Source organism: Xanthomarina sp. F1114 (genome assembly GCF_026410255.1).
Lineage (GTDB): Bacteria > Bacteroidota > Bacteroidia > Flavobacteriales > Flavobacteriaceae > Xanthomarina.
Window position 1 is genome coordinate 1 of sequence record NZ_JAPMLL010000001.1, and the last position, 57,671, is coordinate 57,671.

The following is a 57,671-nucleotide window of genomic DNA, read 5'->3' on the forward strand; positions in this document are numbered from 1 at the left end:
TCTCTGCATGCTTTGTTATATTTACAAGCGGTAAAACTGCACATAAATAATAAATTTCTGAGTTTTTGATTTCCCATTTTACTAATTCTTGGTCGACCTTTTACACGGCTTCCACTTTGCCTGATTATTGAGGTAATACCAACATAACTACACAGTTCTCTTGCGTTTGTAAAACGCTCAAATCCGCCAGTTAAAACCACTAACATAATTGCTGTCTTTCTGCCTATTCCCGGTATGCTTCCTAAACGAGTCAATAGATCTTGATGTGCTTCTTTTACAAAAACTAATAACTTATTCTCTAAGTTTTTAATCTCTTTTTCTAACTGTTTTAAACTACGTTTTAAAGAAGACACAACCACTTTGCTTGGGCTCACCCAAAACAGATTCTCCATGTAGTTTGCTTTTTTAGAATAGTGCTTTGCTTTGCATATACCAAAGGGCTCTAACGATTTGAAGATATTCTATTTCTTTCTTAGAATTTCCTTTCCATAACTTTAATTCTACTTGCTCTGCATAAGCATAAAAAAGGTCAGCCTATATCAGGACAAGACACTCTGTCTATGAAATAACACAAATTCTTGGAATATCTGCATTTGCCAAACTACCTGTAAAGAAACTGTTTACAGAATAACATATGAATCAAAGAATACCTTAATTTATTTGACAACAGTAAATTATTAACAGAAAATCATTAGCTTTATATTTCATATAGGTATTTTTACGAAAGGTTGTCGTCAGCAATCATTTAACCAATTAAACACTATCATATGAAATCTTTTAAATTATTCTATTCAGTAATCCTAGCCAGCCTAATTTTGACAGGTTGCGGTGATTCAAAAAAGCAAAAGGACAGTAAGGAGAGTAAAGACCCCATAACTATCAGTGAAGACAAGTCTATACCTGTCACTAAAGACAACTATGTGGCGGCTGAAACGAATTTATATTTTGAGAAACAAGCGAAAAAATCTCCTATAAACACTTTTACTCATGATGATGTGGTGACGCAAGAAAATCAATATATCATTCGTTCAAACCGAGATGTGGTTTATTCATCTGCAATAGTAGATATTTCTGAAGGTGCTACGTTCACAGTCCCACCTGGCAATTCATACCAGATTATTCAAGTTATCGACGAAAATCACTATACGCCGATGATTATTAGCCCTGGAGAAACAAAGACTATAACACCAAAAGATGTTACCAGCGGCACATGGATTTACGCATTCGCAAGAACCCAAATTACCAACGATATGGATGCATCAGTAGCTAGGCAAAAAGCCTTGAAAATTGAAGCCAAATCAGCCCGTCCGTTTGTTGGCAAGGACTTCAACGAAGCGGAGATTGTTTCGCTGAGGGAGAAAATGGTTGCTGAGTACATGGCAGGAAAGGTGAAAATTATTGAGCACAAGTCTTTTGTGAAATCACCTAAAGAGGCTGATCCAACCAGCCATTTATATGCTGCAGCTGTAGGTTGGGGTGGTCTGCCTTCATATAATGCACAGTATTTACCAACGACAAATGGACAGGGTAAAACAACTTGCCAATCTTATAGTATTCCCAAGCCAGATCTCGACTGGGACAAGGGTGGTTTCTTCTCATTCTCGACATACAGTAGTGAAGGTTGGATTGTTGAAGACAACTTCTATGTTGGATCTGCAAACATGCAGGATGATGGCGATAATTTCACCATTTTTATAAATTGTCCTGATAAAAAGAACAGCGTTACCGTACAAGAAGGTTGGACAGGGGTACTCCGATTCTATCTTCCTAATGATGAGATGGCATTTATAAAATATATAGATTCTATTCGAGGTATAAAAGTAGAACCTGTATCTGAATAATCTCATGGCAAACCTCATAGTGGGTGCCCAAGCCAAGGTACCACTATGAGGATTTATGCCAACATCTAGCTTAATCAGAACAACACGATTGACGCTACGCTCAGCTCCTCGCTCAAGTCTTTCAGAAGTTTTAAAAACTGTACATTAGTGAGAGTTAAAATTTAAGAGACATTGTGGTCATATAATTATTGTTACTTTCACCTTGCTTTATATTTTAGTACTTCAGTAGATAATTGAGAACATCTTACCTCAGCCTCACCAAAACTGTTATGGTCATATGTTGGCATTCATTCCGTTTTTGTAGCTCCAAAAAAACGTACTAATACGGTATTATCCAACAGTTTCCATATTGACACATACTTGGCAAGGTTAGAAGCTTCGTTTGCACTTTTTAATTTATATTTTGCTTCCCCTGTTTTAGAATGGGTTAGCGGACAAACCCTTTTTGTAAATGGTGGTGGCGAACAAACAATAGAATAACAAATGTTAGATAAGAAAAAATATAGATCGCCTACCCCAACTTTTATCATTTGGAATACTCTTTTGTATAGGATCTGTCATTGCTTTAATTAACTCAACTGAAAATTGGTTTTCACGGTCTGGTACTTTTCTAACTTTCGATTCGATCGTTGCTCAATTTTTCTTATCCAATTTGAGAAAGTGGGAAATTGAAAATTTATTTAAAAAGAAGAATTTAAAAATCCATTATACGAAATTGTGTAAATTCCTTTTGGAATAACAGGTTTTGTAAACACATTAATTTGGGGTAATGGAGATTTAATTTTATACTAAATACATGAGGATGAAAGGTATGATATCAGTTTTTACAGTAATACTGCTAATAAGTTGTGGGAACAAAAACAGCCAAAATCAAACTGATTTAGCCAATTTATATTACAATGGCAACATCATAACAATGGAAACTGAGGAACCTATTTATGCAGAAGCAGTGGTTGAAGAAAATGGAAAAATTGCATTTGTAGGAACGTTTAAAGAAGCCAAAAAACACTTTTGCCCGGGTTTATTGACCCACATAGTCATTTCGGTATGGTTTCTAACACCATGGGACAAGTAGATTTGAACCCTACTCCAGTAGGCAATGTAGAGAATATTGATAACCTTTTAGCGAACTTAAAAAAATATAAGGAAGAAAAAAACATCCCTGATGGAGAGTGGATTTTTGGTTGGGGTTATGACGATGGACAATTAGCAGATTTTGTGATTTTAGATGAAAATCCTTTAAGTATAGAACCAATGGAAATAAAAAATATCAACATATTGGAAACGATAAAAGAAGGAGAATCTGTTTTTGTACGTAAAAATGACAAATAGATTGTCAATAAATAATAAAAACTCAAAACATCTTGAAGGCAAGAAGATTGAAATGGCTAAAAATAAGAATAATATTTAATCCTATAAAGTGAAGGAAACAAAATACGTTTTAATGAAAATCTTTTTCTGACTAGGAAGGTCTTTCCCGATGTAGCCATAAACAAAAGTGCGTTTATGAAAGTTTTTAAATTGACTGACAATTTTACAATACATAGAGATGTTTTAAATTTGAACATAAGAAAAGAGCACATTTAGTAGTTTTTACTTCAAAAAATAACGTCATACAACAAAGAACTGAGTTAAAAAACAAGCAATTATTAATTGCGAATGATAGTACACTTTGTACTTTTACAATGAATAAAAATACGGCCATTTATATTTTTGGAGGCCAGCCTTTTCCAGATTAAAGATTCATTGATTGGAACTTTGTATCCTCTGGCAAGGAGCGCATAAAGGAAGCTAAACAAAAATGGAAAGCACGAAGGTTCCCAAAAACTAAAGGCCATTCTGAGAATTTGTAGCCTATCCAACTTTAAAGCGAAAACAAAAGCGTTTCATTTCGTTTATTCTTCAAAAGAACCACCATTAAATCTCTTAAAACTATAGGAAAACCGATATAATATTCTAAATATCGGATTTTCATAAGTTTCAACCTTTTTTTCATATTCCACAAGCTTCTAATATGTTTCATCTTTGCATTGTAATTAAAAGGTAAAGAAAATGAATCGCGAAAAATTTTTAAAAAGGTTTCTTTTAACAGGAGCAATTGGCGCAATTGCACCACAACTACTAAAAGCAGAAACATCTACTTACAATAGGTTAATGAAACAAGTAGGATTTAATCATTTACCAAATAAAAACTTAAGAACAATGAATACAGTAATTCACAAAGCAGAAACAAGAGGAAAAGCAAATCATGGTTGGTTAAATTCTCACCACACATTTAGTTTTGCAAATTATCATAATCCTGAACGTATGAGTTTTGGTGTACTACGTGTTTTAAATGATGATATAGTACAAGCAGGTATGGGATTTGGAACACATCCACATGACAATATGGAGATTGTATCTATTCCTTTGGAAGGAGATTTAGAGCACAAAGACAGTATTGGGAACACGACTGTGATAAAAGAAGGCGATGTTCAAATCATGAGTGCAGGAACAGGAGTTACGCATTCAGAATACAACAAAAACAAAGATAAACAAGTTAAATTTCTTCAAATCTGGGTATTTCCAAATAAAAGAAACATAACACCAGAATACGATCAGATTTCTTTGAAAGACATTGAGAAGAAAAATGAATTCTATCAGATTGTTTCTCCTAATAATGATGAGCAAGGCGTTCAAATTAATCAAGATGCTTGGTTTCATCTTGGGAGATTAACAAAGGGCACTGTTGATGTATACAAAATAAAAAAAGAGGGAAATGGGGTTTATGCCTTCATTCTTGAAGGTGAAGTAGAAATCAACAATGAAAAACTATCCAAAAGAGATGGAATGGGAATTTGGAATACAGATTCAATTAATGTAAAAGCCACAGAAAATGCTCGTATACTTTTAATGGAAGTTCCAATGTCAGTTTAATTGTAAAATAGAACATTATGGATATTCAGATAAAAGAAAACGAAACAAAAGGCTACGCAATTGCCGTAGATAATGGTAAAATAGCGGGTAAAATGACCTATTCTATACCTACCTCAGCTTTTATAATCATTGATCATACAGAAGTAGTTTCAGCATTTGAAGGTAAGGGAGTAGGAAAACAGATGCTTTACAAAATCGTAGAAATGGCACGTGAAAAGGAAATTAAAATATTGCCGCTTTGTCCTTTTGCACACCCAATGTTTAAGAAATTAACAGAAATTCAAGACGTATTAAAACAATCATAATTAAATCGATAAAAATGAAAACAATAACAACCAACATATTCACTCCTGGATTTTATCCTAATAATGTAAACACAGCACTTTTAATATTGCGAGTAGTAATCGGAATTTTAATGCTAACTCACGGTTGGGGAAAAATGGAAACTTTATTCAGTGGTGAACCTATACAATTTGCAGACCCAATTGGTTTAGGTGCAAACTTTTCTTTAGCATTAGCAGTATTTGCAGAAGTACTTTGTTCAATTTTATTAATAATAGGTTTGGGTACTCGTTTAGCAGCAATTCCTTTGCTCATTACAATGTTGATTGCAGCTTTTATCGTTCACGCAAATGATGGATTTGGTAAGCAAGAATTTGCATTACTCTATGCAGTAATCTACTTGACTATTGCCATGATAGGCTCAGGAAAATACTCTTTAGATTACATGATATCAAAAAAACTTAAATAAATACATAACTTTTAAAAATTAAGAATAATGGAAAACAACACAAATTGGTCAATAGACAACACACATTCGGAAATTGCTTTTAAAGTAAAGCATATGATGATTTCAACAGTAACAGGTTATTTTGAAGATTTTGAAGCTACTGCAAAAACAGATGGCGACAATTTCAACAACGCTGTAATTGAATTTAGTGCAAAAACAGCATCAATAAACACCAAAAACAAAGACAGAGACGCACATTTGAGATCAGATGATTTCTTTAATTCAGAAAAATTTCCAGAAATGAAATTTGTATCAAAATCATTTGTAGGTGATAAACTAGTAGGTGATTTAACCATAAGAGACGTAACCAAAGAAGTTACTTTAAATGCTGATCTTAACGGTATCGCGGTGGATCCTTACGGCCAAACTAAAGCAGGTTTTGAAATTACTGGAGAACTTAATAGAAAAGACTTTAATTTAACTTGGAGTTCAGTTACTGAAGCAGGAAGTATTGTTGTTTCTGACAAAGTTAAATTGGCGGTTGATGTACAATTTACTAAACAATCATAATTAGAAATATGCAATTGTTGGAAAGCATAATATGGCGTAATGCTGTTAAAAAGTAATACATCAAAAAAGGTTTTACAATAAAATATCGTTTATAAAAGAGGTCGTCCAATGGGCTGCCTCTTTTTATGTTTTGTAATCTTTTCAACCTTTTAATAATTAAAAAAACTTATATAGTTTGGCACACTCTTTGAATTTTTTTTGAGATTAATAATACCAGTCCATAAAAGGCAAAAATTTTTAAAAAAAATAAAAATGAAAAAAAATATTTTAGTAATTACACTACTTGCAGCTTTAGTTTTAAACGCTTGTAAAGATGCACCAAAAAAGGAAGATTTAGAATCTACAAAAACCGAAACTGTTGATAGTAGTACCGATGATATTGTAGTAACAAGGTCAACAAACAAAGATGGAGAAAAATTAGATCTTTCATTCAATAACACAAAGGGAACGGCAAGTCTTAATTTTAAAGGAGAAATTATTGAATTGGCACAAGAAAGAGCGGCATCAGGCATTTGGTATAAAAATGATATTTACGAATTAAGAGGAAAAGGAAACGATATTGAACTAAAAAAAGATGGGAAAGTGGTTTTTAAGCACGAAGACGATATTGTAAGCACTGTGTTACAAGATAAAGAAGGACAAACATTGGATATGACTTTTAATAACACTAATGGTACTGTCAAAGTTTACTTAAATGGTGGCCAACAAATTGATTTAGTAGCAGAAAATGCAGCATCTGGTATTTGGTATAAAAATGACCTATATGAATTAAGAGGGAAAGGAGAACACCTTGAATTGACCAAAGAAGGAAAAACAATATTTAAAAACTAAAACTATTACCTTAAAAAAACAGATTTTTATATTTCATTAAAGGTAAAACTCAATAATATTTTTGAGAATACAATTAAAATTTCTGTAAATATAACCACCTATAACAATATAAAGATAGCTATTACAGGCTTGCTCAATGGTTTTTACCTCTTTAGTAAGTCCGCCAAATTTTAATTTTTCTATATTTAGAAAGTTAAAGATAAATAGCAAAAATAAAAATCCGCCTCGTATGTAATCCGAAAGGTTAGCGTCCATTTACACGCTACGTTTTATATACGGAGACGATTTACGCAATTAAAAAACAATATGGAGAAATTTTGGAATGATAGATATAAAAATAAAGAATTCGCATACGGAAAAAGCCCAAACGTATTTTTTAAAGAGACAATTAATGAATTAAATTTATCGGGGAAAATACTTTTACCTGCTGAAGGAGAAGGACGAAACGCAGTTTATGCCTCAAAAAACGGACTTGATGTAACAGCATTCGACATAAGCGAAGAAGGAAAAATTAAGGCTATGGAATTAGCTCGTTCGGAAGGAGTTAAAATTGAATATAAAGTTGGAGAGCTGAATCAAATGAACTTCAAAAAAAATAGTTTTGATTCTCTTGCTCTTATTTATGCTCATTTTCCGGCCAACACGAAAGAAAAACTACATAAAAAATTAGCTGAATTAATAAAACCAAATGGGTATTTAATTTTGGAAGGCTTTAGTGTAAATAATCTTGAACTACGAGAAAAGAATCCAAAAATTGGAGGTCCTGGAAAAAGAGAAATGCTATTTTCAGAAAAAGAAATGAAAGAAACTTTCAAAAATTTTGAAATCATAAAACTCAATGAAACACTAATAGATTTAAATGAAGGCAATTTTCACAACGGATTAGCAAGTGTTATAAGATTTATCGGAAAAAAAATTGCGTAGAGCACCGTGTATAATTAATTGCAGGCTCTTTCCTACTTACGAATCCCGATAGCTCTTAGAATCCGCACTTCTTTGTAAAAGCAAATTTTTCTGAAATTTAAGAGTGGGAATAATTTCGATTCTTTGTTTTATAAGCGTTCTTTTGTCTATTTTATTTTTGATAGCGAATTTTTCCTCTCTTTAAGGTGAAAGGAATATCTTTTTCTTCGATTAAGAGAATACCTTCCCTCGCTCAGTGCTCTGAGCTTCTATAGTTCTCCAGTATTTATTTGTTTTTTACCTTCTTACCATAGCTGCGTGTGATAATCTTTGGATGAATAGACCCTTAGTTTGAGCTGCCTGCTCTGTTTGTTCCAAGTTGTTGATCTTCTTAACCTTTTTTGCATCCAGTAAATCAAAAAACCTTTTCAATGTATCTATCTGGAATGATTTAGCATCTGAGTTCCCGTTCCTATTTTCAATATAAAGAATGTGCGCTTCGTTTATTGTGCACACCCCTGGCTGATAGCCATATTGCTTTTTATAAGACATCCTGCTATCTTATTTTTCGTTGAAAATGATTGTGTTATCGTAATCAACGGTAAGGATGTCAGCCTTGAGAACTCCGATTCTTTCAAGAATATCAATATTTAAACGCTCCAATGTAGGGTTTGTGCAATATTGATGGGTTGCAATACCTCTCTTTGTCATACAGGTCTGGACTGGATCGCTAAGTCGTGAGAGTCTTCTTAAAACGGTATCAGGGCTTGCGAGTTTTACATACGGATTGTCTATAAAATGAGATTTCAGATGGGTCTGCAAGTCCTCGATTACAATCTCCCCCGTAGAGATAAACTGATTTAAGGGAATAGAAAATATCTTTCCAGGAATATTTACTATGGCCAGCCATTGAGGGCAGGGCATCGTTGTAAAGTTGACCGATATTCATCTTGTTTAAGTTGTCAAAAACAAAATTGGCTCCTCCAAAAGCTGAAATAGAATTTGATTTTATTATCTTCACGTCTGTAGTACTAAGCAACACTAATTTAAGTGAATATTACGTAGCTGCAAAGCCTTATCCAATAAGGATTTGCAGCATTTTTATTATGAGACTTACGGATTCTAGGAACTATCGGGAGTACGAAATTTAGGGATAAAAAGAGAGAGGATTATCAATGTTGTCGAAGTCTAAAGCTTGACTGTATATACTAACCTTAATTCTCTCTTTTGTTCTTTCTGATTTATTAGTCCAATTTAATACTTTGTAAACTTAAGCTGTATATAAAAAATGCGTAGTTTAGTGCTTAATCGAAGCGAAAGCGCGTGTTTGCTTTCATCCAATTTTTGTTCCGAAATCCGCTGACACAAACACGCATTAAATCATGCACAAAACGCTGACAAACAGTATGACAAAACTATTTCGGAATTTAGGAATACTTATTTTTCCATTTGTAATAATGATTACTGTAAATGAAATTGTAAGGCATAACATTTCAGAGAAACAGCATTCAGCTCATATAATTAATGGAATAAGAACGATTAACTCAAAAAAGAATTTAAAAGATAATTGTACATGGATTTGCTATTATCAAACAACTAACATTTGTAAAAAAAAACACGTTAAATATTTAACTGAATACTACAAATACACCGACAGTTTTTACTTTGGTATAATAAACACACTACATAACACTGGTAGTTACAAGCTAGCAAATATTATTTTTTTGGTAATTCTTTGTCCTTCTCTAATTTGGGTGTTCGTAATTAAATCTTTGAGCATACAAAGTCAAATAAAAAAGTTAAAGAATTAAAATGGATAAGCTAATAGAGATTTTTAACTATTCTTTTACATATTGCACAGATTTTGTTCTTAACTGTGCCAATATCTTAAATTTATCTTATTATGAAATCAATTTTATATTATTTTGCTTAATCTATCCAATATTAATATTTGGTTCATTCGGAATGTTTTTAATACAGAAGAAAAGATTAAATAACTTACAAAGAAAAATCAAAAAAAACATCTGATAATTTTTTAATTTGCTTTACTTGGTTTCAGTTCTTCGCGGTAAAACCAATTGTAACACACTATTAATTTTCTCATTGAAAGTTATAACACCTTGTTGTTTCCATTAAACCATAACCCTCAATGTATAAGCGCTTTAAATTATTCTAAAAACCTGAAAAGCCATTTTTAAATTATAGTAACTGCTATCATTAACCTGTAGTCTCAAAGACTAAATGTCTTATGTTTATTCCAAAAATATTTAATATCTTTAGTAATAAAAATAACTTTTAAAAGAACCACTGCGAGAGTTTTAACGATTTAAATTTGAGGTTTAAAAGTTACAAGCCTGTTCTTATGTTTAGGCCGAAAGCTGTAAAAACTTGAGATTTGGACATATAAATAGACCTACTTTCTTGTTATTTATATGTCTTAATCTAGTGTATTTATTAAAACGCCAACTAAAGCCCAATAAAAAGAATGTTTGTTTTAAAGTTTAGAACGATTAAGAATTAACTTAAAAAAAAGATGTCATGAAAAAACTCATCACAATTAGTATATTTTTTTCGATAATCGTTGGTTGCGGATCAACAAAAGAACTAAACGGGATTCCAGGAAAAAAAACACTAAAAGGGGAATGGCAAGTTGATGAAATAGAATTTTTTGGAGCTGAAGGAACTTATAAAGCATATATGTTCGACATGGCAGACTCCTATTGCTTTAAAAACAGCGTATGGATGTTTATCCCTAACAATTATACTGGTAAATTTACATTAACATCAAGTGCATCAAGTTGCGAGTCATCAACAGCCCGTTTTCGTTGGTCCTATTTTGATACAGATGAAGAGCGTTTTATCCAATTCAAATATATTAATGAAAAAAACAAATCTATTGACCCAATGAATCGAGGTTATCGAATGAAAATAAAAAGCTTGAATCAAACCAATATGAAACTTGAAATGGATTTGGAGTACCAAGGATCGCCATTTACAGTTGTAATGAGCATGTCAAAAATTTCAAACAATGTAGTACTGTAGAACAGATTACAATTAAAAATAATTTTGAAACATGAAAAATATACTAAGAACTACCCTAGCAATTAGCATTGTTTTATGCTTAATAAGTTGTAATGCAATGAAAAATGCAAATAAAACTCAAAAAGGTGCTGGAATTGGAGTGGCCAGTGGTGCTATTGCTGGTGGAATTATAGGAGGCAATCTCAAAGGTGCTCTTATTGGAGCTGCCATAGGTGGGGTGAGCGGTGCTATAATTGGCAATGTAATGGATAAACAAGCCAGAAAAATTGAAGAAGCTATTCCCGGTGCAGAAGTAGAGCGTGTAGGTGAAGGAATTCATGTGGTTTTTGATGAGAATAGTGGTGTTAACTTTGCCACAAACAAATCGGATCTAACTAGTAAATCGGAAGAAAATCTTGATAAAGTTGCCAAAATCCTAATTGAATTTCCAGATACTAACATCACCATTCAAGGACATACCGATAACACTGGAAAAAATGACTACAATCTTAGTTTATCAAGAAAGAGAGCAGAGTCTGTAGCAGAGTATTTAAGTTCAAATGGCGTATCTTTTTCACGTTTTAGGATAGAAGCATTGGGGGAAGACGCTCCGCGATATGATAATAACACAGTTGAAGGACGGGCACAAAACAGAAGAGTAGAAATGGCAATAAGCGCAAATCAAGAAATGATTGAAGATGCTCAAGCAAAACAACGCAATTAACCTTTAAGTTAAATATATAACAACAATTAAACCTAAATACAAATTAATATGAAATCTAAAAATTTACTTTTCATAATTTTTGCTTCATCGATTATTTTAACGGGATATAGTCAAACGAAACCCAATAAAGTATCTGTAGCAAACAAATCCATTATCAATTCTGATTTAATAGGCAGTCAAAAATTGAATTCAGCCATAGGAACAATTGAATTAGACAATACCTTCCCAACCGATGAAACGATGAAACGAATTTATGAAGTCCGCGATATTCAGCGGGCATCAGAAATAGTACTTTGGAGTTTGCCTACCATTCAGTTCCAAGCCTGGAAAGAAGGACAAGAAAACGCATTTGGCACGAATGGTCCCGAATTTGTTGTTTACACAACCCTGAAAGAAAATACAGGAATTGTAACGTCAAATGCAACCACACCTTACATTTTTGGATGGCCAGATTTAACAAAAACCGGTCCAATAGTTATTGAAATGCCGGCAGGAAATTATGCTTCCGCAATTATGGATTGGTGGGAATATCCGGTATGCGATATGGGGCTTACTGGGCCAGATAAAGGAAACGGAGGCAAATATGTTATTGTAGGTCCTAATGATAACGCTGAAGACTTTAAAGATAAAGGAGACTTTATTTTTCAATCACGAACCAATAAATTAAGTGTTGGATTCAGAGTACTAGAACCAGGAGATGAGGCTATAAAAGAGTTTACAGATATTGTTAAAGTATATCCTCTAAAAAATGACAACCACGATACTAAGTTTGTTTTTAAAGCCGATAAAGATTGGTACGGACAAGCTCCTATTGGATTAAAATATTTTGAAATGCTTCACAGAGCAATACAAAATGAACCCGTTAGAGATCGTGATAAAGCGTATATGGAATGGCTTCATTACTTCGGCATAATGGATGGCGAACCTTTTGAGCCATCAGAAAATATCAAAAACATTCTAGAAGAAGGTGGAAGACTTGGAGAACTTACCGCACGTGCCAATGCTATGGAGCCTTATTTTGCGAAACCTTACTATGAAGGCACCAACTGGTATCGTTTAATTGACTTCCCAATTGAACAAGAAGATAGTGTGCGGTACTATACAGACGAAAGAGCTGCTTGGTTTTATGAGGCTGTAACCACCACTAAGGGAATGAAAACAGAAACGCCAGGTCAAGGACAAGTATATTTAAGTACAAAACGAGATAGTGATGGTGATTTCTTAAAAGGTGGAGAAACCTATAAGCTGACGATTCCTGCTAATGCACCTTTCGAGCAGTTTTGGTCTCTTACTCCTTATAGCGAACACACTCGTGGATTAATACGCTCTGAAATAACAGAGTTTATTGATGCTAACAGAGACTCTAGAGATGAACGTTTGGTATTTAATGATGATGGTTCTGTAGACCTTTACTTTGGTCCAGACGATAGTAAAGTGCCAAGTGAATTTCACAACAATTGGATGCAGACAAATATAGACGAAGGTTGGTTTCCATATTTCAGACTCTACGCACCAAAAAAAGAATTCTTCGATAAAAGCTGGAAGCTAGCAGATATTGAAAAAATTAAATAATAATTTAAACCATTTCCTAAACAGAAACAGCCATAGTTTTCTACATGTTAAGGGTTTTTAATTTATCATTTTTTTTTGGATTAGAGAACCATAAAAAAGAGCAGGTTTTCTTCAAAAGCTATGAGGGTTAACAAGATTATAGATTCTAGGTTGGGTATAGAATATAACCTTGATCAAATCCGTTTTGGTTTCATATATATCTGCTTACTTATTTTAAAACAGTAGCAAACTCAATATTATTTCACCTAACCGAACGAGAATCGAAAATGATTGAACCAAAAGAAAAAAATAATTTCTATGTTATAACAGGTGGTCCAGGGGTGGGAAAAACAACTTTGTTAGAAGAGTTAAAACACCGAAATTACAGTATTATTCCTGAAATAGCTCGCGAATTAATACAAGAGCAGCAAAAAGACAACGGAATAGCTTTGCCTTGGAAAAACAAGAACCTATATAAAGAAATGATGTTTGAGCGTTCGATAAATAGTTTTGAGGTCGTTGACAAAAAATTGAATAATGAAAAACCTGTTTTCTTCGATCGTGGGTTTTTAGACAGTATTTGTTATGCCGATTTAATTCAATCAGAAATAAGTGAACGTATGAAATTATACGCAGAAAGCTGGAAATACAATAGAAATATATTTATACTTCCACCTTGGCGAGAAATTTACGAAACCGACACCGAACGAAAACAAGATTGGGATGAAGCTGTTTTAACCTATGAAAAAATGTGTAAAACATACAGAAGTTACGGATATAATATAATTGGAATACCAAAAGTCTCCGTAAAGAATAGAGCTAATTTTATATTGAAACTAATTGAACAAAACCGAAAATAAAAATACAATCAAAACGTTTTACATAAAAGGGGTTTATGTAATATAAACAACCGATATTTAAGGATAATTGTAGTGTTTCATTTTAATGCAAACATAAATTGTATTTATAAATGACTCGCAAAAACATTAAAAATTAAAATGAAAGTACTTACCTACCTTGTATTCATATTACTTTCTACCCATATATTTGGTCAACAAATGGATTCTATTGCATATAAAGAAATCGATGTTATAATTAAAGATCATTTTGATTCATATTCACATATTTTCAAACAAAAACTAACAAACAGCATACAAACAGAAAATTATATACGTCCTTGGGATGAAGAAATGCTTTCAGAAAACACACTAAGCGCCTATTTAAATACTATATCTAATAATGCAAAGATTAAAACAGATAGTTCTTGGACAAATTATAACAGATTGGTAATTTACTCTTACCTACCTGAAGATGATAATAAAAATATACTTGAAAATTTTAAATTCGAAATAATAAAACACAATCTAATCGACTCCAACAACAATGTTGTGAACGTAGAAAAATATGCGTCAGGTAAAAACTGGAGTTACGATCAACCATGTAATACCACAGGCAAAAAGCCTGCGACTAATTTATGTAAAAAAGTAGATTCACAATTTAAATTAGAGGCAATCCCTTCGGAACAATTGTTAGGAGACGTTTTAATTAATACCAAATTTCTTTCTGGCTATTCGCACATAAAAATAACAGACAGTCTTCTAAGCAAGTCTTTAAGTTTAAGTCAGGAAGAATTTACAATTATTGAAATTACTGACAATAAAATTGTTGTACTTAATGCTACAGACAAAAATGAATTTCTTCAAAAAACATCATTCGTTAATTTAGACAAAAATGGAAACCGTCTAGGCTCTAAGCTCATTGAAACAAAGAAAAAAGCTAATCGAGATCAATTTATTTGGCAAGGACAATCTAGCCAAACAATTGATGCTTATAATTACAAACTATTTAAAGAAAACCCCTATTTATCTTATGATACTTATAAAAATATGGTTCGTGAGAAACTAATAAGAGTATTTAAATCAAATAACCGCGAAGCTACATATAAGAAGGAGTATGGGGAAATATATACCATTATAAACATAGGCAGCAACATTGAAAACCTATATTTATACACACCCAATTATTTAGAAAAAATGTTTACTATTCAATTAAAATGAAAATAAATAAAACACATATTATTCTTCTGTCTTTTATTATTTGTTCTTATGTTCAAGGACAAGAAAAATTTAAAATTGAGGTCAGACAAACAGACTCTGGCAAAGAAATTTATAGTATTATAGACACAAAAGACCAATCTATTAAAGAGCTTGACAATAATAAATACAGCATATATTTTGGAGATAATACCTATCAATATTTTGCTGTTTTTGAAATTAAAGGAGCACTTGATTGGTATGCTATAGACAAAAATGAAGAAGTCTTATTCTTAGTTTATAACACAAATCCGGGAGAGCCTAGTCCAGACAAACTAATTGAAAACAAAATTAGAATAGTTGACAAACAAGGTAAGATTGGATTTGCCAATTATAAAGGGGAAGTTATTATACAACCTCAATTTGAAATAGCCACTTCTTTCCACAACGGAAAGGCTATTGTTGGTCAAGATTGCAAAAATGTTCCCTGGCACGACCATGATCAGGGAGAGGCTTGTAATCATTACAGCATAGAATGTCAGAATAATGGTTATATCAATGAGAAAGGAGAAGTTTTAAAAATGGGAGATTTTTCATTTGAAGAAATAAGAGAAGAAATAGAATGGGAAAAATTATAAAAACAAAGCTTTATAAATAAATATGTATACACTTAATTTTTAGATAATTAAAACTATGGTTATAACTCTACTATTAAGTATTGTTTTTATTGGGCTTGGAATTATTCATTTTAATTGGGTATTTGGAGGAAAATGGGGATTTCAAGAGTCTTTACCAACAAACAGAAATGGAGAAAAAGTATTAAATCCTAAAACTATTGACTGTCTTATAGTCGGTTTCTTTTTAATAGTTTTTGGTATGTTTTACTTCTTAAAACTAGGTTTAATTACTCTTCAAATGCCTCATAAAATTTCAACAATTGCTGGTTGGACAATTCCAATTATCTTTCTTTTAAGAGCTGTAGGGGAATTCAATTATATTGGATTTTTCAAACAAGTTAAAGGTACAGAGTTTGCCAAACTTGACAGCAAGTATTTTTCTCCTCTATGTTTAATTGTAGGGTTATTAGGAATAATAACTCAAATTAACACAGGTATTTAAGGCCAAAACACTTATTACAATAAAATCATTTTCATTTTTATTGTTTGTCACATTTTAAATATATGTACAGTTTACAGAAAGACCATTTATTTGATATAGCTTTAAAAACACGCCATTTTCCATGACACAAGAAGGTTTTACTTCCAGGCAATACTTTCCATTATTTGCTTAATATCTCTTTCTAGATATTTTGCAGCAGGATAAATAGAATCGTAATTAGGTTTTGTATAAAAGTATAAGGAACCAGTTAAAAAATGTTCTGTACTATCTGTTACATAAAACTGAGATTGCGAAGCTGCATTACCTCCTATTTCATATAACATACCATAAACCTTTCTATTGTTATTAATATAAGGCTGCTCTACAATCTCATCTGCTTTTCTAGTGTGTTCTTGAGTAAATCTCTGAGCATCTTGTAAATAAGCTATCAGGTTTTCTTTGTTTTGATTTACATTCTTATAGGTAAGATATATGGAGCCTTTTAAAGGAGCATACTCTAAGGTTAGCCCATAGCTTTCTGTAGCTCCAGGAATAATTTTAGTTTCTACCTTGCTAACTAAATCATTTTTATCAAAAGTAAAAGGAAGACTATCTTGAAATTTATTATAGTTTGGTTCTGGAAATTCTAATCGCAAATAAGCATGAGGTTTTGGCACTGGATCTTGACCACAAGACAGGCATACAAGAAGAATACAGATAATTAGAAAACTATTTTTCATTTAAATAATATTAAAATTCGTTCTTTTTAAGACTTAAGGTAAAGTAAGTTTTAATCGTTTTATACGTTTATTGTCTAAGGCTTCAATGGTAAAAAGATAATTTTTAAAGGTTATTTTACTTCCTATTTTTGGGAATCCACCGGAAATTTCTAGAACAAATCCTGCCAAGGTTTCTGCTTCTCCCTTTTCATCCTCAAAAAGACTATCGTTTTCTAAGTTAATAATTTTATAAAAGTCTTTTAAAGCCGTTTTTCCTTCAAATACATAATTTTTATCATCTAATTTGGAATATACTAATCCTTCATCATCATATTCATCGCTAATATCGCCAACTATTTCCTCAATAATGTCTTCTAAGGAAATTAATCCAGAAGTTCCTCCATATTCGTCTACAACTACAGCAAGATGTACTTTTTTTTCTTGAAATTCCGCCATTAAGTCATCCAGTTTCTTGTTTTCTGGTACAAAGAATGGTTCTCTTAAAAGGCCCGTCCAATCAAATTGTTTTCTATCAATATACGGCAAAAGGTCTTTAACATAAAGAATTCCTTTAATCTTATCTATATTGTCTTCATACACAGGAATTCTAGAATAACCATGAGATACAACTTCGGGAATAATCTCCAAATATTTTTGAGTAATATTCAAAGCAAAAATATCAATTCTAGGGCGCATAACTTGCTTTGTATCTGTATTTCCAAAAGACACAATACCTTGCAGTATTTTTTGTTCTTCTCTGGTAGTATCCTTATCACTTGTTAGCTCTAAGGCTTGAGATAGCTGATCGACACTTAAATTAGATTTTTGTTTCCCTAGTTTTCTATGAATTCCTAGAGTAATACTTCGCATTGGCAAACTAATTGGAGAAAAAACAAAATCCATAATTCTTAATGGATAAGCCATAAAGTTTGAAAATTTAATTTTATTTCTACTTGCGTAAATTTTAGGTAAAATTTCGCCAAAAAGTAAAATTAGGAAGGTAATTACAACGACCTCTACAATAAATCTTATAATGGGATTAAGAATACCTGTAAATAAAAAATCGCCTAAATAAGCGAATAGAATTACAATCCCAATATTTATAAAATTATTAGCCACCAAAATAGTTGCAAGTAACTTTTTAGGCCTTTCTAATAGGTTTGAAATAATTTTAAAAGTGTTCGGGTTTTCTTTTAATCCGTCGTCTAAATCTGTTCTGTTTAAAGAAAAGAGAGCAACTTCTGCTCCAGAGATTAGAGCCGAGCACATAAGTAGTAAAAAAAGTAGTACAAAACCAAAAACAATCGTAAAATCGATTGTTAACATAAGTGCGTATAAGCTCGTGGGTTCAGGGTCCAATTATAATGTTTTTAATTTAAAAATATAATTTAAAAAGGAAGATCGCCTGGGTCTTCTTTTTCTTTATTTATTTGATTTTTATTACTTTCTACAGGTTTTTGAGCAGATTGATTAGCAGATTGCTGATTTTCGCTTTCCTGTTTGGTAGTTAAAAACGTAAAATCTGTACAATGTATTTCTGTAGAATATCTATCGTTTCCAGAATCGTCCTGCCATTTTCTAGTTTTAATTCTGCCTTCAACATACACTTTATCTCCTTTAGACAAGTATTTCTCGCAAATCTCTGCTCCTTTATTTCTTACTACTATATTATGCCATTCTGTATTGCTAATACGTTCGTTAGTTTGTTTGTTTACGTATGTTTCGTTTGTAGCCAAAGGAAAACGACCAATACAGTTTCCACCATCGAAATAATGCATTTTCACTTCATCTCCCAGGTGACCAATTAGCATTACTTTATTTAAAGTTCCAGACATATTATATTTATAAGTTAATAATCAGCAAAATTACGTAATTGCTTTTCATTTCTTTAAAATTAATAAAAAATAATGAGTTGCATTCATAAAGTATTAAAAATTAAAGTCCTCTATAAAGTTCTCAATTAAAACAGGAACTGCGTAGTCTCTAATGTTTTCTACTGGCACTCCTTTTTTTGGTAATTCTGGTACGGTTAATATCCAAAACTTAGTATGCAAATGTTGATGTGATAATTTGTGGACAATATCAGTTTCATTAAACAGAAACAACTTATAATTAGTATCTTCTACAAAAGCATGATTCTTTAACTCTAATTGAAAACTCTTTGCTGTCTGTATTTTTTTGGTTTCAATAAGCGGAAATTGGTATAGGTTTTTCCAAATACCGTTTTCTTCTCGCTTTTCAAGGATGGTTTCACCGGTATCTGATACAAATACCAAAAAATTAAAATATTTTTTAGTAGGCTTTTTAGCTTTTATTTTTACAGGCAAATTAGCCACAGTTTCTTCTATAAATGCTATACATGATGTATTAAATGGACAAATAGCACAATTCGGACTTGACGGCGAACATTGCCTTGAGCCAAAATCCATAATAGCTTGGTTATGTTCTGCAGGGTTATCTGTATCTATTATTTCTTGAGCCAAAGCTTTAAAAGTTTTAAATCCTGCCGTTGTATTAATTGGAGTGTCTATTCCATAATATCTAGCTAGAAAGCGATACACATTCCCATCTAAAACAGCTGTGTTCTCGTTAAAACAAATAGATGCAATGGCACTAGCTGTGTAATCTCCTACTCCTTTTAATTTTATAAGTTCTTTATAATTGTTTGGAAAAACCCCATGTAATTCTTTTACAATATATTTTGCGGTTGTGTGCAAATTTCTAGCTCTAGAATAATATCCTAAGCCTTGCCATAATTTTAACACATCACTTTCTTCGGCATTTGCCAAGTCAAAAACAGTTGGATATTTAGCAACAAATGCTTCATAATAAGGTAGTCCTTGCTTAATTTGTGTTTGTTGTAAAATTATTTCAGATAGCCATATATAATAAGGGTTTGTAGTATTTCGCCATGGTAATTGTCGCTTATTATTTGAGTACCAATGTGTTAATATTTTCGTAATAGTCATTAAATATGTATATTGAAAGCAAAAATAAAGGTTTATTACATTAAATTTAAATGAATTAGGTTTGAAATATTGAATTTTAAATTCCTATATTTGCATCCCTTTAAATAATTAATAGTAACTTAAATAGATTAAAAATGACTAAAGCTGATTTAGTGTCGAAAATTTCTGAAAAATTAGGAATTGAAAAAGGAGATGTTCAGGCAACTGTTGAAACATTTATGGAAGAAGTAAAGACTTCTTTAGAAAGCGGAGATAACGTGTATTTAAGAGGTTTTGGTAGCTTTATAGTAAAAACTAGAGCGGAAAAAACTGGAAGAAATATTTCTAAAAATACAACTATTAAGATTCCAGCTCACAACATTCCTGCATTTAAACCTGCAAAAGTATTTGTAGAAGGAGTAAAAACAAACGTAGAGGTTAAATAAGACCCATAATATTAATTTTAAAAAGCATTACTTATGCCAAGTGGAAAGAAAAGAAAAAGACACAAGGTTTCAACGCATAAACGTAAAAAAAGAAGACGCGCTAACCGCCACAAGAAGAAAAAATAAGTCAGAAAAGTAGTTAGTTAACTACTTTTTTGGTTTTTCAGTAAAAACGTTCTTTGAAATGAGTTTATAGAATATGTGCAACTTGGCCTATTTTCTAAACTCCACGGATTTATTAAATCCTGTGACATGTTATATCTTATAAATTGGGATCGACCCATTAATAAGATATAGCATGATATCTTGCTGTATTTATACAAATAGATATAAAATATTGTATCATCCATCTGTACTTAATTGTATGGATAAAAATTAACAAAATGGATAAAGAATTAATTATTCGATCTGGTTCAGATCATGTTGATTTTGCCTTATTAAAAGATGGAAAACTAATTGAATTACATAAGGATGAAGGAAGCAACAACTTTTCTGTTGGCGATGTGTTTATAGCCAAGGTAAGAAAAGCTGTTCCAGGCTTAAATGCTGCTTTTGTAAATGTTGGCTACGAAAAAGATGCCTTTTTACATTATCATGATTTAGGTCCAAAACTCCCTTCACTTTTAAAATTCACCAAAAGTGTAAGCACAGGTAAACTAAGAGATTTTACTCTTAACAAATTCCCATTTGAAAAAGACATTGATAAAGACGGCAAAATTAATGACGCCTTAAAATCAAATCAGTCTATACTCGTACAAATTGCTAAAGAACCTATCTCCACCAAAGGTCCTAGAATAAGCTCTGAGCTTTCTATTGCCGGGAGGTATATTGTTTTAGTTCCTTTTTCCGATAGAATATCTATTTCTCAAAAGATAGAAAACAAAGCAGAAAAAGACCGACTAAAACGCCTTGTAAAGAGCATTACGCCTCAAGGTTTTGGTATTATTGTGCGAACTGTAGCAGAAGGCAAAAAAGTAGCCGAACTAGATAAAGATTTACAAAATTTGTTAGGTCGTTGGACCGCAATGTGTAAAAAGCTACACAAAGCTCATCATCCAAGTAAAGTACTGGGAGAACTCAATAAAGCATCGTCCATTTTACGCGATATTTTTAATGATTCTTTTACTAGTATTTACGTAGATAATGAAGAGCTTTACATTCAAATTAAAGATTATGTGCATGAAATTGCACCAAAAAAAGAATCAATAGTTAAGTTATATCAATCTAATGTTCCAATTTTTGAAAAGTTTGGCATTGAAAGACAAATTAAAACCTCTTTCGGTAAAACTGTTTCCATGGCCAAAGGTGCCTATGTAATAATTGAACACACAGAAGCTTTACATGTTATAGATGTAAACAGTGGTAATAGATCTAATAAAGAAAAAACGCAGGAAGAAACTGCCCTGGAAGTAAATTTAATTTCTGCAACTGAAATTGCACGACAATTAAGTCTTAGAGATATGGGTGGAATTATTGTTGTTGACTTTATTGATATGACAAAAGCTGAAAACAGAAAAAAGCTCTTCAACCATTTAAAAGAAGAAATGAAACACGACAGAGCCAAACACAAAATATTACCTCCAAGTAAATTTGGATTAATACAAATAACGAGACAACGCGTTCGTCCAGAAATGAACATAAAAACCAGAGAGGACAATCCCAATGGTAATAACGGCGAAGAGGTTGAAGCACCTATTATATTAATACAAAAAATTAAACAAGAACTAGAGGAATTATTAAGAAAAGACTATAAAAAGATAACCTTAAACACACATCCTTTTATAGCAGCCTTTTTAACACAAGGCTTTCCATCGATACGTTCAAAATGGTTTTTTGAACATAAAAAATGGGTTAAGATTTTACCAAGAGATGCTTACACATACTTAGAATATCATTTTTTTGACAAAGATGGTAATCAAATTAAATAATAAAAAAGCCTTGCTTTTCCGATAACTATTGGAATTAGCAAGGCTTTTTTTTTGGTCATAAATCAAAAATTATAAATTAACTATTCTTCAAGGAATAACCCTTAGGAGAGTCTTTTACGTTTACTAATAATAGGGAGTCTTTTCTTTATTCTGCCCTAAAAGGTAGGTCTAATTAAATATTACGCTATTTGAGAAAGAATTATTCTTATAAAACAGTTTTGGAATTCCCTTAAGGGGAGCGTAAAAGAAAAAACCCCGAGACCATGAGTCATCGGGGAATTTATAATAGAACTAATTTCTAGTTTAAATCACCTACTTTTGAGCTGGACCTCCACTAACTATATTAAACTCTGAACGTCTGTTTAATTGGTATTCTTCTTCAGTACATTTAGAACCACAATCTATTTTAGGTTCGTTTTCACCTTTTCCAATTCCAGAAATTCTATTGGCATCTATACCTTTAGAAATAACATACTGTACCGTAGATTGAGCACGTCTCTCTGATAATCTCTCATTGTATTTAGCTGGTCCTCTACTATCTGTATGAGACTCTGCTACAATAACCATGTCTGGATATTTTTGCATAATAGATACTAGCTTATCCAGTTCGAATGCACCTTGTTCTGTAATATTAGCTTTATCAAAATCGAACATAATTGGATTTAAAACAACTTTATCTTTAACAATAATAACATCGATAGGATCTAAATTAAGCTGTACTAAAGCTTCTTTTTCCTTACTTCCTGAGTATGTAATATAATTAGATAAATAGTCTTTTAAAACTCCTGAAATCTCTAAACTCTTATCGCAAGAAACTGTGTATTGCACTTGCCCGTTACTATCTGTAGTTTGATTAGAAACAACACGGTTATTTGCATCTTTAATTGTAACTGCAACACCTGCTAATGGATTGTTTGTTTCTTTATCCACGACTGTTGTTATAACATTAACGTTACATGGTTCTATACGTTTTAATCCATAGATATCATCACCGCCTTTTCCACCAGGTCGATTAGAAGACACGTAGCCTTCACCAGTTTCTTCGTTAATAGTAAATGCTAAATCGTCTGAGTTACTATTAACAGGAACTCCCGCATTAACTACATCTCCAGATTCTGTGGTATGAAATACATCTAAACCACCTAAGCCTAAATGTCCGTTAGATGAAAAGTAAAGAATATCTTTATCGCTAATAAAAGGGAACATCTCTTGACCTTCGGTATTAATTTTTGCTCCTAGATTTTCAGGTTCACCTAACATTCCGTTTTCGTCAATACTTACCTTATAGATATCGAAAAGACCAAATCCTCCAGGCATATCGGAAGCGAAGTATAAGGTTTTCCCATCTTTACTAACCGATGGACTTTTAACCGAATAATCTTTATTATTAAGAGATAAAGCCTGAACGTTTACCCATTTATCACCATCTTTTGTGGCTTTAAATAAATATAGAACACTTGTTTTGGTTTTCTTATCTTTATTCTTTTCAAAATCTCCTTCAGCGAAACTTTCTCTGGAAAAATACATCGTATTTCCATCAGGGCTAAAAGAAACAAGTCCTTCATGGTATCTAGAATTAACTCCATTTACCAATTCAGCTTCAATTCCAGCGTTATCGCCTCCAACAGCTACTCTATATATATCTAAGTAAGGCTCATCGTTCCATCCGTAGTTTCTTCTAGAATTATTTCTAGCTGAAGAAAAGTATAGATTTCCGTCTTTTACTGTCCCTCCATAATCTGTATATTCTGTATTAAACTCCAGAGATGAAATATCATATAATTTTTCGCCTTCTAAAATTCCTGGAATATAATCTGGATTGGCTTTAAACGCAATTGCTCTTTCATCTTTAGGCTTTGCATCTGCAAATTTCTTCATCCATTTGTTAGATTCGTCATATTTCCCGTTTGCTTTTAGCATTTGCGAGTATTTAAACATCATCTCAGGATCATCTCCATTAGCGTCAAGTGCTTTTGCATACCAGCGTTCTGCTTCTGTAGTGCTAAATATATTGTAATTAGCTTCTGCCAATTGTCCATATACATAAGCATCTCCTTCACCTTTTTCAATTAGTTTATTATAAGCTTCAATAGCTTCAATGAATTCGAATTTATTAAAATGCTTGTCGGCATCTCTTGTCTGTTTATTTTGAGCAGTTATACTTAAACTACTCATTAAAATAAGTGTAAAAAATATTTTTAAATTTTTCATAATGTTTAGCTTAGGTAATTAGAAATAACGAGGTGAACGTGATACTTTCTTCAACAATGGAATATCGAAAGTAATAAAAATCTCATGCGATGCATTTGTTTCTATGTTTAGATCCGACACCACATTGTCATACGCATATCCAACTCTTAATGTAGGTGTGATTAAGAAATTAACCATAGCACTAAACGAGTCTTCCAAACGGTAACCTACTCCCACTTCTACTAAATCGTACATAAATAAATTGGCGTTAACATCAAAACTAACTGGTGCATCGAAAGCCATTCTAACCATAGTACTTGGTTTTAATTTGAAGTTATCTGAAAGCCCAAACACATAACCTGCAGCTGCAAATAAATGTTGTGTTTCTGAACCTATTTTATAGCCATTGGCATCTAAATGAACAGAATTCAACATGTTAGGCATAGATAATGACACATAGTATTTGTTAGTTTGATATAAATAAAGTCCAGCTCCAATATTAGGAGTTACTTCATTGATATCGCTTTGTAAGAACGGGTCATTAGGATCAATAACATCTAAATTTGTCAATCCTATATCATGAAATGTAGCTCCGGCTTTAATACCAAAAGCTAATTTATGTTCCCCACCAAGTGGTAAGGTATAGGAAAAATCTGCATAAACGTTATTTTCTTTTACTGGTCCAATTTCATCGGTAATAAAAGAAAGTCCTATTCCTACTTGTCTTCCAACGGGAGCACTTACATTAAATGTTCCTGTTTTAGGCGAACCTTCTAAGCCAACCCATTGACTTCTGTATAGGAGCCCTAGTCCCACGCCGTCATAAGACCCAGCATAAGCTGGGTTTATAACGTTCATGTTATACATATACTGTGTGTATTGAGGGTCTTGTTGTGCCTGCATTTGTAATGCAAACAAGAATACGAGAATGATATATATTTTTTTCATTATAAAATTTTGGTTGTGTTAGTTTACTTTTCTCTATTTATATATAACCAAGCTGATTTTACTTCGCCTTCTTGATATTTCATAACATAGAAATAAGTTCCTGTTGGTAGTTTATCTCCTTTATCTGATATACCTTCAAACTGATTTGTATAAACTCCTTTATAACTGAAAACCTTAATACCATTTCTGTTAAAGATCTCTAAGCTATTAACATTATAACCAGTCAAATTGAAGCTGTCGTTTATTCCATCTCCATTTGGCGTGATTACCTGAGGAATTACACACGTATCTGTTGTAAATGATTGTCCAGAAGTTTCTGGACAAGGTCCTGAAGTAGTATATTCTATAGTATACGTTGTATTTGACGCACCACCTGTAACTTCTCCTGTATCCGGGTTTACAACAATACCAGAGTCTGTAGAACTAAATGTTCCACCGGCATCTCCAATAATGGTTGCAGTTGCACCATCGCAGGTTGGTGTTAAAGTAAATGAGGCATCTTCAACTTCAGGGATAACTACGGTTTCTGCTGTTGTAGATGAACAATCTCCTACTGTAGTATATTCTACAACATAAGATGTACCCGAAACAGCATTTGTAATTTCTCCAGTTACTGGATCTATCATTGCTCCATCTGTAGCATCAAATGTGAAGTTTCCACCAGCATCTCCTGTTATAGTTGCAGTTGCACCACCAAAACAATTGGCTTCCATACTAAATGACGAGTCTCCACCAGAAAGTACAGTTACTGTTTGAGTTTCTGATGTTTCACAAGATCCTGAGATTGTGTAAATAACCGTATAAGTTGCATTAGAAACTCCATTAGTAATTTCACCAGTTACCGGATCAATAATTGCTCCATCTTCTGGTTCAGGATTAAAAGAGAAAACTCCTCCTGCATCTCCTGTCAAGTTTGCCGTTGCTCCATCGCAAGTTGGTGTTAGCGTAAAGGAAGCATCTCCAGCAGTAAGTATTGTAACTGTTTGTGTAACAATTGACGGACATCCATCTTCTCCTACCGTATACTGAACGGTATAAGTAGTACCTCCAATACCATTTGTAATTTCTCCTGTTGTTGCATCAATAGTTGCACCATCATTAGGCTCTGGACTAAAAGCAAACTCTCCTCCAGTATCTCCTAAAATTTCGGCTGTTGCACCATCGCAAGTTGCAGTCATTTCAAAAGAACCATCAGAAGTTGATAGGTCTACGTATGCAACTTCTACATCGTCTGAAACGGTAGCTGTTCCTCCAGTACATAAGTCGTAAGTAACGGCAAAAGTATAGGTTGTTGTTTGAGTTGGTGATACAGTAACAGTATCTTCAGTTCCAATAACAGTTCCTTGATCGTCTGTCCATTCTAGTGTATAATTAGGTGTTCCAGAAGGTGAGAATCTGTACGACTCTGGATTATCTGGCGTTACCGTCCATACACTTGTGTTTCGTCCAGCTGGTGTCGTCGCAAATTGATCATCTACACTCTGAATACCTACTACTGCAAGTCCATCGTTCCACCCCATACAAGTTGGTTTACTTAAAATATGGATATCAATATTATTAGACGATTCATGTAATATTATCTGACTAGTAGTTAATAAACCGCTACATTGAGAACCAAAATAACAAACTTCATTGTAATTCACTACAAACTGTCTATAAGGAGCAGAACCTAATACTACATAATCAATACTTCCACAAGTTGCAGGATTAATATCATGTCCAGGCCCAAAAATATTGGCTTCCGTTATGGTTGTGTTTGTTGTGTTAGGTAAGGTTGAAGGGCCTCCACTAAAGGTTGATAAATCCCATTCATTATAAGTTCCTGCATGCTGTGTTTCAAAACTCACTACACCATTAGATCCAATAATTACCTTATCATAAACGCCGCCATAGAAACAGAATTCGAATCCAAGATCCAGAACTTCAGACCATCTATCATCGATGTCTACACTTGTAGGAGTTGCCCCATCTACAGGAGGGGTTGGACAGGTATCTATTGAGTTAATCTCGTAATTAGTCGTATCCTGACCATACAAATGGAAATTAGACTCCAACGTAACTTCTGGTGTATTACAATCTACAGAGGTGTCATCTCCAGCAAACACAATAGAACATGGGTTTGGTGGTGGCGGACATAAGAATGCCATCGGGTTACTTGTAGTAATACAATTTGAGTCGTCCGTGTTTTCAACCGTAACTATTACATTTGAATTAGCTACAAACGGCCCCAAAATAAGAACACCAACCTCTGTCACTACTACAGGTGCACTTCCTTGATTATCATTAACGGTTAAGGAGTTCGCGTCTCCTAAATCTGTAATATCTACTTCCACTTCGAAAGTAGGGTTATCTGGATCTGTGATACAGTCTCCATTTATAAGATTAAAATTAACGGATTGTGGCATACATGTTTGACAGTATACATCAAAATCCCAAGGTGTATAATTATTCGAACCACAGTTACCTGTAAAATCTGATTGAATAATTACTGTTAAAGTTGCCCCTGAAGTAGTAAACGTTAAACCTGTTAAGTCTCCATTATTACCATACCCATTATATAGTTCACTACCGTCTGAATCTAATATTATTAGTTCATCCCAGTTATTTTCTACTTGACCGGCATTAAATTCTAAGACTAACGGGAACCCTGTAGAACTTACAAAGTTAAACTCTGTATTATCATTATTAGTATAACAATAAGTTGTGTTTAGTCTTCCCCCATCACAATCTACCACTTGGTTTGGATCAGCTCTAGTTGTAAAGCTATATTCTGTACAATCTACTGCTGAACCATTATCATTATAAGGTACAATAGTAACATAAATTGTTGTTGCATAAGGTAAAGTGCCAGGATCGTACGTTAATACGTCTCCCACATCAACACCATCCAGAATATCAGTTCCTCCTGGAGTTGTACCTACATATAAAGTATATCCGGTAACTATTATTGAAGCTGGAGACCAAGTTAAATCTACGTTCTCATCTGTAGAAAGTTCTCCATTTGCAGGTTCTGTCAATACGGCATTACAATTAGGAACGGCAGTTGTATCTATACAAGACACATCAAAATCCCAAACCTCTCTCGAACCGCTTTCACAACTTACCGAACCATCTGACTCGACATACATAATCATTGTACCTCCAGTAGAGTTTATGGATAAGCCTGCTAAATCTCCTCCATTATCGCCTTCGTAAATAATAGTTCCGTCATCTTCTGTAACTCTAAGAGTATCCCAATTTGCTTCAATTGTTCCAGAATTAAAGAACATATTTAAGGGTCCTCCAGTTGTACTTTGAAAGCTATATATCTCTATCCAAACACCGTTTGTTCCACTTTCGTAACAATGTACTGTATTTATCACTTGACCTGTATCACAATCCACGATTTGGTTTGGATCGCTTCTTATTGTAAAGCTTTCTTCAGTACAATTAGTTGCTGGACCATTATCATTATAAGGTATAATAGTTACATAATACGTTGTATCATAATTTAAGGTACCAGGATCGTAAGTTAATACATTTCCAACGTCCACTCCGTTTAACACATCTGTTCCTCCAGGCGTTGTACCCATATTTAAGGTGTACCCAGTAACATAAACAGATGCTGCAGTCCACGTTAAGTCTTCATCTTCATCTACATCAACAGTACCATCCACAGGTATTGTTAAAGACGCATTACAATTAGGCAGGGCTGTGGTATCTACACAAGATACATCAAAATCCATTTCTACAAGTGTTGTACTTGAGTTACAACTCGTAATACTATCAGAATCTAAAATCATATAAAGGTTACCACTATTAGCTACAAAAACAAAGCCAGTTAAATCGTTGTTACCGACAACACCATCATCTGAGTCGTATAAAAGTGTTCCTGTATTATCTGTTCCATCGTAGATTAGTAAGTCGTCCCAAGTATTTCCCGAAAAAGTACTTTCTTCTAACATCCCAGAATTAAAATATATTGAAATTGGGTCTCCATTAGATGAAGCAAACCACCATTCGGTAATTTCGTTGTTATCGTAGCAATGTACTGTATTAATAACTTGCCCCGTATCGCAATCTACCACTTGGTTAGGATCTGCTTTTGTAGTAAAGCTCTCTTCGGTACAGCCAGTTGCCTGCCCATTATCGTTATATGGAATTATGGATACATAGTATGTTGTACTGTATGCTAATAAACCAGGATTGTAAGTAAGTACATCTCCTACATCTACTCCATTAAGCACATCTGTACCGCCTGGGGTCGTTCCCATATTTAAAATATAACCTGTAACAAATACAGATGCAGCAGACCAAGATAAATCGGTGTTTTCGCTAACATTAACTGCACCATTTACAGGGTTTGATAAAGTAGCATTACAATTAGGAAGCGCTGTTGTGTCTAAACAATATACGTCAAAATTCCAAGGGTTACTTGTACAGCTAATCCCTGAACCATCTGAAGTCACTCCTACTGTAATAGTATCACCAGAAGAAATAAACAATAAACCAGCCAGGTTACCAGCATCTCCATAAGGAGTTGCATCATTTAGGTTTGTAGTTCCATCAGAGTCTAATATAATAAGCTCATCCCAACCATTTTCTGTGCTTCCTGAATTGAAAACAACCACTAAAGGTGAACCATCAGAACTTTGAAAACTAAAGGTTGTGGTATCGTTATTTGTGTAACAAAACACCGTATTAATTGGGATTCCTGAACCACAATCTACCGGTGCATTAGGATCGGCTCCTGTTGTAAAAGTTTGCTCCGGACAATCTACTGCCGGACCATTGTCATTATATGGAGTAATATTTACATAATATGTTGTTGAATACTCTAAATCAGGAAGATCATATGTTGTAGAAAGACCTGTGTTTACATTATCTACTAATTCTGTTCCCCCAGGTGTCGTTCCAACTGAAAGCGTGTATCCTGAAGGAATTCCAGTAGCTGGTTGCCAGCTTAAGTTTTCCGTGATAGCTACTCCTGTAGCTCCATTTGTAGGGTTAACTAATGGTGAACAAGCAGGAGGGTCTACAACAACTTGAAAAGCTGTTACGTTATCCATATAGAAGTAATAGTTCCCTGAAATATATAGGTTTTCAAAACGCAATTTAAAATCGCCTCCTGTAGGAACCTCAGCTGCTGGCACAACAAAACTCATATTGGCACAGGTATTTGCTGTTACGTGATTTACGTCGTTAATGGTTCCAATTGTTGTCCATGAGCCTCCATTATCGGTGGAGTATTGCACATAAAACTCTCCCCATCCCGGAGGACTAGCATCTACAGCTGCCGACCAGTCAACAATTTTATAATCAAAAGATACAGTTACATCTGTACCGTTAGATTCCCCCAGTATATTTGGAGATTCCAAATAATCTGAAGTATTAGAATCACTTAGGTTTGACCTAAGCGAAACCACACTACATGGGTTAAACGGGGTTCCAGAATAACCTGCACTCGTCCATCCTGGAGGTATGGTTAAACTAGCATCGAAATTTTCTACTAAACCTATTTGAGAAAACCCAATCAAGGAGATAAGCCCAAATAGCAGAGATAGCGTAATTTTTTTCATTTTATAAAAATAGGTTAGTTATTTTATACAAGTCGCTGATTAAAAACGACTTACGTTTTTTGTTGATTCAGAACTGTGTAAATAAGGTTAAAATTTTCACAAATTCCAAAAACCTAAATTATAAAAAATCTACATCATCAATGCCTTAACATTTACTTAATAGACAAACTACGCTTTTCTTCGTTAAAGAGAAAAAAACGTAAAGCAATACCTCAAAAATTTGTATCTTATTTATGGTGAAGGATTTGGAATGCTAGAATGAATCTTTTCAATTTCTTGAAGCACTTCAGAATTTAACTCTAGATGAATACTTTCTATATTTTCATTTAATTGGTTCAAATTTGTTGCTCCAATAATATTACTTGTTACAAAAGGTTGCTGTGTAACAAACGCCAAAGACATTTGTGCTAAGGACATATTATTTTCTTCTGCCAGTTTTAAATATGCTTTTGCTGCTTGTGTAGCTTCTGCCGAACTATATCGGGTAAACCGAGTAAACAAATTAAGTCTTGAATTTTTACTATCCGTACCTTTTATATATTTTCCAGACAAAACACCACATGCCATTGGCGAGTAGGCTAAAAGTCCCATATTTTCTCTAATAGCTATTTCTGCCATATCTCCTTCAAAGGTTCTATTTAATAAGGAGTACGCATTTTGAATAGTAATCATTCGTGGCAAATTATTTACTTTAGACTCTTCTAAATAACGCATGGCTCCCCAAGCTTTTTCATTTGAAATTCCAATATGACGCACCTTACCTTCCTTAATAATACCATCAAACGTATGAAGAATTTCTTTGAAGTTGTCTTCCCAAGCATCTTTAGAATTATGTTTATAATCCCTAACTCCAAACGTGTTTGTTTGTCGTTCTGGCCAATGAAGTTGGTATAAATCTATATAATCGGTTTGAAGTCTTTTTAAGCTTTGGTTAACAGCATCTTTTAAAGCTTCGGGACTAAACCCATTGGTTCTAATGTGGGCTGTATAATCTCCAGGTCCCACAATTTTTGTTGCTAAAACTACCTCATCTCTTTTTCCCGTTTTGTTAAACCAATTTCCAATTATCTGTTCGGTTTTAGAATAGGTTTCTTTTGTTGCCGGAACTGGGTACATTTCTGCACAATCAAAAAAGTTAATACCCTTATCTGTTGCTAAATCCATTTGAGCAAATCCTTCGTCTTGAGTATTTTGATTTCCCCAAGTCATGGTTCCTAAACAAAGTTTGCTCACTTTAATATTAGTATGTGGCAAGTTGGTATATTTCATTTTGAATATTTATAAAGTGAATTAAAAGAGCGTTGTCTAATTAATTGGACCTTCCAGGCTGAACATTGAGTTCCTGCATTATTTTTCGGGAAGCTCCCAGTTTTCCTTGTTCCTGATATATTAAAGCCAACAGATACTTAAAATCTGGATTATTAGCCTCTATTTTTAAAGCTTGATTGATTATTTTTTCACTTTCATTAAAGCTCTTATTCTGATAATAATAGGTAGCTAGGTTATAAAGATATCTTGGATTTGTTGGTTCTAAACTAATAGCTTTGTTTAAATCTTCTAATGCCAAAGAATTTTCTTTTAACTCAAAGTAAATAAGTGCTCTTAAATAATAAGGTCTAGCAGTTTCCGGGCTTTTAGAGACCAATAGATTTAAAATTTTTAAAGCTTCGTCTGGTTGATTGTTTATACTATAACTACTTGCAAGATTAGAATAGGCAGGAATAAACAAACTGTCTTTTTTAATAGCTGCACGATAGTGTTTAATTGCGGTTTTAACATCGTTTGTTTGAAGGTAATAGTCTCCTAATTGCATTCTTCCACTGGAAAAATCTGCATTAGTATATAACATAGTTTCTAATTCGTCTCTCGATTTTTCTAAATTACTAACATCAACATTGGTTAAAGTATTAAAATCTAAATCCAACAACAATTGTGCTGCTCCAATTCTCACCAGTTTAGTGGTGTCATTTGTATGTTTTAAAGCAATGGAAGTTCTGTCTTCTAAACTCAAACCTCTAAATTTTTGAAGTGCAGCATATCTTACCATAGGAGATGGATCTTCCAAACCTTTTATAAGCGCCTGATATTGACTCGATTCTGTAATTTGTAAATTATCTATAACTGATGCCCTTGCAATAGCAGGATAATTTAAGTCGTTTATAAACAAGTCTAAACCATCCCGATCTTTTTTACTTATATAATCTCTACTACTTAATAATAAAGCATCAGAAAAATGAGCTTCTCTTTTTGCTCCATACCATTCGACAACTTTGTTGGCTGCCCATTGATTGGTTTTATCTGCATGACAGGTATTACAAGCATTTGGCGTACCGTATTCTACACTTTGGTCTGGTCTTGGCACTCTAAAACTATGATCCCTTCTATAATCTATTCCCATATAGGTAACTCCAGTCATGTGACAGTTAATACATTGAGAACCTTCTGAATTTTGTGGATGAAAATGATGTGTAGGTTGGTCGTATTTTGGCTCATGACATTGCATACATAACTTATTACCTACTTCTTTTAATTTTAAAGAATGTGGATTATGACAGTCTGTACAAGTCACATCATTATGATACATTTTACTTTGCAGGAAAGAACCATAAACATAATCTTCTGCTTCTATTTGCCCATCGCCATGATAAAACTCTTGAGACAAATTCTGAAGTAAATACTGGTCTTCAAAATGGGCTCCAGGCACCATGTTTTCTGTAAGCTTAACTCGTCTAGAGTGACAAGTAGCGCACATATTCATTTGTGCAAATTGCGAATTCCCGGCTAAAATGTATTTGTTATTATGAAGTGAGTCCTGTAAGTTATTTGCCCAATTAACATGTTTTTCTGCAGGACCATGGCAGCTTTCGCAGCTAACATTTATTGAAGACCAGGTGGTATTAAATCTATCTTCGTCGGGGATGTAATTTTTTTGAAGATTTGTAGAATGGCATTCGGCGCACATAGTATTCCAGTTTTGGGAACTTTCTGTCCAATGCATCCAGTCGTGTGGATCTATAGCATCTCCTGAATATTGATGATACCATTGTTTTTTATCAACATCCCAAGTTACTCTCAACGCTTGCTTTTTTCCATTCTCGAAATCCACCAGATATTGTTGTAAAGGATAAATTCCAAAAGCATAAGAAATTTTATAGTCATTTTCCGAACCATCAATTTCTTTAATATGAACAAAAAACTCAGAGTCTTTTTTGCTGAAAAAATAAGTTATACCATCTAAAGTGATTTCAACATCATTAAAATCGGCTAATATTGTTTCTCCATTTGCCACTTGCATAGCTAAGTCATGATCCGAATCTTTCCAAGAATCAAAAGCCTGTTTATGACAAGACATACATTGCTCGTCGCCTACATAACCATCTTTATGAACCGATATGATTTTTTTGGAATCGACATAGCTTTCTTTCTTAGAATTGTTTTCACAAGAAATAAAAATTAAGATTATTACAATCCAAAAAAGTTGTTTCATATTATAGATAGGAAAGCGTTAACGATATTTAAGTGCAATTTAAAAATATAAATTTAAAAAACGCGATTCTTTCGAATCGCGTTTAGAATATTTAAATATCGTTAAGTAATTTGGAAATTTCATCCAACTTAGGAGTTAGAATAACTTCTATACGTCTATTTTTTGCTTTTCCTTCAGAGGTATCATTGGTTGCAATTGGTGCAAACTCCCCTCTTCCTGCTGCAGTTAAGTTTTCTGGCTTTATGTCTGAGTTTTGTCTTAAAATCTCAACAATAGCTGTGGCACGTTTTGTAGACAAGTCCCAATTTCCTTTCATGATACTATTTCCAGAATATGGCACATTATCTGTATGACCTTCAATTAACACATTAATATCTGGATTTACGGCAAGCACAGATCCTAACTGTTGTACAGCTTTTTTTCCTTCGGTACCTACTGCCCAACTTCCAGATTGAAATAATAATTTATTTTCCATAGACACATACACTTTTCCATCGCGTTGCACTACTGTAAGTCCTTTGCCTTCAAAATCTACTAATGCTCTTGAAATAGCATTTTTCAACTCGGTCATGGCTGCGTCTTTAGCTGCAATCATACTTTCTAATTCTGCCACACGATTTGAACGTGCTTCCAGTTCCTTTTTTAACGATTCTAATCGGGCATTTTCAGTCTCTAAAGCTTGCTCCTTTGCCTCTAAGCGCGCTAATAACTCTCTGTTTTTTTGAACATTATCTGCAATGGCAGACGAGCTGTTCTTTTCTAAAGCCGTATAAGAAGATTTTAAATTTTCTAAATTGGCTTTAGCAGCATTGTAATCTCCTTGCAGCTTATCTCTGTCTGCAATTGCCTCATTATAGGCTTTTTGAAGCTGATCTAATTCATTTTGAGCTGAGTTTTTGGCAAGCATCAGGTTTTCGTTATCGCTTTTTAACTCTCTATTTTCATCTTTTAAAGTACTGTATTTACTTTCTAAGTCTTTATACACTTTTGGAGATACGCAAGCACTTGCCAGCATGGTAGAAACTGCTAAAACTATAAATTTGTTTTTCATTTTTAAAATTTGGGTTTATGTTTTTTATGGATTCATTTTTATAAATAGAACTATTAACTATTTTCTATTTCAACTAAAACCGGACAATGATCGCTATGTACGGCTTCACTAAGTATAACGGCTCTTTTTATCTTTTCTTGTAAGGGTTTTGAAACCATGGTATAATCTAATCGCCAACCCTTATTATTGGCTCTAGAATTAGCACGGTAACTCCACCAGCTATACTCTTGCTTTTCAGGATGCAAGTATCTAAAGGCATCAATAAAGTCGTAGTTTATAAATTGCCCCATCCATGCACGCTCTTCCGGTAAAAAACCTGAAACTCCTTTCATTTTTGGATTGTGAATATCTATTTCTTCGTGACAAATATTATAATCGCCACAAATAACCAGGTTCGGAATTTCTAGTTTTAAATTATTTATATAATCTTGAAACATGTCCATATAATCAAACTTGTGTTGCAGACGAGCATCGTTTGTTCCTGAAGGCAAATACAAACTCATAATAGAAATGCCTGGAAAATCTACACGCAAGTTTCTACCTTCAAAATCCATAGATTCAATTCCTGTACCGTATTCTACATGGTCTGGTTTTGTTTTAGATAAAATAGCCACACCGCTATAGCCCTTTTTCTGGGCACTAAACCAATATTGATATGGATATCCTGCTTCTTCAAAAACACTTAAATCCAACTGCTCTTTCATAGCTTTTATTTCCTGTAAACAAATAACATCTGGACTTGCTGCTTTTAACCAATCTATAAATCCTTTTTTTAGTGCTGCACGAATGCCATTGACATTGTAAGAAATTATCTTCATATTTAATTTTCAAGGGTTAGGGAAATCTTTTAGATTTAATTATCAAAATAACAAGCTTTATTAAATTAAGCCAGTTAATTTCAGCTAAAATAAATAATGCTTTACATTTACACTATTAAAATATTCCTAATTATTAAATAGAAAATCTATAATTTCATAGAACTGACACAAACAATAATGGTTTATTAGACCACTCTATTAAAGAATCGGGGATTAAATCTGTTTTAACCAAACCTATCAACAAAATATTTTAATTGATATGTAGTTTACTACTTGATGAGAGTTATACTTGCTATTTTATTCTTTCTATTTGGGTTTTCGGCCTTTGCTCAAGATCTGGAGTCTAATTACAGAACAAAAACGGTTGCTGTAAGAGATTCTATTGCTTTAGATAGTGTTAGTATTAACCCTAATTTTTTAAGCATTAAAAAAAAAGACAGTTCATTTGTAGATGCTTCGTTTTATACAGTTGATTTTAATAAAGCTACTATAATACTAAATAAACCTATTGATGCCGATTCTATAATTGTAGACTACCTAAAGTATCCAGAATATTTAACCAGAACTTATACCCAAATTAGCGACAGTGTTATAGTTCAAAACACCGATAATCTTGCTAAACTTTATAAGTTATCTCAGCCTAGCGAGAAGCAAAACTTCACGCCTTTTGATGGCTTGTCAACTTCGGGAAGTATTTCTCGTGGTGTAGTAATTGGGAATAATCAAAACTCTGTTTTAAATAGCGAACTAGATCTTCAAATTACAGGTAAACTAAGCGAAAAAGTATCCTTACGCGCTTCTATTCAAGATGCGAATGTGCCTTTACAAGAAAGTGGCTATTCGCAACGTTTGGACGAGTTTGACCAGGTTTTTATTGAATTGTTTAGTGAGAATTGGAAAATTCGAGCAGGAGATATAGACCTGACAAACCCTTATTCTTATTTTGCCAATTTTAGTAAACGAGTTCAAGGTTTATCTGTTGCCGCCACCTTGCACCATCCAGAATCTCAAACCAATTTATTTGCTGCTGGAGCTTTGGTTCGTGGACAATTTACCAGTAGCCAATTTACAGCTCAAGAAGGAAATCAAGGGCCATATAAATTAAAAGGTCCAAACCAGGAATTGTATGTATTAATTGTTTCTGGAAGTGAAACAGTTTATGTGAATGGCGTGCCTTTAAAACGAGGAGAATCTAACGACTATATTATAGATTATAATGCAGGAGAAATTATTTTTAACTCGACATTCCCAGTAACTTCGGAGATGAGAGTTACCGTAGATTATCAATATAGCGAACGTAATTACTCGCGTTTAGTAGTTTTTGGGGGAGGAAGATATGAAAGTGAAAACTTAAATCTTGGTGTTTCAATTTATAGCGAAAATGATTCTAAAAATAATCCGCTACAACAAAACTTGTCTTCTGAACAAGTTCAAATTCTAGCCGAAGCAGGAGATGATAGAACACAAATGGTTGCACCTTCCATTTCTCCAGAAGTTTATAATGAAAATAGAATTTTATACAAAAAAGAACTTATAAACGGTGTAGAAGCTTTGGTATTTTCCAACGATCCTAACGACGAACTATTTAGCGCTCGTTTTACTCTAGTTGGCGATAATTTAGGAAATTATGTAATTAGCAGCATTGATGCCATAAGTACCATTTATGAATACGTTGAACCTATAGCTGGAGTACCACAAGGAAATTACGAACCTATTTTTCAACTAATTGCTCCAACCAAATTACAAATGGCAATAATTAATGGAGATTATAAGCCAACAGATAAAACAGACATTAGTTTTGAAGCTGCCGGCAGTAAAAACGATTTAAATCTGTTTTCTACTATAGATGACGATAATAATGACGGTTTTGCAGGTAAATTAAAAGTGAATCAAGCCATAATAAAAAGAGATAGCTTGTGGAATTTAGAAGCTTTTGCCGATGTAGATTATATTCAGGAAAATTTTAGATCTATACAACGTATTTATAATTCTGAGTTTAATAGAGATTGGAACTTAGTAACAACAACAAACTCGAACCTACCAACAAATTTAGGTACTCAAACTCTTATAAAAACTGGAGCACAAGCATTTCATAATAAAAAAGGAAGAGCAAGTTATCAATTTGAACATTTAAATTATTCTAAACACTTTAATGGAAATAGGCATATTGTTTCCGCAAATCTATTTCTAAATAATTGGCAAATAGTTTCGCTTTCGAGTATGTTAAACACGACCTCAACCACAACTAATTCTGCGTTTTTTAGAACTTATAATATAATAACCTATAGTTTTAATCGCGCCTGGGCTGGGACTAGATTGGCCATGGAAGACAATCAACAAAAAGAAAACGGCACAGATATTTACACACCTTTAAGTCAGAAATTTAAATCCTACGAAGTATTTACAGGAATTGGAGACAGCACCAAGGTGTTTGCTGAAATTGGTTATAAATACCGTGTAAACGATAGCTTAAGAAACGATCAATTGCAAAAAGTAAACAGTTCTAATACTTATTATTTAGATTCCAGAATTATTCAAAACGAACAAACTAATTTATCGCTCTACGCCAATTACAGAGTATTAAATAACACAGATAAAACGTTAGAAGACGAGCGTTCTCTAAATTCAAGAATCCAATTTAGTCAACGTTTTTTTAAGCAGTTTTTTCTATGGAATACTGTCTACGAAACCAATTCCGGAACTTTACCTCAACAAGAATTTACTTTTGTAGAAGTTGAACCTGGACAAGGAAATTATATGTGGATTGATTACAATAACAATGGTATTCAGGAATTGGAAGAGTTTGAAATTGCACAATTTCAAGATCAGGGAAAATATATTCGTGTATTATTACCAAATCAGGTATTTATAAAAACACATCAAAATAGACTGAGCCAAACTTTAACTATTAATCCACAACAATGGTCCAGTGAGCTTAGTGGAATTAAAAAAATTCTCTCATACTTCTATAATCAAACTTCTTATTTGGTAGACAGCAAAAATAAACGAGATGGAAATAGCATCAATTTAAATCCATTTTATCGAGATCCTGAAAACGAATTGGGTTTACAATTAAATTTTAGAAATGTTCTGTTTTTTAACAGAGGAAAACAACATTATACAACCTCTTATACGTTTTTAAAGAATAACTCGAAAAACAATTTAACCATTGGATTTATTGAAAATGCCATAATGAGTCATAGTTTATTATTCAATCATAAATTTGCAACAAGTTGGCTGATTAATTTTCAAACAAGCTTTAATAATAGCGAGAGTTTTAGTGAAAACTTCACAAGTAAGAATTACGATATAGACGAGTCTAGAGTAAATCCTAAACTATCTTATTTATTAAACGACAATGTTCGTTTTGATGTTTTTTATCAATATTCTAATAAACAAAATACAATTGGAAGTTTAGAGAGCTTAGAACAACAAAAATATGGGGCTTCTTTTTCGTTTGGAAATTTTCAAAGCATGTCTATTAATGGTGAGTTTAATTATTTTTCAAATAATTTTGAAGGCAACTCAAACACCCCGGTGGCTTACCAAATGATGGAAGGCTTGCAACCAGGTAAAAATTATACATGGAGTTTATTGGCACAAAAGAAAATCACATCGTTTTTAGATTTAAACCTCAACTATTTAGGTAGAAAAAGCGAAACAAGTAATGTTATCCATACAGGAAGCATTCAATTAAAAGCGTATTTCTAATTATGTAACATAGGTTGCTAACCAAATGGTTATTTTTTGTAACTTAGCAACTTATATGCATAAACTTGTTGCCATAACATATTCGGTTTTAATTCTTGTACAGAGTTTTAACTTTGGTTTTGAAGACCTTTCAAAACTTAGCGCCTTAATGGAGCATGCAGAATATCACCAAGAAACTTATGGCGATTCGTTTTTCGATTTTATAGTGGAACATTACGGCGATGATAAATTTCAGCACGAAAATGAGCATGAAGGACATGAAGATTTGCCTTTTAAACACCATCAAAGTTGTGCTCATACAACACTTTCGTTTACTTTACCTAATGTAAATTTCACTTTAGAACAGCCTGCTTTTATTGAAATTCCTTGTAATTTCTTTTATAAAGAATCTACTTCTTCATTTGAAAAACCTGCTGTTTTTCAACCTCCAAAATTCGCATAATTCACTCGTGATTTAAGTTATTTTTTATAAGCTATTTTTTTATGGCTTAACACTTTTTACATACGAATTATGTTAGAAAACATCATTAAATTCAGTTTAAAGAACAAACTTATTGTTCTTCTATTTATGGCTTTTGTGGTTGGTATTGGAGTTTTTTCCTTAACCCAAATTCCTATTGGAGCTGTTCCAGATATTACCAATAACCAAGTACAAGTTATTACCACCTCCAGAAATTTATCCACTCAAGATGTGGAACAATTTATCACTTATCCCGTAGAATTAGAAATGGCTAATTTACCTGGAGTTATAGAAATCCGATCGGTTTCTAAATTTGGCCTATCGGTTGTTACCATTGTTTTTGAAGACGATTTTGGCACGTTTTTACCAAGACAACTTATTGCTGAAAAAATTAAATCGGCTTCCGAAATCATCCCAGAAGGCTTTGGCTCTCCCGAAATGGGACCAATTACTACAGGTTTGGGAGAAATTTACCAATACATTTTAGATGTTAAACCCGAATATAAAGACAGGTATTCTATTACCGATTTACGAACCATTCAAGATTGGGTTGTAAAACGACAACTGTCGGGAATTCCAGGAGTTGTTGAAGTAAATACCTGGGGCGGATTTTTAAAACAATATGAAGTTGCTGTCAATCCGCAAAAGTTACATGCTATGAATATTTCGGTTTCTGAAATTTACACAGCACTAGAAAAAAACAACAGTGTAGCTGGTGGTGGCTATATTGAAAAAACCAATCAGGCTTTTTTTATTAGAGGTGAAGGTTTGGTTACTTCCTTGGAAGACATTAAAAATATTGTAGTAAAAAACGATGGCGTTCCTATCTATATCAAAGACGTTGCAAAAGTTGGCTTTGGATCTGCTACCCGATTTGGAGCGATTACCGGAAATGGCGAAGGCGAGAAAGTCTTAGGGCAGATTATGATGCTTAAGGATGGGAACTCCAACAAAATTATTGAAGCTGTAAAAGAGCGCATCGCTTCTATTGAAGGGTCTTTGCCAGAAGGTGTTTATATTAATGGGTTTTTAGAAAGAACAGAACTTATAAATAAAACCACGTATACGGTTGCTGAAAATTTAATTCTAGGATCGCTTATCGTCATTTTTGTGGTGGTTTTATTGTTAGGAAACTGGCGCTCTGGTTTGGTTGTGGCCTCCGTAATTCCGTTGAGTTTATTGTTTGCCATTTCCATGATGAATCTCTTTGGAGTAGACGCCAATTTAATGAGTTTGGGAGCTATCGATTTTGGAATTATCATCGATGGAGCCGTCATTATTGTGGAGTTTATTGCTTTTCAAATTACAGCGCAAAGTGCCAAGATTAGTTCACTTTCAAAAAAGAACCAACAAGCAGATATCGATGCCATTACTTTAAAGAGCTCTTCAAAAATGATGAATTCGGCCATCTTTGGACAACTCATTATTTTAATCGTTTTTATTCCTATTCTATCTCTTAGTGGTATTGAAGGGAAAATGTTTAAACCTATGGCAATGACCTTCAGTTTTGCGTTAATTGGAGCTATGATATTCTGTTTAACCTATGTGCCGGTTATTTCCTCTTTATTTTTAAAACCAACTGTTCAAAGCGATAAAAATATTTCTGTTCGCCTGATGAAAGCTTTAAATAAAGGCTACCAGCCTATTATTAATTGGGCTTTAGATCATAAAAAAGTGGTTATTTCTCTTTCTATTATTCTATTAGCTTCAAGTTTCTGGATTTTCAGTAAAATGGGAGGCGAATTTGTTCCAACTTTAGACGAAGGCGATTTTGTAATTCAGCCGGTTTTAAAAACAGGAACTTCACTCACTAAAACCATAGAAATTACCACTAGAATCGAACAGATTTTATTAGATAATTTTCCGGAAGTCGACCAAGTAGTAAGTAGAATTGGTGCAGCTGAAGTTCCCACAGATCCCATGTCTATGGAAGAAAGCGATGTAATTATAAAGTTAAAACCTAAAAAACAATGGGTTTCTGCTTCTAGTAAAAATGAACTGGCAGACAAATTTAAAGAAGCACTTTCTGTGATTCCCGAAATGGAGGTAGAATTTACCCAACCAATTGAAATGAGATTTAACGAATTGGTTACTGGTGTTCGTGCGGATGTTGCTATCAAGGTTTTTGGTGAAGATTTAAATATCTTAGCCAGTAAAGCCAATCAGATTAAAAACCTTATTGAAAACGTAGATGGTGCCTCGGATATTATTGTTGAAAAAGTTGCGGGCTTACCACAAATGAGCGTAGTCTTTAACCGAAGTAAAATTGCTCGTTATGGTCTAAATATTTCAGATTTAAACGACATTATTTCTATGGGGTTTGCCGGTGGGACTGTAGGTTCTGTTTTTGAGGGTGAAAAACGTTTCGATCTCGTTATTCGTTTAGACGAAAATCAAAGAAGAAATCTGGAAAGCCTAAAAAACCTATATGTAGATACACCAAATGGGGCTAAAATTCCTTTAAGTGAATTGGCTGAAATTAATTATACAACTGGTCCGGCGCAAATTTCTAGAGATGATACCAAAAGACGTATTGTAGTTGGTGTTAATGTAAGAAATAGAGATTTGCAGTCTGTTGTGGACGACATTCAAACCATCCTCGACAAAGACCTAAACCTTCCAACAGGTTATACCATGACTTATGGTGGGCAATTTGAAAATCTACAAAGTGCAAAAGCCAGATTAATGGTTGCTGTGCCAGTAGCCTTAGTACTTATTTTTATTCTGCTCTATTTTGCTTTCCATTCCGTTACAGACGCGTTGATGGTGTATTCTGCTATTCCACTTTCGGCAGTTGGTGGTATTCTATTATTATGGATAAGAGACTTGCCATTTAGTATTTCGGCAGGTGTTGGATTTATAGCTCTTTTCGGTATTGCCGTTCTAAATGGCATTGTACTAATAGAACATTTTAAAGAACTTAAAACTCGTGGTATGACAAATATTGAAGCACGCATAAAACTTGGTACAAGCGAGCGTTTACGCCCCGTATTGTTAACAGCATCGGCAGCTGCACTTGGGTTTTTACCCATGGCCATTTCTACAAATGCAGGTGCCGAAGTCCAACGCCCGTTAGCAACGGTTGTTATTGGTGGTTTGGTTAGCGCAACTATATTAACCTTAGTGGTTCTTCCTATAATTTACGCATGGGTAGAACAGAAAAAAGAACTTAAAATGAATAAAAAAGGAGTGGTAGCTATCATGATTTTGTTTTTATCATTTCAAATGAAAGCACAGCAAAATCCGTTGACAATTGAAGAAACTGTCTCTTTAGCCATCGAGAATAATTCGGGCTTAAAAGCTTCCTCTTTAAAAGTGGATGAAGCTGATGCCTTAATTGAAAGTGCTTTTAATTTTGATAAAACAGCTATTTATTATAATTACGACGAAAGTAATCTTGCAGAAAACAACGAACCTTTAAAAGTGTTTGGTATTTCGCAAGATTTCAAATTTCCGACAGTTTATTTTGCTGATAAAAAAGTAAATAAAGCGCAACATCAGTTACAGGAAACGCAGTACAGTATTGAGTTGCAACAATTAAAACGGGATGTTTATTTCAAGTATTATCAGTTGAGTTATGTGAAAAACAAAGCACATGTCTATAAGTTTTTAGATAGTTTATATGAAAATTTTGCTGTTTCTGCCATACGACGTTTTGAACTTGGAGAAACCAATTATCTAGAAATGATTACTGCTCAATCCAAACAAAAACAATTAGAAACACGTTATAAACAAGTGTTACAAGAAATTGTTTTAGCTACAGAACATCTAAAAAAAGTGGTTCAAACAGATAGTTTAATCATAGCCAGTCAGCCTCTTTTAAAATTAGAATTAGAGCAAATTAGTACAACAGATAATATTGGTTTAGCAGCTTTCGAGTTTTCTAAAAACTACTATCAAGCTTTAAATAAAAAAGAGAAACAAAGTCTTTTACCAGATTTAAACGTAGAATATTTCCAAGGTAGCAATAGTGGCATTGACAGACATTTTGCTGGTTACACCTTTGGTCTAAAAATTCCTTTGTTTTTTAGTGGAAATGCCTCTAAAATAAAGGCTTCAAAAATTGCTCAAGAAGTTATTGAAGAACAACAAGAGGACTACAGAGTAAAATTAAATGCCGAATATCAATCCTTGTTAGCAAAACTTCAGCAAAACGAAGAAGCCATTAATTATTATGAAACTCAAGGGAAACATCTTTCCGAAGAAATAATAAAAACAGCCGAACGCACTTTTAAAGAAGGTGAAATAGATTTCTTTCAGTACATACAAAGTTTAGAGACTGCAAAAGAGATTGAACTTAGCTATTTAGACAATTTAAACACATACAATCAAACAGTAATTGCTATCAATTATTTAATTTTATAAAAAATGAAAAACCTATATATCCTTATATTTTCATTGGTTTTAGTAGCCTGTGGAAATTCAGAAAAAAACATAGAAGCTACTGAAGAAATTCAATCAGGTTCTAATGAAATAGACATTACAATCCAACAGTTTGAAGGCGAGAAGATGGCTTTTGGTTTTCTTTCGGAAGAAGAATTTAGCCAAAGCGTAAAAACAAATGGAATAATAGATGTACCTCCTCATAATAAATCTAGTGTGACTTCTTTTATTGGCGGATATGTTACTAAAACACCTTTGTTAATTGGAGATAAAGTAACAAAAGGACAATTACTTGTTACTTTGGAAAACCCGGAATTTGTAGAAATTCAGCAAAACTATTTAGAAGTTGCCGAGCAATTAAGCTATTTAAAATCTGAGTTTACAAGACAAAAAACCTTGTATGATGAAAATATTACATCGCAAAAGAATTTCTTAAAAGCAGAAAGCACGTATAAAAGTAATTTAGCACAATACAATGGCCTGCGTAAAAAACTTGAAATGATGCATATTAATCCAAGTTCTGTAGAACAAGGCAACATAACATCTACTATTAATTTATATGCTCCAATTGAAGGATATGTTACAAAAGTCTATGTAAGTAATGGCTCTTATGTATCGCCTTCAGACATTATTATGGAAATTGTGGATACAGACCATATCCATCTAGAACTTTCAGTCTTTGAGAAGGATATTTTGAAGATTAAAAAAGGCCAAGAAATATTATTTACAATTCCAGAAGCTTCTGATAGTATTTATAAAGCCGATGTGCATTTGGTAGGGACAACTATCGACGAAAAAAGCCGACGCGTAAAAGTTCACGGTCATATAGAAGAAGGGCAAACACAATTTATTGTTGGTATGTTTACCGAAGCAGATATTATTATTAGTAATGTAAAAAAAATGGCCGTACCAAAAGAAGCTATAATCGCAGTAGAAGATCATTCTTTTGTATTGGTTTTAAAAGATAAAACTGAAACAGAATATCATTTAGAGAAAGTAGAAATTAAAAAAGGTATTGAAACCGAAGATTTTGTTGAAATTTTAAACCAAACCGAATTAAAAGACAAGAAAATCTTAATAAATGGAGCCTATATGCTACTTAATGACAGTGAGGGCGGACACAGTCATTAAATTTTATATATTAAGCAAAAATAAGTTTCTTTTAAACATATATTTTAACAACCCAAAATCAACACTTAGAATTCAATGGCTCAACATAAAGAAGACACACATCACCATGATCATGGTGGTATTTTTGGAAAGCGTACAGATTTATATTTTTCGATACTTTGTGGCGTTTTTTTGCTAATCGGATTTATTTTAGAAAAAACCACATCCACCCCAGCTTGGTCACACTTAAGTATTTATATAATTGCCTATTTTTTCGGGGGCTATTTTATAACTATTGAGGCTACACAAAAAATCTCCAGAGGAGGTTTTGATATTGACTTTTTAATGATTGCTGCCGCTATTGGCGCTGCTTATATTGGCAGTTGGGCCGAAGGTGCTTTACTTTTGTTTTTGTTTAGTTTAGGTCATGCATTGGAGAGTTATGCCATGAATAAAGCCACCAAATCTATTGAAGCTTTAAACGATTTATCGCCAAGTACAGCGCTAGTAAATAAAGCTGGAAAACTTGTTGAAACTCCTATTGAAGAATTACAAATAAACGATATTATTGTTGTTAAGCCACATACAAAAATTGCAGCAGATGGGGTTGTTGTAAAAGGACATAGCAGCATTAATCAAGCACCAATTACAGGAGAGAGTATGCCGGTTGATAAAACGGCCATCCCAAATTTAGATAATTTACCAGATTTTAAAGACATAGATAAAAACCATATTGCATTTACTGGAACTATTAATGGCGATGGACATATAGAAGTTCAAGTCTTAAAACTTAGCAAAGATTCCACAGTAGCGCGTTTGGTAAAAATGGTAAGTGAAGTTGAGACTCAGAAATCGCCAACTCAACGGATGACTAAAAAGTTTGAGAAAATTTACGTTCCTATTGTCATTATTTTGGTTGTTATCTTGTGTTTTGCATACTTAATTATAGACGAAACCTTTCAAGAAAGTCTGTATCGAGCTATTACCGTTTTAGTAGCAGCAAGTCCGTGTGCATTGGCTATATCTACGCCAAGTGCTGTCTTGAGTGGGATTGCCAGAGCAGCTCAAAAAGGTGTTTTGATTAAAGGTGGAAAAGCTCTTGAAGATTTAGGTGCTATTTCTACTATTGCTTTCGATAAAACAGGAACTCTTACTGAAGGGAAACCAAAATTAACCAAGGTAATTCCGTTTAATGGTTTTAGTGAAACCGATTTTTTACAACTGGTTTTAGAAGTTGAACGCTTAAGCAATCATCCACTCGCTAAAGCTATTACAAAAGATATTAAAGAACAGTATCAAATTAAGTATCTTGGAGAAGCTTCTGAAATAAATGCCATTCAAGGAAAAGGAATTGAAGCTATCTATAAAAATGAAACCGTTTTTATAGGAAACACAAGACTTATGCTAGATGAAGGGATTTTGGTGGAAGATTCTGTAAACTCTAAAATGGAAACTCTTTTACAACAAGGTCATACAGTGATGCTTGTAGCTTATAAAATGGAAATTGTTGGACTGATAAGTGTTATGGACGTGCCAAGAAAAACAGCGGTAAGCACTTTAAAACGTTTAAAAGAAATTGGCATTAAACGGATGGTGATGCTTACTGGCGATCATCAGAATGTTGGAGATACCATTGCTAAACAAATAGGTTTAACCGAAGCTAAGGGGAATTTACTTCCTGAAGACAAGGTGGAAGCTGTAAAAACCCTATTAAAAGAAGATAAAAGAATAGCCATGGTTGGAGATGGAGTTAATGATGCTCCAGCTATGGCTTTAAGCACCGTAAGTGTTGCTATGGGAGCAGCCGGAAGCGATGTAGCTTTAGAAACTGCCGATGTTGCTTTAATGTCTGATAAAATTGAAATGCTTCCTTTTGCTATTGGTTTAAGCAGAGAGTCTAAACGTATTATCAAACAAAACATTATTATAAGTTTGGGTGTTGTTGCTTTATTGGTTCCTGTTACTATTTTAGGACTTACCAATATTGGTGTGGCGGTACTTTTTCACGAAGGCTCTACCATAGTTGTTGTAATAAATGCGTTGCGTTTATTGCGATTTAAGATGGACTAGTTAGAAAACAAAAACTCCCAAGCTAAATAAGTTTGGGAGTTTTGTTTTTAGTTTTAGCTTGGCCGAAGACCTATCGGTTTCAAGCTAAAGTTTATTTTAATATTCTTATTTTTACAAGAATTCTACATTTTTTGAAGCCAATACTTCATATCAACCTCAGTTTTTATTATTTCGTTTAATTCTTCAATCTTTACGCGTTTTTGCTCCATAGTATCTCTATGTCTAATAGTAACTGTATTATCTTCCAAAGTGTCATGATCTATAGTAATACAAAATGGCGTTCCGTTGGCATCTTGACGTCTGTATCGTCTTCCTACGGCGTCTTTTTCGTCGTAAACCACATTAAAATCCCATTTCAGGTCTTCCAAAATCTGTTTGGCTATTTCTGGCAAGCCATCTTTTTTAACCAAAGGCAAAATAGCTGCTTTTACAGGAGCTAAAACTGCTGGTAATTTTAAAACGGTTCTTGTTGTATTGTTATCTAATTCCTCTTCAACTAAAGAGTTAGAAAACACAGCCAAAAACAACCTATCTAAACCTATAGAAGTTTCAAGTACATACGGTGTATAACTTGCATTGTCTTCGTGATCGAAATATTGTAATTTCTTTCCAGAAAAGGCTTCGTGTTGTTTTAAATCGAAATCTGTTCTAGAGTGAATTCCTTCCAATTCTTTAAATCCGAATGGAAATTTAAATTCTATATCTGTAGCAGCATCTGCATAGTGAGCTAATTTCTCATGGTCGTGAAAACGGTAATTATCTTCACCCAGGCCTAGAGATTTATGCCATTTCATTCTATGTTCTTTCCAATACTCAAACCATTCTTTTTGAGTTCCTGGTTTTATAAAATACTGCATTTCCATTTGTTCAAACTCACGCATTCTAAAAATAAACTGTCTAGCAACAATTTCATTTCTAAAAGCTTTACCTGTTTGCGCAATTCCAAAAGGGATTTTCATACGTCCAGTTTTCTGAACATTTAAAAAGTTTACAAAAATTCCTTGAGCTGTTTCCGGACGTAAATACAAATCCATAGCATGTTCTGCACTTGCACCAAGTTTGGTTCCAAACATGAGGTTAAATTGCTTTACATCTGTCCAGTTTTTGGAGCCAGTTAAAGGATCCGCTATTTCCAGTTCTTCAATAAGCGCTTTAACATCTGCTAAATCTTCATTTCCTAAAGATTTCCCCATTCTGCTAAGAATCTCAGTTATTTTTTCCTGATATCCAACAACACGTGGATTTGTAGAAACAAATTCTTCTTTATTAAAGGCTTCTCCAAAGCGCTTTTCTGCTTTTTTGACTTCCTTTTCTATTTTAGCTTCTATTTTAGCGCAATAGTCTTCAATAAGAACATCTGCTCTATAGCGTTTTTTAGAATCTTTATTGTCTATTAATGGATCGTTAAAGGCATCTACGTGCCCTGAAGCTTTCCAAGTGGTAGGATGCATAAATATGGAAGCATCAATACCCACAATATTTTCATTCATTTGGACCATGGCTTTCCACCAATAGTCACGAATATTCTTCTTTAACTCCACTCCATTTTGAGCGTAGTCGTACACTGCGCTTAGTCCGTCGTAAATTTCACTACTTTGGAACACGTAACCATACTCTTTTGCGTGAGAGATTACTTTCTTAAATTGATCATCGTTTGCCATAGTGCAAAAATAAAAAACCGTTCCCATTAAAGGAACGGTTTTCACAAATATATTATTGGTTAGTTATTTTAGGTCTATTTCTGTTTTTCCTATCTCTAAATCGTCATTATAAACAAGAATTGAATAGGTGCCTTTTTCAAATAATTCTTTAGATTCTACATTAATTTTAGTGCAGACATCAATATTGTCGTAACTATTATTAACCACTGTCATTCCACTATAATTTAAGGCCTGATTTTTAAAATTTACATGACCTCTTTCTACTACCAACTGGTTATCTGGCCCAAGTATTTGAACAAAGATATTTTTATTTCCTTTTGGTGTAAACTCATTGCTTAAAAGAGTTAAGCAGACTTCTATATGGTTTAATTTATCAATTTTATTCGTTTTCGCATCATTCCTTGTACTCACGGTTCTTAATGCCATTGCTTGAACATTCTCTGCAGAAACTGACTGAATCTTTTTAATGGTTTTAGACAAAATCAAGTTTTCTTCTTTTAAAAGATTTAATTGCTTTTGCTGATTAAACATCTGATCAGTCAAAGAATAAAGTTCTACTTCAAGCGATTTATTTTGTTTTTCAGTCACATTATATTTTCTATATAAACGCGACCTTTCTTTTTCAAGAACTGCTATTTGATTTTTATACTTAGAAATTACGGATACGTCTGTTGAGAAAAATCTAACCGAGTCTAAAACATTTGAAACTTTTGCTTTAGCCTTAGCTAATTCTATATCTGTGGTATTGCTATTTGCTCGAATTGTATCATAACTTTTAATCATTTCGTGTAGTTCATTTTGAACAAGTGAAGTTTCTTGTTCTACAAATGATTGATGATTTTTAAGTGCTTGATACTTTACAAAGCCATAAGACCCTAAAATAACAATTGCTATTACCAATGTACCTATAATTAATCTGTAGTTAAATAATTGAGGGTTAACTATCATCTTAATTTAATATTTTATCATACAAAACTATAAAGAATGACATTCTAATCTTATTTTATTCGATGAACTGATAAAATAATTGTTGAAGTCATAAATAACTGATTTAAAACAGGTTTCAAGCTTAAAAGTTATTGTTATCTTTAAGTTAAATTCTTACAAAGATGTTGAAATCAGTTTTAGACTTGTTTTTTCCGAAAGTATGTTTTGCTTGTCAGTTTCAGTTAGGCGATTTTGAACAATATATTTGTACTAATTGTAGACATAGTTTGCCAGTTACCAATTTTCATCTTGAAAACGACGATTCGGTTTTAAAAATTTTTTATGGCCGAGCAAAATTAGAGCAGGCTACCGCCTTATTAAGATTTGAAAAAAAAGGCATTACTCAACAACTAATACATAATTTAAAATATAAAGGGCACGAAGATGTTGGCCTGTTTTTAGGTAAATGGCTAGGATCTGAATTGAAAGAAACAAAAAACTATGAAAATATAGACTTAGTAATTCCCGTTCCACTTCATAAGAAGAAACTAAAAAAAAGAGGCTATAACCAAGTTGCTAAATTTGGACAAGAAATTGCTTTACAATTAAACACCGAATATTGCGACGATGTCTTAATAAAAATAACAAACACGGCTTCCCAAGTAAATAAGTCTAGATTGAGTAGATGGATTAACAACGATGAGCTTTTTAGTATTCAGAATAAGGAAAAAATTGAGAACAAACACGTACTTTTAGTGGACGATATTATAACCACTGGGGCAACTATGGAAGCATGTATATCTGTATTAAACAAAGCCAAAAATGTTAAAATTAGCATGGCTTCCATGGCAATAGTTTAAGGATTGTTTTCTGTATGAGAATTAAATTGTTTCTTTGTATCTAATTTAAAAACATAAAATGAATCGCGCTTTTTACAAACCTCTATATCTTATTTTTGTTTGCTTGTTATTTGCCAATTGTGCTAATAGAGGCCGCCCAAGTGGAGGAGAAAAAGACGTAACACCTCCTGTAATTGTAAAATCTGATCCGGAGAATTTTTCAACTAACTTTACAGGAACCCAAATAAAAATTGTTTTTAACGAGTTTATAAAAGTCAATAACCTTCAAAAGCAGCTTATTATTTCTCCTCCTATGGATCCAGCTCCAGAAATAGCACCACAAGGAGTTGCCAGTAGATACATTACCATAAAAATAAAAGACACCTTAGATCCAAACACCACCTATGCGTTTAACTTTGGAAATAGTATTGTAGATAATAACGAAGCCAACCCATATCCATTTTATAGATATGTGTTTTCTACCGGAGATTATATCGACTCCCTTTCGGTAAAAGGTAATATTATTGACGCAACTTTACGCCAACCTGATGAGTATGTTTCTGTTATGCTTTACGAAATGGACTCTACTTTTACAGATTCTACAATCTATAAACACAGACCAAAATATATTACCAATACCCTAGATAGTACAACTGTCTTTTCAATTGATAATATTAAAGCTGGAAAATACATGCTTGTAGCTTTGAAAGATGAAAACCAAGACAGCAAATATCAACAAAGAAGTGATAAGATTGGATTCTTAAAAAATCCGATTACAGTTCCAACAGACTCACTTTATACTATAAAACTGTTTCAAGAAAATCCCGATGCTAAGATTATAAACCCTCGTTTAATTTCTGGCGAAAAAATAGCTTTTGGTTATGAAGGCGATTATGAGAATATGAACATCCAAATTCTAACGGAAACTCCAGAAGATTTTAGCTATCGAATTATAAAAGATGCCAAAACAGATTCTTTAAACTACTATTACAAACCTCGTTTTAAAGAAATAGATACATTAATTTTTAATGTTAGTAATAAAAACTACAACCAAGACTTTATAGTTAAAATAAGCGAACAAAAAAGAGATACGCTAATTATTAATGCGGCCCCAACCGGAAGTATTGGTTTTGAAGAAGATTTTAAAATTTGGGCTAATACACCTTTTGAAAAAATTGTTGGAGATAAAATTAGCATAAAGGATAAAGATTCTTTAGATGTTACATTTAATTCAAAATTAGATTCTTTAACCAATACCTTAGCTCTTAGTTTTGATAAAACTGAAAGTAATAGATATACAGTTCTTGTATTACCCAATGCTATTACAGATTTTTTTGGAAATAAAAATGACAGTTTAAATTACACACTTAACACTAAGAGTTTTGAAAATTATGGCAATGTTCGTGTCAACTTAAAAAATGCTAATTACCCTGTAATTGTACAACTTACAGACGACAAAGGTGAAGTTAAAGCAGAAAAATACAGTAGCGAACCAGAACCTATAGACTTTAAATTTATATCGCCTAACAAGTATTATTTAAGAGTGGTACATGATAGTAATAAAAATGGCGTATACGACTCTGGAAACTATTTAAAAAAACAACAGCCAGAAAAGACAAGTTATTTCCCCGATGTTATAGATGTTAGAGCGAATTGGGATCCTATAATAGATTTCACCTTACTCTAGTGAGAAAGTATCTTTATCGTTTAAAAAATTAAACTTTTCTCGGTTTAGTTTTATATGAGATTTGTTTAGTACAACAATTTCAATGGCTTCTTTATTGTCAGGAATATGGTCTATTTTTTCACCTAAAACATCAAAAACAGCCGAATGTCCATTGTATTCGTGATTATTATTATCTAAACCTACACGATTAACACCTACGCAATAAGCCATGTTTTCAATAGCTCTTGCTTTTAAAAGCGTATCCCAAGCTGTTGTTCTTACTTTTGGCCAATTGGCTACATAAATTAACACGTCATAATCTTCCACATTTCTAGACCAAACTGGAAAGCGTAAATCGTAGCAAATTAAAGGGCAAATTTTCCAGCCTTTGTAAGCTACAAGTAGTTTCTTATTTCCAGCAGTATAAACTCTGTCTTCGCCAGCAAGTGTAAAGGTGTGCTTTTTATCGTAGGTTTCAATCATGCCATTTGGATGTACAAATAACAATCTGTTATAAAAATTGTTGTTTTCAGAAATTACTAAACTTCCTATAATAGCTGTTTGTTTTTTTAAAGCTAATTCCTGCATCCAAACAACGGTCTCTCCAAACATAGTTTCAGCCACTTTTTTGGGATGCATAGTAAATCCAGACGTAAACATTTCGGGAAGCACTATAAGATCTACTGATTCTGAAATAGATTCTATTTTTTTAGTCAAATGAATTCTATTTTGTTGAGGATTTTCCCAAACCAATTCTGTTTGAATAAGGGCTATTTTTAATTCGTTTTGCATGTATTAAAAGTAATGATTTTTAAAATAATTTGCCACGAATACACGAATGTTTTTAAATACTCATTTAGTACTTAATATAAACTTATTCGAGAATTCGTGGCAATAAAATTAAATTACTTTTTGGGGCTTTAAATTAAAAGTTATTCAATAATTAACTTTTTAGTGATTGTTTTTCCATTTGTTATTTGACCTTTAACAAAATAAAATCCTTTTTTAAGTTCACTAAGGTTAAATTCATTTTCGGTTTGAGATTTTGAATACACAGGTTCCCCATACGAATTAAAAATTTCAACGGTTTTTATTTTTTTACTATTTGTAGCCGTTTTACCAAAAGGATCATTATCACAAGGGTCGATAGGAGGATAGATAATTTTGTTAGTAGAGCTTCCTGATTTCATAGGGTTAGAACTTAATCTAAAATCGCCACAAGGGTCATTTGGACTTCTCACATTAACATACTTATATTTGGTTCTAGTGTCACAAGCGTTTGTTGCTTTACAAACTACAACTGTAGTTCCCGGATTTCCAATTTTTACATATATAGATTTATTTTGGTAACCGTAATTAAGTATTTCCCAGCCATCAATATTAGTTCCAGTAACACCATTTCCAACATCAAAGTACCAATTGTAACTGGTTGCTCCTTCTGCGCCAGTAACCGAATACCATTTATATTCACCTACCATAGGATTATTATCTCCACTCATGGCAGGATAAGGTGAAAAATCTGGTGCGCCTACATAAATATTATTCTTTACAATGGGTTTTGTTTGTCCACAAGCATTAATTAAGTTGGCTGTTATTGAAACAGTACCATTTCCTGTAGCTGTTAAAGTCGCTTGATTTCCATTTGTTGTAATAGTAGCAATAGTATTGTCTGAAACACTCCAAGAAGTTACAGAAACGCCACTTGGTAAATTGTTTACAGAATAGGTAGCTGTTGAGCATAAGGAACTATTTCCGGATATTAGATTTGTTGGATTATAAGGAGCTAAACCAAAAATGGCTGTTAATTCTGGATAAGATGTATTGTCAAGTTCCGGAACCACATTTACATTTCCTGGAGGGGTTGCAATTGGCGTTAAAGTAATATTATCGCTTGTTGTGGTAAATGTAGCTGGTGTTGAATTTCCATTTTCATCTAACCAACCAGTGCCTATGGACCAATGGTATTCTAAGCTTCCTTGTGAATCATAGACATTATCTACCGTAAAGTTTACCGGGTTAGTAGAACCACATGCCATATAAACAGTACCCGAAGGACTTAATGTAAAAGTTGGAACTTCATCTTTAACAATTGGATAATTACAAGATTCTGAACTCAAACCATTCGAATACTCTAATGAAGCATACAAAAAGCCACCAGTTACATTAAACTCAATTGCACTAAGTGTAATTGGTATAGTTGCATAGAAAATATGTTCACCATTAGATTCAGACCAATTAACAGTTTGGACGATTTGTGAATATCTACTTACTTCATATGTTGAAGTCGTTTTTTTAGTATATATTATAAGATTACTATTACCCATAGCTAAATTAATAGGTTTCTTCATTTTGACAAACATTTGTATGGATACAGAGCTATTATCCTCAAAATCAATAACACCACAGTTGCTAATTGTTGTACCATTTAAGTAATTCATGTTTTCTACTGTTACAGTAACTTGACTGAAAGTGATTTTTGATAATAATAAAAATAATATAAGTGATAAATAAGAAATTTTATGTTTCATTTTGCTTAATGATTTAGTTGAAAATCATTAATATTATTTTTCTAGATGAATTTGAAAACCTACTCCAAACATCAATTGTTCGCGTTTACTTTTGACATTTCTACTTTTAAGTTCACTATTTGAATTTAGATAACTTACAGCTAATTCTATACCAACGCTATTGTTTAAAAATAAAACAACTCCACCCTTAAGATTAAAATCTGAACTATTTGATTTTTCATCTAAGCCGTTTTTACCAAAACTATATCCATAAGAAACTTCAGAAAAAATATTAAACTCTTTTTCTGCTTTTAAAAGATAATATCTAAAAAAAGGCGAAAAACCATAAATTTGAGAATTGTTACTTTTGAAAGGATCTGTAAATGCAAAATCTAAGGCTATCCCCCCTGCTAATTTATCAATAAAAAAGTAGCCTACATTAGGAGATGCAAAAAAGTAAGAGTATGTATCAGAAGCTCCGTTAGATGTGTTTTCTGATGTTTGAAAACTGACTTCTCCTCCCACCATCCAATTCCCTTTCGTTATTTGGGCATGGGTAGTTAAAGTAAAAGCGCATAGAAAAAAGAAAAATAATGTTAATGTTTTCATGATTATTAATTGTTTTTAAAATGTTTGTTTCGTGTTATTTGTAAGGTTTCATTAATTGTAAGCATAACAAGTCCTTACAAATAAGAGTCATAAAAAAAAACCCCTTTGTACGAAACTGGTTAAAGCCAAAGATTGTTGTAAAGCCAAGAGTGTAAAGCCACAATAAAACTAAAAATGTAAAGCCTATTTTTTAGCCATATTGTTTAAAAAAAAGTAAAAAACTAGCGCTAGCTGTGTTGTACAACCTATCTATTGGTCACCTTTTAATGGCTTTACTTTTAAGAGGCTTCCACTAGACAAGGCAAACATATAAAAAAAATAAACTATTAATACACCTTATTTTTATAAAAAAATGCATTTCATCGAAAAGTGGAAATAGGGGTTACGGAAAAACCGTAATTTCTAATAAATGAGCTTTATTTGGCTTTTTTTATTACAGAGATGTTTTGGTAATTTTAAAGAAACTAAAAAGTTTAAAATCTAAATTTTATTCAATATATCTGCTGCTTTCTTTAAGGTGTCATCGGTTTTCGCAAAGCAAAATCGCAGCACCTTATTATCCAATTTATTTTCGTTAAATACCGAAAGTGGAATGGATGCCAAACCATTTTCAACTGTTAAACGTTTGGCATAATCAACATCGTATTCTTGGGTAATTTCTGAATAATCTAAAACTTGAAAATAGGTGCCTTGTGAGGGTTTAAATTTGAATCTAGAACCCTGTATCAAACTTAAAAACAAGTCTCTTTTCTTTTGATAAAACTGAGACAATTCTAAATACGTATTTGAGTCTTGCATATAATCTGCCAAGCCTTTTTGAACTGGATGATTCACACTAAACACATTAAATTGATGTATTTTCCTAAACTCTTCCATCAAGACTTTTGGTGCACAACAATATCCCATTTTCCAACCTGTGTTATGAAATGTTTTTCCAAAAGAGGCTGTTATAAAACTTCTAGTTTTTAAATCTGGAAATAAACATGCGCTTTGATGTTTTTCACCATCAAAAACAATATGCTCATAAACCTCATCACTCAAAACAATAATATTTGTGTTTTTTGTTAATTCTTGAAGCTGTAACATATCAGCTTCACTAAAAATGGTACCACTTGGGTTGTGTGGTGTGTTAATAATAATCATTTTGGTTTTAGAAGAAAGTTTCTGTTTTACATCTATCCAATTAATTTGATAATTTGGAGCTTCTAATTGAATAGACACAGGTTTTCCACCATTAATTAAAACCGAAGGCTCGTAACAATCGTAAGCTGGTTTTATAATAATCACTTCATCGTTTGCTCTAACAAAAGCTGTAATCACATCAAAAATAGCCTGGGTAGCTCCTGCTGTAATGGTAATTTCGGTTTCTGGATGGTAAGTGCTTTCGTAAAGCAAATCAAATTTTTTAGCAATAGCT

The 57,671-nt window shown here is 33.0% G+C and carries 44 protein-coding genes and 1 pseudogene (1 of these 45 running past the window's edge); 26 read left to right on the forward strand and 19 right to left on the reverse strand.

Annotated features, from left to right (window positions below; genetic code table 11):
- Positions 1-516: pseudogene (locus tag OS188_RS00005) on the reverse strand (transposase); the annotation flags it as partial.
- A 251-nt stretch (positions 517-767) separates the two neighbouring features.
- Between OS188_RS00005 and OS188_RS00010 the strand changes: the two are divergent.
- From OS188_RS00010 to OS188_RS00050, 9 genes are all read left to right on the forward strand, one after another.
- Positions 768-1,841 (forward strand): DUF1254 domain-containing protein, encoded by a 1,074-nt coding sequence (locus tag OS188_RS00010; RefSeq protein WP_267146752.1) that lies wholly within the window; start codon positions 768-770, stop codon positions 1,839-1,841.
- Between the two features lie 916 nt (positions 1,842-2,757).
- Complete coding sequence (locus tag OS188_RS00015) at positions 2,758-2,916, forward strand: hypothetical protein (protein WP_267146753.1); 159 nt, start codon at positions 2,758-2,760, stop codon at positions 2,914-2,916.
- A complete protein-coding gene (locus OS188_RS00020; RefSeq protein WP_267146754.1) occupies positions 2,889-3,173 on the forward strand; it encodes an amidohydrolase family protein in 285 nt (94 codons plus the stop codon). Before OS188_RS00015 ends, OS188_RS00020 begins: the two co-directional genes overlap by 28 nt.
- 413 nt (positions 3,174-3,586) lie before the next feature.
- Positions 3,587-3,694 (forward strand): pirin family protein, encoded by a 108-nt coding sequence (locus OS188_RS00025; RefSeq protein ID WP_267147012.1) that lies wholly within the window; start codon positions 3,587-3,589, stop codon positions 3,692-3,694.
- A 349-nt stretch (positions 3,695-4,043) separates the two neighbouring features.
- Positions 4,044-4,757 carry a pirin family protein gene (locus OS188_RS00030; protein WP_267147013.1) on the forward strand — a complete coding sequence of 238 codons (714 nt, stop codon included), beginning with the start codon at positions 4,044-4,046 and terminating at the stop codon, positions 4,755-4,757.
- Between the two features lie 17 nt (positions 4,758-4,774).
- Positions 4,775-5,062: a GNAT family N-acetyltransferase gene (locus OS188_RS00035; protein WP_267146755.1), complete on the forward strand. Its 288-nt coding sequence runs from the start codon at positions 4,775-4,777 to the stop codon at positions 5,060-5,062.
- Between the two features lie 14 nt (positions 5,063-5,076).
- Complete coding sequence (locus OS188_RS00040) at positions 5,077-5,508, forward strand: DoxX family protein (RefSeq protein WP_267146756.1); 432 nt, start codon at positions 5,077-5,079, stop codon at positions 5,506-5,508.
- A gap of 27 nt (positions 5,509-5,535) precedes the next feature.
- A complete protein-coding gene (locus tag OS188_RS00045; RefSeq protein WP_267146757.1) occupies positions 5,536-6,057 on the forward strand; it encodes a YceI family protein in 522 nt (173 codons plus the stop codon).
- Between the two features lie 252 nt (positions 6,058-6,309).
- The gene (locus OS188_RS00050) at positions 6,310-6,888 is read left to right on the forward strand and encodes an MliC family protein (RefSeq protein ID WP_267146758.1); all 579 of its coding nucleotides are present in this window, start codon (positions 6,310-6,312) and stop codon (positions 6,886-6,888) included.
- A gap of 36 nt (positions 6,889-6,924) precedes the next feature.
- Here the strand turns inward: OS188_RS00050 and OS188_RS00055 are convergent, their stop codons facing one another.
- On the reverse strand, positions 6,925-7,143 hold the full coding sequence (locus OS188_RS00055; RefSeq protein ID WP_267146759.1) for a hypothetical protein: 219 nt from the start codon (positions 7,141-7,143) through the stop codon (positions 6,925-6,927).
- 51 nt (positions 7,144-7,194) lie between these two features.
- On the opposite strand from OS188_RS00055, the gene OS188_RS00060 reads away from it, so the two are divergent.
- From OS188_RS00060 to OS188_RS00095, 8 genes are all read left to right on the forward strand, one after another.
- Positions 7,195-7,812: a class I SAM-dependent methyltransferase gene (locus OS188_RS00060; RefSeq protein ID WP_267146760.1), complete on the forward strand. Its 618-nt coding sequence runs from the start codon at positions 7,195-7,197 to the stop codon at positions 7,810-7,812.
- Between the two features lie 2,517 nt (positions 7,813-10,329).
- Positions 10,330-10,833 carry a lipocalin family protein gene (locus OS188_RS00065; protein ID WP_267146761.1) on the forward strand — a complete coding sequence of 168 codons (504 nt, stop codon included), beginning with the start codon at positions 10,330-10,332 and terminating at the stop codon, positions 10,831-10,833.
- Between the two features lie 31 nt (positions 10,834-10,864).
- On the forward strand, positions 10,865-11,536 hold the full coding sequence (locus OS188_RS00070; protein ID WP_267146762.1) for a YiaD family glycine zipper/OmpA-like lipoprotein: 672 nt from the start codon (positions 10,865-10,867) through the stop codon (positions 11,534-11,536).
- A gap of 48 nt (positions 11,537-11,584) precedes the next feature.
- Positions 11,585-13,108 carry a DUF1214 domain-containing protein gene (locus tag OS188_RS00075; RefSeq protein ID WP_267146763.1) on the forward strand — a complete coding sequence of 508 codons (1,524 nt, stop codon included), beginning with the start codon at positions 11,585-11,587 and terminating at the stop codon, positions 13,106-13,108.
- Between the two features lie 266 nt (positions 13,109-13,374).
- A complete protein-coding gene (locus OS188_RS00080) occupies positions 13,375-13,947 on the forward strand; it encodes an AAA family ATPase (RefSeq protein WP_267146764.1) in 573 nt (190 codons plus the stop codon).
- Between the two features lie 138 nt (positions 13,948-14,085).
- Positions 14,086-15,144, forward strand: coding sequence for a hypothetical protein (locus OS188_RS00085; RefSeq protein ID WP_267146765.1), 1,059 nt, complete (start codon positions 14,086-14,088; stop codon positions 15,142-15,144).
- The gene (locus OS188_RS00090) at positions 15,141-15,758 is read left to right on the forward strand and encodes a WG repeat-containing protein (protein WP_267146766.1); all 618 of its coding nucleotides are present in this window, start codon (positions 15,141-15,143) and stop codon (positions 15,756-15,758) included. The genes OS188_RS00085 and OS188_RS00090 overlap by 4 nt, the downstream gene beginning before the upstream one ends.
- Before the next feature lie 55 nt (positions 15,759-15,813).
- Positions 15,814-16,239: a DUF3995 domain-containing protein gene (locus tag OS188_RS00095; RefSeq protein WP_267146767.1), complete on the forward strand. Its 426-nt coding sequence runs from the start codon at positions 15,814-15,816 to the stop codon at positions 16,237-16,239.
- A gap of 137 nt (positions 16,240-16,376) precedes the next feature.
- Here the strand turns inward: OS188_RS00095 and gldD are convergent, their stop codons facing one another.
- The 4 genes from gldD to mutY all read right to left on the reverse strand — a co-directional run bounded on the left by gldD (position 16,377) and on the right by mutY (position 19,906).
- Complete coding sequence (gldD, locus tag OS188_RS00100) at positions 16,377-16,958, reverse strand: gliding motility lipoprotein GldD (RefSeq protein WP_267146768.1); 582 nt, start codon at positions 16,956-16,958, stop codon at positions 16,377-16,379.
- 33 nt (positions 16,959-16,991) lie between these two features.
- On the reverse strand, positions 16,992-18,296 hold the full coding sequence (locus OS188_RS00105; protein ID WP_267146769.1) for a gliding motility-associated protein GldE: 1,305 nt from the start codon (positions 18,294-18,296) through the stop codon (positions 16,992-16,994).
- Positions 18,297-18,325: 29 nt separating this feature from the next.
- On the reverse strand, positions 18,326-18,772 hold the full coding sequence (locus tag OS188_RS00110) for a single-stranded DNA-binding protein (protein ID WP_267146770.1): 447 nt from the start codon (positions 18,770-18,772) through the stop codon (positions 18,326-18,328).
- Between the two features lie 93 nt (positions 18,773-18,865).
- Positions 18,866-19,906: an A/G-specific adenine glycosylase gene (gene mutY / locus OS188_RS00115; protein WP_267146771.1), complete on the reverse strand. Its 1,041-nt coding sequence runs from the start codon at positions 19,904-19,906 to the stop codon at positions 18,866-18,868.
- A gap of 134 nt (positions 19,907-20,040) precedes the next feature.
- Here mutY and OS188_RS00120 point away from each other — a divergent pair, with 134 nt between their 5' ends.
- Together OS188_RS00120 and OS188_RS00125 are read left to right on the forward strand one after the other, a co-directional pair.
- A complete protein-coding gene (locus OS188_RS00120; protein ID WP_267146772.1) occupies positions 20,041-20,331 on the forward strand; it encodes an HU family DNA-binding protein in 291 nt (96 codons plus the stop codon).
- A 383-nt stretch (positions 20,332-20,714) separates the two neighbouring features.
- Positions 20,715-22,259, forward strand: a complete 1,545-nt coding sequence (locus OS188_RS00125) for an Rne/Rng family ribonuclease (protein WP_267146773.1) — start codon at positions 20,715-20,717, stop codon at positions 22,257-22,259.
- A 312-nt stretch (positions 22,260-22,571) separates the two neighbouring features.
- Here OS188_RS00125 and OS188_RS00130 read toward each other — a convergent pair whose 3' ends face one another.
- The 7 genes from OS188_RS00130 to OS188_RS00160 form a co-directional block, all read right to left on the reverse strand.
- Entirely contained in the window at positions 22,572-24,470 is a 1,899-nt protein-coding gene (locus OS188_RS00130; protein WP_267146774.1) for an OmpA family protein, read from the reverse strand.
- A gap of 18 nt (positions 24,471-24,488) precedes the next feature.
- Positions 24,489-25,397, reverse strand: a complete 909-nt coding sequence (locus tag OS188_RS00135; RefSeq protein ID WP_267146775.1) for a PorP/SprF family type IX secretion system membrane protein — start codon at positions 25,395-25,397, stop codon at positions 24,489-24,491.
- A gap of 23 nt (positions 25,398-25,420) precedes the next feature.
- The gene (locus tag OS188_RS00140; RefSeq protein ID WP_267146776.1) at positions 25,421-30,955 is read right to left on the reverse strand and encodes an NIDO-like domain-containing protein; all 5,535 of its coding nucleotides are present in this window, start codon (positions 30,953-30,955) and stop codon (positions 25,421-25,423) included.
- Between the two features lie 231 nt (positions 30,956-31,186).
- A complete protein-coding gene (locus OS188_RS00145) occupies positions 31,187-32,224 on the reverse strand; it encodes an aldo/keto reductase (protein WP_267146777.1) in 1,038 nt (345 codons plus the stop codon).
- Between the two features lie 40 nt (positions 32,225-32,264).
- Entirely contained in the window at positions 32,265-34,442 is a 2,178-nt protein-coding gene (locus OS188_RS00150; protein WP_267146778.1) for a tetratricopeptide repeat protein, read from the reverse strand.
- A 91-nt stretch (positions 34,443-34,533) separates the two neighbouring features.
- Positions 34,534-35,493 carry an OmpA/MotB family protein gene (locus tag OS188_RS00155; protein WP_267146779.1) on the reverse strand — a complete coding sequence of 320 codons (960 nt, stop codon included), beginning with the start codon at positions 35,491-35,493 and terminating at the stop codon, positions 34,534-34,536.
- 53 nt (positions 35,494-35,546) lie between these two features.
- On the reverse strand, positions 35,547-36,311 hold the full coding sequence (locus tag OS188_RS00160) for an exodeoxyribonuclease III (protein WP_267146780.1): 765 nt from the start codon (positions 36,309-36,311) through the stop codon (positions 35,547-35,549).
- Between the two features lie 276 nt (positions 36,312-36,587).
- Here OS188_RS00160 and OS188_RS00165 point away from each other — a divergent pair, with 276 nt between their 5' ends.
- The 5 genes from OS188_RS00165 to OS188_RS00185 all read left to right on the forward strand — a co-directional run bounded on the left by OS188_RS00165 (position 36,588) and on the right by OS188_RS00185 (position 48,045).
- The gene (locus OS188_RS00165; protein ID WP_267146781.1) at positions 36,588-40,022 is read left to right on the forward strand and encodes a DUF8818 domain-containing protein; all 3,435 of its coding nucleotides are present in this window, start codon (positions 36,588-36,590) and stop codon (positions 40,020-40,022) included.
- 55 nt (positions 40,023-40,077) lie between these two features.
- On the forward strand, positions 40,078-40,464 hold the full coding sequence (locus OS188_RS00170) for a hypothetical protein (protein ID WP_267146782.1): 387 nt from the start codon (positions 40,078-40,080) through the stop codon (positions 40,462-40,464).
- Between the two features lie 69 nt (positions 40,465-40,533).
- Positions 40,534-44,847 (forward strand): CusA/CzcA family heavy metal efflux RND transporter, encoded by a 4,314-nt coding sequence (locus OS188_RS00175; RefSeq protein WP_267146783.1) that lies wholly within the window; start codon positions 40,534-40,536, stop codon positions 44,845-44,847.
- A gap of 3 nt (positions 44,848-44,850) precedes the next feature.
- On the forward strand, positions 44,851-45,996 hold the full coding sequence (locus OS188_RS00180) for an efflux RND transporter periplasmic adaptor subunit (RefSeq protein WP_267146784.1): 1,146 nt from the start codon (positions 44,851-44,853) through the stop codon (positions 45,994-45,996).
- Positions 45,997-46,071: 75 nt separating this feature from the next.
- The gene (locus tag OS188_RS00185) at positions 46,072-48,045 is read left to right on the forward strand and encodes a heavy metal translocating P-type ATPase (protein ID WP_267146785.1); all 1,974 of its coding nucleotides are present in this window, start codon (positions 46,072-46,074) and stop codon (positions 48,043-48,045) included.
- A gap of 122 nt (positions 48,046-48,167) precedes the next feature.
- Here the strand turns inward: OS188_RS00185 and OS188_RS00190 are convergent, their stop codons facing one another.
- Together OS188_RS00190 and OS188_RS00195 are read right to left on the reverse strand one after the other, a co-directional pair.
- Positions 48,168-49,706: a glycine--tRNA ligase gene (locus tag OS188_RS00190; RefSeq protein ID WP_267146786.1), complete on the reverse strand. Its 1,539-nt coding sequence runs from the start codon at positions 49,704-49,706 to the stop codon at positions 48,168-48,170.
- A 63-nt stretch (positions 49,707-49,769) separates the two neighbouring features.
- On the reverse strand, positions 49,770-50,654 hold the full coding sequence (locus tag OS188_RS00195; RefSeq protein ID WP_267146787.1) for a DUF8428 domain-containing protein: 885 nt from the start codon (positions 50,652-50,654) through the stop codon (positions 49,770-49,772).
- 161 nt (positions 50,655-50,815) lie between these two features.
- Here OS188_RS00195 and OS188_RS00200 point away from each other — a divergent pair, with 161 nt between their 5' ends.
- Positions 50,816-51,493, forward strand: a complete 678-nt coding sequence (locus OS188_RS00200; protein WP_267146788.1) for a ComF family protein — start codon at positions 50,816-50,818, stop codon at positions 51,491-51,493.
- A 58-nt stretch (positions 51,494-51,551) separates the two neighbouring features.
- Positions 51,552-53,159 carry an Ig-like domain-containing domain gene (locus OS188_RS00205; protein WP_267146789.1) on the forward strand — a complete coding sequence of 536 codons (1,608 nt, stop codon included), beginning with the start codon at positions 51,552-51,554 and terminating at the stop codon, positions 53,157-53,159.
- On the opposite strand, the gene OS188_RS00210 is transcribed toward OS188_RS00205, so the two are convergent.
- From OS188_RS00210 to OS188_RS00225, 4 genes are all read right to left on the reverse strand, one after another.
- Entirely contained in the window at positions 53,151-53,930 is a 780-nt protein-coding gene (locus tag OS188_RS00210) for an amidohydrolase (protein ID WP_267146790.1), read from the reverse strand. The two genes, OS188_RS00205 and OS188_RS00210, sit on opposite strands and share 9 nt — an antisense overlap.
- Before the next feature lie 140 nt (positions 53,931-54,070).
- Positions 54,071-55,666 (reverse strand): T9SS type A sorting domain-containing protein, encoded by a 1,596-nt coding sequence (locus OS188_RS00215; RefSeq protein ID WP_267146791.1) that lies wholly within the window; start codon positions 55,664-55,666, stop codon positions 54,071-54,073.
- 33 nt (positions 55,667-55,699) lie between these two features.
- On the reverse strand, positions 55,700-56,254 hold the full coding sequence (locus OS188_RS00220; protein WP_267146792.1) for a hypothetical protein: 555 nt from the start codon (positions 56,252-56,254) through the stop codon (positions 55,700-55,702).
- Between the two features lie 480 nt (positions 56,255-56,734).
- Positions 56,735-57,671 carry the 3' portion of a methionine aminotransferase gene (locus tag OS188_RS00225; protein ID WP_267146793.1) on the reverse strand. It continues 206 nt past the right edge of the window, so 937 of the gene's 1,143 nt are visible here — the last part of the coding sequence; the start codon falls outside the window, past its right edge; its stop codon occupies positions 56,735-56,737.

Coding starts and splice junctions, on each gene's coding strand:
- OS188_RS00075 (WP_267146763.1), top strand. CDS start 11,585: ATGAAATCTAAAAATTTACTTTTCATAATTTTTGCTTCATCGATTATT.
- OS188_RS00135 (WP_267146775.1), bottom strand. CDS start 25,397: ATGAAAAAAATATATATCATTCTCGTATTCTTGTTTGCATTACAAATG.
- OS188_RS00190 (WP_267146786.1), bottom strand. CDS start 49,706: ATGGCAAACGATGATCAATTTAAGAAAGTAATCTCTCACGCAAAAGAG.
- OS188_RS00195 (WP_267146787.1), bottom strand. CDS start 50,654: ATGATAGTTAACCCTCAATTATTTAACTACAGATTAATTATAGGTACA.
- OS188_RS00220 (WP_267146792.1), bottom strand. CDS start 56,254: ATGAAAACATTAACATTATTTTTCTTTTTTCTATGCGCTTTTACTTTA.
- OS188_RS00155 (WP_267146779.1), bottom strand. CDS start 35,493: ATGAAAAACAAATTTATAGTTTTAGCAGTTTCTACCATGCTGGCAAGT.
- OS188_RS00095 (WP_267146767.1), top strand. CDS start 15,814: ATGGTTATAACTCTACTATTAAGTATTGTTTTTATTGGGCTTGGAATT.
- OS188_RS00020 (WP_267146754.1), top strand. CDS start 2,889: ATGGTTTCTAACACCATGGGACAAGTAGATTTGAACCCTACTCCAGTA.
- gldD (WP_267146768.1), bottom strand. CDS start 16,958: ATGAAAAATAGTTTTCTAATTATCTGTATTCTTCTTGTATGCCTGTCT.
- OS188_RS00055 (WP_267146759.1), bottom strand. CDS start 7,143: ATGGACGCTAACCTTTCGGATTACATACGAGGCGGATTTTTATTTTTG.
- OS188_RS00045 (WP_267146757.1), top strand. CDS start 5,536: ATGGAAAACAACACAAATTGGTCAATAGACAACACACATTCGGAAATT.
- OS188_RS00150 (WP_267146778.1), bottom strand. CDS start 34,442: ATGAAACAACTTTTTTGGATTGTAATAATCTTAATTTTTATTTCTTGT.
- OS188_RS00185 (WP_267146785.1), top strand. CDS start 46,072: ATGGCTCAACATAAAGAAGACACACATCACCATGATCATGGTGGTATT.
- OS188_RS00215 (WP_267146791.1), bottom strand. CDS start 55,666: ATGAAACATAAAATTTCTTATTTATCACTTATATTATTTTTATTATTA.
- OS188_RS00010 (WP_267146752.1), top strand. CDS start 768: ATGAAATCTTTTAAATTATTCTATTCAGTAATCCTAGCCAGCCTAATT.
- OS188_RS00030 (WP_267147013.1), top strand. CDS start 4,044: ATGAATACAGTAATTCACAAAGCAGAAACAAGAGGAAAAGCAAATCAT.
- OS188_RS00035 (WP_267146755.1), top strand. CDS start 4,775: ATGGATATTCAGATAAAAGAAAACGAAACAAAAGGCTACGCAATTGCC.
- OS188_RS00210 (WP_267146790.1), bottom strand. CDS start 53,930: ATGCAAAACGAATTAAAAATAGCCCTTATTCAAACAGAATTGGTTTGG.
- OS188_RS00140 (WP_267146776.1), bottom strand. CDS start 30,955: ATGAAAAAAATTACGCTATCTCTGCTATTTGGGCTTATCTCCTTGATT.
- OS188_RS00065 (WP_267146761.1), top strand. CDS start 10,330: ATGAAAAAACTCATCACAATTAGTATATTTTTTTCGATAATCGTTGGT.
- OS188_RS00110 (WP_267146770.1), bottom strand. CDS start 18,772: ATGTCTGGAACTTTAAATAAAGTAATGCTAATTGGTCACCTGGGAGAT.
- OS188_RS00170 (WP_267146782.1), top strand. CDS start 40,078: ATGCATAAACTTGTTGCCATAACATATTCGGTTTTAATTCTTGTACAG.
- OS188_RS00060 (WP_267146760.1), top strand. CDS start 7,195: ATGGAGAAATTTTGGAATGATAGATATAAAAATAAAGAATTCGCATAC.
- OS188_RS00080 (WP_267146764.1), top strand. CDS start 13,375: ATGATTGAACCAAAAGAAAAAAATAATTTCTATGTTATAACAGGTGGT.
- OS188_RS00050 (WP_267146758.1), top strand. CDS start 6,310: ATGAAAAAAAATATTTTAGTAATTACACTACTTGCAGCTTTAGTTTTA.
- OS188_RS00160 (WP_267146780.1), bottom strand. CDS start 36,311: ATGAAGATAATTTCTTACAATGTCAATGGCATTCGTGCAGCACTAAAA.
- OS188_RS00090 (WP_267146766.1), top strand. CDS start 15,141: ATGAAAATAAATAAAACACATATTATTCTTCTGTCTTTTATTATTTGT.
- OS188_RS00165 (WP_267146781.1), top strand. CDS start 36,588: ATGAGAGTTATACTTGCTATTTTATTCTTTCTATTTGGGTTTTCGGCC.
- OS188_RS00175 (WP_267146783.1), top strand. CDS start 40,534: ATGTTAGAAAACATCATTAAATTCAGTTTAAAGAACAAACTTATTGTT.
- OS188_RS00145 (WP_267146777.1), bottom strand. CDS start 32,224: ATGAAATATACCAACTTGCCACATACTAATATTAAAGTGAGCAAACTT.
- OS188_RS00125 (WP_267146773.1), top strand. CDS start 20,715: ATGGATAAAGAATTAATTATTCGATCTGGTTCAGATCATGTTGATTTT.
- OS188_RS00200 (WP_267146788.1), top strand. CDS start 50,816: ATGTTGAAATCAGTTTTAGACTTGTTTTTTCCGAAAGTATGTTTTGCT.
- OS188_RS00180 (WP_267146784.1), top strand. CDS start 44,851: ATGAAAAACCTATATATCCTTATATTTTCATTGGTTTTAGTAGCCTGT.
- OS188_RS00120 (WP_267146772.1), top strand. CDS start 20,041: ATGACTAAAGCTGATTTAGTGTCGAAAATTTCTGAAAAATTAGGAATT.
- OS188_RS00015 (WP_267146753.1), top strand. CDS start 2,758: ATGGAAACTGAGGAACCTATTTATGCAGAAGCAGTGGTTGAAGAAAAT.
- OS188_RS00130 (WP_267146774.1), bottom strand. CDS start 24,470: ATGAAAAATTTAAAAATATTTTTTACACTTATTTTAATGAGTAGTTTA.
- OS188_RS00205 (WP_267146789.1), top strand. CDS start 51,552: ATGAATCGCGCTTTTTACAAACCTCTATATCTTATTTTTGTTTGCTTG.
- OS188_RS00040 (WP_267146756.1), top strand. CDS start 5,077: ATGAAAACAATAACAACCAACATATTCACTCCTGGATTTTATCCTAAT.
- OS188_RS00070 (WP_267146762.1), top strand. CDS start 10,865: ATGAAAAATATACTAAGAACTACCCTAGCAATTAGCATTGTTTTATGC.
- OS188_RS00085 (WP_267146765.1), top strand. CDS start 14,086: ATGAAAGTACTTACCTACCTTGTATTCATATTACTTTCTACCCATATA.
- mutY (WP_267146771.1), bottom strand. CDS start 19,906: ATGACTATTACGAAAATATTAACACATTGGTACTCAAATAATAAGCGA.